This window comes from Streptomyces sp. SL06 (assembly GCF_058244745.1).
The window spans coordinates 336973-392046 of record NZ_JBSYOT010000002.1; the positions used below are offsets into that span (position 1 = coordinate 336973).

At 73.5% G+C, this 55074-nt stretch carries 55 protein-coding genes (2 of these 55 cut by a window edge); 27 read left to right on the plus strand and 28 right to left on the minus strand.

What is annotated here, in order from left to right; genetic code table 11:
• From AC4IHM_RS01950 to AC4IHM_RS01985, 8 genes are all read right to left on the minus strand, one after another.
• A protein-coding gene (locus AC4IHM_RS01950; protein WP_490865336.1) for a PIG-L deacetylase family protein crosses the window boundary here: on the minus strand, positions 1–527 show its 5' portion. 217 nt of this gene lie to the left of the window's left edge; 527 of the gene's 744 nt are visible here — the first part of the coding sequence; it begins with the start codon at positions 525–527; its stop codon lies beyond the left edge, outside the window.
• 55 nt (positions 528–582) lie between these two features.
• On the minus strand, positions 583–1884 hold the full coding sequence (locus tag AC4IHM_RS01955) for an alpha/beta fold hydrolase (protein WP_490865337.1): 1302 nt from the start codon (positions 1882–1884) through the stop codon (positions 583–585).
• A gap of 99 nt (positions 1885–1983) precedes the next feature.
• Entirely contained in the window at positions 1984–3009 is a 1026-nt protein-coding gene (locus tag AC4IHM_RS01960; RefSeq protein ID WP_490865338.1) for a LacI family DNA-binding transcriptional regulator, read from the minus strand.
• 87 nt (positions 3010–3096) lie between these two features.
• Positions 3097–3417 carry an L-rhamnose mutarotase gene (locus AC4IHM_RS01965; RefSeq protein ID WP_490865339.1) on the minus strand — a complete coding sequence of 107 codons (321 nt, stop codon included), beginning with the start codon at positions 3415–3417 and terminating at the stop codon, positions 3097–3099.
• A gap of 47 nt (positions 3418–3464) precedes the next feature.
• A complete protein-coding gene (rhaS, locus tag AC4IHM_RS01970) occupies positions 3465–4547 on the minus strand; it encodes a rhamnose ABC transporter substrate-binding protein (RefSeq protein ID WP_490865340.1) in 1083 nt (360 codons plus the stop codon).
• 41 nt (positions 4548–4588) lie between these two features.
• Entirely contained in the window at positions 4589–5620 is a 1032-nt protein-coding gene (locus tag AC4IHM_RS01975) for an ABC transporter permease (RefSeq protein ID WP_490865341.1), read from the minus strand.
• A complete protein-coding gene (locus AC4IHM_RS01980; RefSeq protein WP_490865342.1) occupies positions 5613–6653 on the minus strand; it encodes an ABC transporter permease in 1041 nt (346 codons plus the stop codon). The genes AC4IHM_RS01975 and AC4IHM_RS01980 overlap by 8 nt, the downstream gene beginning before the upstream one ends.
• Positions 6650–8167 carry a sugar ABC transporter ATP-binding protein gene (locus tag AC4IHM_RS01985; protein WP_490865343.1) on the minus strand — a complete coding sequence of 506 codons (1518 nt, stop codon included), beginning with the start codon at positions 8165–8167 and terminating at the stop codon, positions 6650–6652. The genes AC4IHM_RS01980 and AC4IHM_RS01985 overlap by 4 nt, the downstream gene beginning before the upstream one ends.
• Before the next feature lie 277 nt (positions 8168–8444).
• On the opposite strand from AC4IHM_RS01985, the gene rhaI reads away from it, so the two are divergent.
• From rhaI to AC4IHM_RS02015, 6 genes are all read left to right on the plus strand, one after another.
• Positions 8445–9605, plus strand: a complete 1161-nt coding sequence (gene rhaI, locus AC4IHM_RS01990) for an L-rhamnose isomerase (RefSeq protein ID WP_490865344.1) — start codon at positions 8445–8447, stop codon at positions 9603–9605.
• Between the two features lie 142 nt (positions 9606–9747).
• Positions 9748–11787, plus strand: coding sequence for a bifunctional aldolase/short-chain dehydrogenase (locus AC4IHM_RS01995; protein WP_490865345.1), 2040 nt, complete (start codon positions 9748–9750; stop codon positions 11785–11787).
• 5 nt (positions 11788–11792) lie between these two features.
• Positions 11793–13256, plus strand: a complete 1464-nt coding sequence (locus tag AC4IHM_RS02000) for a rhamnulokinase (protein WP_490865346.1) — start codon at positions 11793–11795, stop codon at positions 13254–13256.
• A gap of 90 nt (positions 13257–13346) precedes the next feature.
• Positions 13347–14102, plus strand: a complete 756-nt coding sequence (locus tag AC4IHM_RS02005) for a (Fe-S)-binding protein (RefSeq protein WP_490865347.1) — start codon at positions 13347–13349, stop codon at positions 14100–14102.
• A complete protein-coding gene (locus tag AC4IHM_RS02010) occupies positions 14099–15577 on the plus strand; it encodes a LutB/LldF family L-lactate oxidation iron-sulfur protein (RefSeq protein WP_490865348.1) in 1479 nt (492 codons plus the stop codon). The genes AC4IHM_RS02005 and AC4IHM_RS02010 overlap by 4 nt, the downstream gene beginning before the upstream one ends.
• Positions 15574–16221: a LutC/YkgG family protein gene (locus AC4IHM_RS02015; RefSeq protein ID WP_490865349.1), complete on the plus strand. Its 648-nt coding sequence runs from the start codon at positions 15574–15576 to the stop codon at positions 16219–16221. Before AC4IHM_RS02010 ends, AC4IHM_RS02015 begins: the two co-directional genes overlap by 4 nt.
• 28 nt (positions 16222–16249) lie before the next feature.
• On the opposite strand, the gene AC4IHM_RS02020 is transcribed toward AC4IHM_RS02015, so the two are convergent.
• Positions 16250–17230, minus strand: a complete 981-nt coding sequence (locus tag AC4IHM_RS02020) for a pyridoxal-phosphate dependent enzyme (RefSeq protein WP_490865350.1) — start codon at positions 17228–17230, stop codon at positions 16250–16252.
• Entirely contained in the window at positions 17227–17928 is a 702-nt protein-coding gene (locus AC4IHM_RS02025) for a helix-turn-helix transcriptional regulator (RefSeq protein ID WP_490865351.1), read from the minus strand. The genes AC4IHM_RS02020 and AC4IHM_RS02025 overlap by 4 nt, the downstream gene beginning before the upstream one ends.
• Before the next feature lie 386 nt (positions 17929–18314).
• On the opposite strand from AC4IHM_RS02025, the gene AC4IHM_RS02030 reads away from it, so the two are divergent.
• Entirely contained in the window at positions 18315–19979 is a 1665-nt protein-coding gene (locus tag AC4IHM_RS02030; RefSeq protein WP_490865352.1) for an alkaline phosphatase D family protein, read from the plus strand.
• A gap of 196 nt (positions 19980–20175) precedes the next feature.
• Complete coding sequence (locus tag AC4IHM_RS02035) at positions 20176–21549, plus strand: trypsin-like serine protease (protein ID WP_490865353.1); 1374 nt, start codon at positions 20176–20178, stop codon at positions 21547–21549.
• Positions 21550–21573: 24 nt separating this feature from the next.
• On the opposite strand, the gene AC4IHM_RS02040 is transcribed toward AC4IHM_RS02035, so the two are convergent.
• The 7 genes from AC4IHM_RS02040 to AC4IHM_RS02070 form a co-directional block, all read right to left on the minus strand.
• Positions 21574–22656 carry a serine hydrolase domain-containing protein gene (locus AC4IHM_RS02040; protein ID WP_490865354.1) on the minus strand — a complete coding sequence of 361 codons (1083 nt, stop codon included), beginning with the start codon at positions 22654–22656 and terminating at the stop codon, positions 21574–21576.
• Complete coding sequence (locus AC4IHM_RS02045) at positions 22656–23573, minus strand: DUF6895 family protein (RefSeq protein WP_490865355.1); 918 nt, start codon at positions 23571–23573, stop codon at positions 22656–22658. The genes AC4IHM_RS02040 and AC4IHM_RS02045 overlap by 1 nt, the downstream gene beginning before the upstream one ends.
• Positions 23570–24532 carry a DUF6895 family protein gene (locus AC4IHM_RS02050; RefSeq protein WP_490865356.1) on the minus strand — a complete coding sequence of 321 codons (963 nt, stop codon included), beginning with the start codon at positions 24530–24532 and terminating at the stop codon, positions 23570–23572. Before AC4IHM_RS02050 ends, AC4IHM_RS02045 begins: the two co-directional genes overlap by 4 nt.
• Positions 24533–24576: 44 nt before the next feature.
• The gene (locus AC4IHM_RS02055; protein WP_490865357.1) at positions 24577–25284 is read right to left on the minus strand and encodes a hypothetical protein; all 708 of its coding nucleotides are present in this window, start codon (positions 25282–25284) and stop codon (positions 24577–24579) included.
• Between the two features lie 21 nt (positions 25285–25305).
• Positions 25306–25494: a hypothetical protein gene (locus AC4IHM_RS02060; RefSeq protein WP_490865358.1), complete on the minus strand. Its 189-nt coding sequence runs from the start codon at positions 25492–25494 to the stop codon at positions 25306–25308.
• A 131-nt stretch (positions 25495–25625) separates the two neighbouring features.
• On the minus strand, positions 25626–26261 hold the full coding sequence (locus tag AC4IHM_RS02065; protein ID WP_490865359.1) for a class I SAM-dependent methyltransferase: 636 nt from the start codon (positions 26259–26261) through the stop codon (positions 25626–25628).
• A gap of 125 nt (positions 26262–26386) precedes the next feature.
• Positions 26387–27385, minus strand: coding sequence for a mechanosensitive ion channel family protein (locus AC4IHM_RS02070; protein WP_490865360.1), 999 nt, complete (start codon positions 27383–27385; stop codon positions 26387–26389).
• A 222-nt stretch (positions 27386–27607) separates the two neighbouring features.
• On the opposite strand from AC4IHM_RS02070, the gene AC4IHM_RS02075 reads away from it, so the two are divergent.
• Both AC4IHM_RS02075 and AC4IHM_RS02080 read left to right on the plus strand, forming a co-directional pair.
• Complete coding sequence (locus AC4IHM_RS02075) at positions 27608–27820, plus strand: hypothetical protein (protein WP_490865361.1); 213 nt, start codon at positions 27608–27610, stop codon at positions 27818–27820.
• Positions 27821–27927: 107 nt separating this feature from the next.
• Entirely contained in the window at positions 27928–28335 is a 408-nt protein-coding gene (locus AC4IHM_RS02080) for a pyridoxamine 5'-phosphate oxidase family protein (protein WP_490865362.1), read from the plus strand.
• A 56-nt stretch (positions 28336–28391) separates the two neighbouring features.
• On the opposite strand, the gene AC4IHM_RS02085 is transcribed toward AC4IHM_RS02080, so the two are convergent.
• The 3 genes from AC4IHM_RS02085 to AC4IHM_RS02095 form a co-directional block, all read right to left on the minus strand.
• Complete coding sequence (locus tag AC4IHM_RS02085; protein ID WP_490865363.1) at positions 28392–28697, minus strand: hypothetical protein; 306 nt, start codon at positions 28695–28697, stop codon at positions 28392–28394.
• 102 nt (positions 28698–28799) lie between these two features.
• Positions 28800–30041, minus strand: coding sequence for an MFS transporter (locus AC4IHM_RS02090; RefSeq protein WP_490865364.1), 1242 nt, complete (start codon positions 30039–30041; stop codon positions 28800–28802).
• Positions 30042–30226: 185 nt separating this feature from the next.
• On the minus strand, positions 30227–30856 hold the full coding sequence (locus AC4IHM_RS02095; protein ID WP_490865365.1) for a TetR/AcrR family transcriptional regulator: 630 nt from the start codon (positions 30854–30856) through the stop codon (positions 30227–30229).
• A gap of 128 nt (positions 30857–30984) precedes the next feature.
• Between AC4IHM_RS02095 and AC4IHM_RS02100 the strand changes: the two genes are divergently transcribed.
• From AC4IHM_RS02100 to AC4IHM_RS02135, 8 genes are all read left to right on the plus strand, one after another.
• Positions 30985–31890 (plus strand): LLM class flavin-dependent oxidoreductase, encoded by a 906-nt coding sequence (locus tag AC4IHM_RS02100; protein ID WP_490865366.1) that lies wholly within the window; start codon positions 30985–30987, stop codon positions 31888–31890.
• A gap of 50 nt (positions 31891–31940) precedes the next feature.
• Complete coding sequence (locus AC4IHM_RS02105) at positions 31941–32378, plus strand: YybH family protein (RefSeq protein WP_490865367.1); 438 nt, start codon at positions 31941–31943, stop codon at positions 32376–32378.
• Between the two features lies 1 nt (position 32379).
• The gene (locus tag AC4IHM_RS02110) at positions 32380–34431 is read left to right on the plus strand and encodes a hydantoinase/carbamoylase family amidase (protein WP_490865368.1); all 2052 of its coding nucleotides are present in this window, start codon (positions 32380–32382) and stop codon (positions 34429–34431) included.
• On the plus strand, positions 34428–35630 hold the full coding sequence (locus tag AC4IHM_RS02115; protein WP_490865369.1) for a M20 metallopeptidase family protein: 1203 nt from the start codon (positions 34428–34430) through the stop codon (positions 35628–35630). The genes AC4IHM_RS02110 and AC4IHM_RS02115 overlap by 4 nt, the downstream gene beginning before the upstream one ends.
• Entirely contained in the window at positions 35627–36493 is an 867-nt protein-coding gene (locus tag AC4IHM_RS02120) for a DUF1028 domain-containing protein (protein ID WP_490865370.1), read from the plus strand. Before AC4IHM_RS02115 ends, AC4IHM_RS02120 begins: the two co-directional genes overlap by 4 nt.
• On the plus strand, positions 36490–37383 hold the full coding sequence (locus tag AC4IHM_RS02125) for a dimethylarginine dimethylaminohydrolase family protein (protein ID WP_490865371.1): 894 nt from the start codon (positions 36490–36492) through the stop codon (positions 37381–37383). The genes AC4IHM_RS02120 and AC4IHM_RS02125 overlap by 4 nt, the downstream gene beginning before the upstream one ends.
• Before the next feature lie 130 nt (positions 37384–37513).
• A complete protein-coding gene (locus tag AC4IHM_RS02130) occupies positions 37514–39067 on the plus strand; it encodes an SDR family oxidoreductase (protein WP_490865372.1) in 1554 nt (517 codons plus the stop codon).
• 159 nt (positions 39068–39226) lie between these two features.
• A complete protein-coding gene (locus tag AC4IHM_RS02135) occupies positions 39227–40603 on the plus strand; it encodes a cryptochrome/photolyase family protein (RefSeq protein ID WP_490865373.1) in 1377 nt (458 codons plus the stop codon).
• 15 nt (positions 40604–40618) lie between these two features.
• Here the strand turns inward: AC4IHM_RS02135 and AC4IHM_RS02140 are convergent, their stop codons facing one another.
• The gene (locus AC4IHM_RS02140; RefSeq protein ID WP_490865374.1) at positions 40619–41074 is read right to left on the minus strand and encodes a hypothetical protein; all 456 of its coding nucleotides are present in this window, start codon (positions 41072–41074) and stop codon (positions 40619–40621) included.
• Positions 41075–41267: 193 nt separating this feature from the next.
• Between AC4IHM_RS02140 and AC4IHM_RS02145 the strand changes: the two genes are divergently transcribed.
• The 3 genes from AC4IHM_RS02145 to AC4IHM_RS02155 all read left to right on the plus strand — a co-directional run bounded on the left by AC4IHM_RS02145 (position 41268) and on the right by AC4IHM_RS02155 (position 43051).
• On the plus strand, positions 41268–42068 hold the full coding sequence (locus tag AC4IHM_RS02145; RefSeq protein ID WP_490865375.1) for a thioesterase family protein: 801 nt from the start codon (positions 41268–41270) through the stop codon (positions 42066–42068).
• 131 nt (positions 42069–42199) lie between these two features.
• On the plus strand, positions 42200–42583 hold the full coding sequence (locus tag AC4IHM_RS02150) for a hypothetical protein (RefSeq protein WP_490865376.1): 384 nt from the start codon (positions 42200–42202) through the stop codon (positions 42581–42583).
• 120 nt (positions 42584–42703) lie between these two features.
• On the plus strand, positions 42704–43051 hold the full coding sequence (locus AC4IHM_RS02155; RefSeq protein WP_490865377.1) for a tetratricopeptide repeat protein: 348 nt from the start codon (positions 42704–42706) through the stop codon (positions 43049–43051).
• Positions 43052–43090: 39 nt separating this feature from the next.
• Here the strand turns inward: AC4IHM_RS02155 and AC4IHM_RS02160 are convergent, their stop codons facing one another.
• A complete protein-coding gene (locus AC4IHM_RS02160; RefSeq protein ID WP_490865378.1) occupies positions 43091–44512 on the minus strand; it encodes a PepSY-associated TM helix domain-containing protein in 1422 nt (473 codons plus the stop codon).
• Between the two features lie 139 nt (positions 44513–44651).
• Here AC4IHM_RS02160 and AC4IHM_RS02165 point away from each other — a divergent pair, with 139 nt between their 5' ends.
• Entirely contained in the window at positions 44652–45296 is a 645-nt protein-coding gene (locus AC4IHM_RS02165; protein WP_490865379.1) for a peptide deformylase, read from the plus strand.
• A gap of 31 nt (positions 45297–45327) precedes the next feature.
• On the opposite strand, the gene AC4IHM_RS02170 is transcribed toward AC4IHM_RS02165, so the two are convergent.
• Complete coding sequence (locus tag AC4IHM_RS02170; protein ID WP_490865380.1) at positions 45328–46764, minus strand: dihydrolipoyl dehydrogenase family protein; 1437 nt, start codon at positions 46762–46764, stop codon at positions 45328–45330.
• Positions 46765–46885: 121 nt separating this feature from the next.
• On the opposite strand from AC4IHM_RS02170, the gene trxA reads away from it, so the two are divergent.
• The gene (trxA, locus tag AC4IHM_RS02175) at positions 46886–47284 is read left to right on the plus strand and encodes a thioredoxin (protein ID WP_490865381.1); all 399 of its coding nucleotides are present in this window, start codon (positions 46886–46888) and stop codon (positions 47282–47284) included.
• Positions 47285–47329: 45 nt separating this feature from the next.
• Here trxA and AC4IHM_RS02180 read toward each other — a convergent pair whose 3' ends face one another.
• Positions 47330–48364 (minus strand): LacI family DNA-binding transcriptional regulator, encoded by a 1035-nt coding sequence (locus AC4IHM_RS02180; RefSeq protein ID WP_490865382.1) that lies wholly within the window; start codon positions 48362–48364, stop codon positions 47330–47332.
• Positions 48365–48462: 98 nt separating this feature from the next.
• The gene (locus AC4IHM_RS02185) at positions 48463–49131 is read right to left on the minus strand and encodes a TetR/AcrR family transcriptional regulator (protein ID WP_490865383.1); all 669 of its coding nucleotides are present in this window, start codon (positions 49129–49131) and stop codon (positions 48463–48465) included.
• A 132-nt stretch (positions 49132–49263) separates the two neighbouring features.
• Between AC4IHM_RS02185 and AC4IHM_RS02190 the strand changes: the two genes are divergently transcribed.
• The gene (locus AC4IHM_RS02190; protein ID WP_490865384.1) at positions 49264–49827 is read left to right on the plus strand and encodes an NADPH-dependent FMN reductase; all 564 of its coding nucleotides are present in this window, start codon (positions 49264–49266) and stop codon (positions 49825–49827) included.
• A gap of 58 nt (positions 49828–49885) precedes the next feature.
• Here AC4IHM_RS02190 and AC4IHM_RS02195 read toward each other — a convergent pair whose 3' ends face one another.
• The gene (locus AC4IHM_RS02195) at positions 49886–50791 is read right to left on the minus strand and encodes a LysR family transcriptional regulator (protein ID WP_490865385.1); all 906 of its coding nucleotides are present in this window, start codon (positions 50789–50791) and stop codon (positions 49886–49888) included.
• Positions 50792–50949: 158 nt separating this feature from the next.
• On the opposite strand from AC4IHM_RS02195, the gene AC4IHM_RS02200 reads away from it, so the two are divergent.
• Entirely contained in the window at positions 50950–51153 is a 204-nt protein-coding gene (locus tag AC4IHM_RS02200; RefSeq protein ID WP_490865386.1) for a hypothetical protein, read from the plus strand.
• A 25-nt stretch (positions 51154–51178) separates the two neighbouring features.
• On the opposite strand, the gene AC4IHM_RS02205 is transcribed toward AC4IHM_RS02200, so the two are convergent.
• Entirely contained in the window at positions 51179–52159 is a 981-nt protein-coding gene (locus tag AC4IHM_RS02205; protein WP_490865387.1) for a TerC family protein, read from the minus strand.
• 175 nt (positions 52160–52334) lie between these two features.
• Between AC4IHM_RS02205 and AC4IHM_RS02210 the strand changes: the two genes are divergently transcribed.
• Positions 52335–53549, plus strand: coding sequence for a polysaccharide pyruvyl transferase family protein (locus AC4IHM_RS02210; protein WP_490865388.1), 1215 nt, complete (start codon positions 52335–52337; stop codon positions 53547–53549).
• 15 nt (positions 53550–53564) lie between these two features.
• Complete coding sequence (locus tag AC4IHM_RS02215; protein ID WP_490865389.1) at positions 53565–55001, plus strand: FAD-dependent oxidoreductase; 1437 nt, start codon at positions 53565–53567, stop codon at positions 54999–55001.
• A gap of 22 nt (positions 55002–55023) precedes the next feature.
• Here the strand turns inward: AC4IHM_RS02215 and AC4IHM_RS02220 are convergent, their stop codons facing one another.
• Positions 55024–55074: the final stretch of a DUF6343 family protein gene (locus AC4IHM_RS02220; RefSeq protein ID WP_490865390.1), read on the minus strand. The gene runs 291 nt beyond the window's last position; the window shows 51 of its 342 coding nt (coding positions 292–342); its start codon lies beyond the right edge, outside the window; its stop codon occupies positions 55024–55026.

A 55074-nucleotide genomic window follows, 5' to 3' on the forward strand; every position in this document is an offset into this window, starting at 1 on the left:
GCGACCCAGCGCACGCCGTCCCAGGGGGCGAGCCCCTGCCCGGTCAGCTCCGGGAAGATCCACCGGTTGCCCGCGTCGCCCGCGGCGTCGAGCGTGGCCCGGCCGACGGCGACGTGGTCCGGGGTGTTCCAGACGGTGCCGCCCCAGGTGTCCCGGTGGTTGAGGGTGATGACCAGCTCGGGCCGGTACCGGCGGATGGCGGCGGCGATGTCGCGGCGCAGTGCGGTGCCGTACTCGACGACACCGTCCCGGTGGTCGAGGAACTCCACCTCGCTCACCCCGACGGCGGCGGCGCTCGCCCGCTGCTCCCGCTCGCGCAGCGGGGCGCACTCGGCGGGCGGCAGGGTGTCGATGCCGGCCTCGCCCCGGGTCACGAGCAGATAGCCGACCTCGCGGCCCTCCTCGGTCCAGGCCGCGATCGCCGCGGAGCAGCCGTACTCCAGGTCGTCCGGGTGGGCCACCACGGCGAGAGCGCGGCGCCAGTCCGCGGGCATGGGCTCCAGCTGCGTGATCGTCGGCTCCGTCATGCCCGCACGGTAACCCGCGCCACCGGCGTCCCACCGGGATTTTGCGCCGCGCCGCTCACGCGTCGTCACGGGCGAGGGCGAGCAGCCGGTCCAGGACGCGGGGACCGCCGGCCCGCACGCCGTCGTGCTCGAACTCGTCGGTGACCCAGGTGCGCAGGCCGCGGATCGCGCGCGCGGTGGTGAGTGCGTGGGCGGTGTCGACGTACATGTCGTCGTGGTAGACGGCCGCGGCGACGGGCACCTCGTTGGCGGCGAGGCGGGCGGGGTCGTACAGGGGGGTCCAGTCGGTGCGGGCGGCGAGCAGTTCGGCGGTCTCGCGCAGCGGGCGCAGCGCCGGGTCGCAGTCGAACATCCAGGGGTGGATCGACTCGCCGGTGAACAGCAGCGGTTCGTCGCCGGCGAGGGCCTTGGCGGCGTCGAAGCGCGGGAACTCGGAGCGGACCCGCTCGGCCGACCAGTTCGTCGGGCGCGCGTCCTGGCCGTAGATCGCCTCGTGGACGAGGGCGTACAGCGGCTGGCCCGCGTACGAGAGCAGGCCCTGCACCTGCTCCTGGAAGGCGTCGGACAGCTCGTGTCCCCGCGGGGTGCGGACGAAGGCGTCCTCCAGGAGGAAGTGCAGGCGGTGGCTTCCGTCGCCGCCGCCGAGCAGGATGCCGAGGGACTGGAAGGCCTCGACGGTGAGCCGGTAGCCGTTCGGCAGGACCACGTCGTGGGTGAGCAGGTGGTCGGCGATGCGGCGGGCGCGTTCGATGTCCTGCGGGTAGCGGGCGTAGTGCGCGACGACCTTGCGCTCGATACGGGGGTAGGCGGCCCGGTACACGTCGTCGGCGTGGGCGTCCAGGGCGGGCAGGCCGCCGGTGATCAGGGCGGTGTCCAGGCCCTCGGGGGCGAGCGAGAGGTAGGCGACGGTGCAGAAGCCGCCGAAGCTCTGGCCGAGGACGGTCCAGGGGGCGCCGCCGGTGACCGCTGGCCGGATGGCCTCGCAGTCGCGGACGATGGAGTCGGCGCGGAAGTGGGTGAGGTGGTCGGCCTGCTCCGCGGGGCCGCCGCGCAGCGGGAGCGTCTGGCGGTTGGCGGGCGTGGAGGCGCCGGTGCCGCGCTGGTCCAGGAGCAGGACCCGGTACTCCTTCAGGGCGCGGCCGAACCAGGCGGGACGGCCGATGAAACGGTTCGCCCCGTGGCCGGGGCCGCCCTGGAGGTAGACCAGCCACGGCAGGTCCTGGTGTGCCTTCTCGCTCGCGACGGCCTCGCGGGCGTACAGCTCGATCGTCTCCCCTGACGGGTCGTGGTGATCGAGGGGCACGGTGAAACGGCGGTCGGTGAGGACGACACCTGGCTGGCGGTAGCTGACGCTCAACGGGGCTCCCGGGACGGAGGTCTTTCTGCTGTGCCCCAGTTCAGCACATGGTCCTGCGGCCACCGCTGCCGGGATCATGAAATCGTGGCGGCCGGCCGGTCAGCGGGCGGCGAGGCTGGAGCGCCGCACCACCAGTTCGGGCTGGAGCACGACCCGCCGGTGCGGGTGGACCCGGCCGGCGCCCACCAGCTCCGTCTCCTCCAGGAGCAGTTCGGCGGCCATGGCGCCCATGGTGACGGCGGGCTGGCGCACGGAGGTGAGCGGGACGGCCGCGGCGGCGGCGAACTCGATGTCGTCGTAGCCGACGATCGCGAGGTCGTCGGGGACGCTCACGCCGGCCGCGTACATGGCCTGGAGGAGGCCGAGGGCGAGCAGGTCGTTGGCGCAGAAGACGGCGGTCGGCCGGTCGGCGAGGCCGAGCAGGCGGGCACCGGCGTCCCGGCCCGCGGCGACGTTGAGCCGCTCGGTGGGCAGTTCGCGCAGCGCGTCGGGGCCGAGTCCGGCCTCGGCGAGCGCCTGGAGGGCGCCGGTGCGGCGGTCCCTGACCTGGTTGAGGCCGGGCGGACCGCTGACGTAGGCGAGGGAGCGGTGGCCGGCGTCCACGAGGTGGCGCACGGCCAGCGCGCCGCCGGCGATGTCGTCGACGGAGACCGAGCACTCGGTGGCGCCCTGGGCGACCCGGTCGACCAGTACGAAGGGGATGTGGTGGCGCCGGAAGCTCTCGATGTTGCGGCCGGTGGCGTCGGCCGGGGTGAGCAGGACGCCCCGGACCCGCTGCTCGGCGAAGAGCGCGAGGTACTCGGCCTCCTCGCCCGGGTTCTGGGCGCTGTTGCAGATCATCACGCCGAGTCCGGCCTGCCGCGCGGCCCGCTCGGCGCCGCGCGCGACATCGACGAAGAAGGGGTTGCCCATGTCCAGGACGAGCAGCCCCATGATCCGGCTGCGGCCCGCGCGCAGCTGACGCGCCGACTCGCTGCGGACGTAGCCGAGCCGGTCGATCGCGGACAGCACGCGCGCGCGGGTCTCGGTCGCGACGGTGTCGGGCCGGTTGATGACGTTGGAGACCGTGCCCACGGATACTCCGGCGGCGCGGGCGACATCCTTGATACCCACGGAATGTGCCATCGGGCAGGGACCTCCGAACTCTGGCTGGGCACGGGGGCGGCCCCAGGACCTTCACACAATACCGGCGCCGCCCCCGATCGACCCTGCTCAGGCGAGGTGGAACACCTCGGTGAGGGGCTTCATCGCCTCGTCGGGGCGGGCCTCGTCGAGGGCCTCGAAGAGCGGACCCATCTCCGCCTGCCAGCGGGCATTGACCTCGGTTGCCGCCATGCCCGCCTGGGCCGCGGCGAAGTCCTCGGTCTCCAGGTAGCCGACGAGCAGGCCGTCGTCACGCAGGAAGAGCGAGTAGTTGTGCCAGCCGGTGGCGGAGAGTGCCTCGCACATCTCCGGCCACACGTCGGCGTGGCGTTCGCGGTACTCCGCGATGCGGTCCTGGCGAACCTTGAGCAGGAAACAGACGCGCTGCATGAAGTACCGCTCCCGTACGCAGACGCCGAGACGCCGAGACGTCGCGACTAGAAGTTGAACTGGTCGATGTTCTCGGCGGTGAAGACGGTCGGCTTGCCGAGGTTGATCACGCCGTCCTTGCCTATGGTGTACTCGCCCAGGGCGCCGGCCTTGAAGGTCTCGCTCTCCTTGCCGGTGATCTGCCCGGAGGACAGGGCGACGGCGGTGTGCGCGGCCAGCTCGCCGAGCTTGGCCGGGTCCCACAGCTCGAAGGCCTCGACGGTGCCGTTCTTGACGTACTTGCGCATGTCGTTGGGCGTGCCGAGACCGGTCAGCTTGACCTTGCCCTTGTACTTGGAGCCGGACAGGTACTGGGCGGCGGCCTTGATGCCGACGGTGGTCGGGGAGATGATGCCCTTCAGGTTCGGGTGCTCCTGGAGCAGGCCCTGGGTCTGCTGGAAGGACTTCTGGGCGTCGTCGTCACCGTAGGCGACCTTGACCAGCTTGATGTCCTTGTACTTCGGGTCCTTCAGCTCGTCCTTCATGATCTCGATCCAGGCGTTCTGGTTCGTCGCGGTCTGCGCCGCGGACAGGATCGCGATCTCGCCCTTGTTGCCGATCTGCTCGGCGATCTGCTGCACCTGGGTGCGGCCGATGTCGTCGGCGGACGCCTGGGAGATGAAGGCGTTGCGGCACTCGGGGTTGGTGTCCGAGTCGTAGGTGACCACCTTGATGTCGTTCTTCATGGCCTGCTTGAGCGCGGTGCACAGCGCGCCCGGGTCCTGCGCGGAGACGGCGATGGCGTCGACCTGCTGCTGGGTGAGCGTGTTGACGTAGGAGACCTGGCCGGCGGTGTCGGTGCCGCTGGAGGTGCCGACCTCCTTGTAGCTGGAGCCCAGCTCCTTCAGGGCCTTCTCGCCACCCTTGTCGGCGACGGTGAAGTAGGGGTTGTTGACCTGCTTGGGCAGGAAGCCGACGGTCAGCCCCTTCTTCGTCTCGGCGTTCGGGTCGGCCTTGCCCGCCGCGGCGGCCGAGCCGCCCTCCTTCTTGACGTCCTCCTTGGTGGTGCCGCCGCAGGCGGTGGCCGCCAGGGCGAGAGAGGTGACGGCGGCGAGTGCCGCACAGGTGCGGCGGATGGACGACTTGCGCATGGTGAGTTCCTTATCGAGGGTGGGCGGTGCAGGTTCGGGGGTTACGGGGTCGGCGCGGGCACCTTGGACGGGGGCGCCGATGCGGCCCTGCGCCCGGCCCGCGCGACGGAGATCTGCCGGGCGACCCGGGGGCCGAGCACGGAGACGACGAGCAGGACGCCGGTGACGACGATCTGCGACTGCGCGGAGACGTTGACGAGGCTCATCACGTTCTGCAGGGCGCCGAGCAGGAACACACCCGCGATCGCGCCGCCCAGCGTGCCCTTGCCGCCGTCGAAGTCGATGCCGCCCAGCAACACGGCGGCGACGACGGAGAGTTCGAGCCCGGTGGCGTTGTCGTAGCGGGCGCTGGCGTAGTGCAGCGCCCAGAAGATGCCGGTGAGCGACGACATCAGGCCGGTCAGCGTGAACAGGATCAGCTTCTGCCGCTTGACCCGGATGCCGGCGAAGCGCGCCGCCTCCTCGTTGGCGCCGATGGCGAACAGCGACCGGCCGAACGGCATCGCATGCAGGACGACCACCGCGATGGCCAGCAGCACGAGGAAGGGCAGGAAGGCGTACGGGACGAAGCTGTCGCCGACCCGTCCGGCCGCGAAGTCCAGGTACTGGGAAGGGAAGTCGGTCACCGCGTCGGAGCCGAGCACGATCTGCGCGATGCCCCGGTAGGCGGCCAGCGTGCCGATGGTGACGGCCAGCGAGGGCAGCCCGAGCCGGGTGACCAGGAGCCCGTTGAGCAGACCGCAGGCGATGCCGAGCAGCAGGCAGATCGGGATGATCGCCTCGATGGTCACGCCCTGGTTCCACAGGGCGCCCATCACCGCGCCGGACAGGCCCGCGGTGGAGGCGACCGACAGGTCGATCTCGCCGGAGACGACCAGCAGGGTCATCGGCAGCGCGATGAGCGCGATCGGCAGGGTGTTGCCGATCAGGAACGACAGGTTCAGGGCGTTGCCGAACCCGTCGACGAAGCCGAAGGACAGCAGCAGGACGACGACGAGGAGTGCGCCCACGGCCCCGTCCCACCTCAGCGAGGCGGACCAGCGGGCGGCGCGCGTCAGGGAACTGTCAGCCATGGCGGGCGTTCCTCTTCTTCAGGGCGGTGGCCACACGCAACGCGACGATCCGGTCTACGGTGATGGCGAGGATGAGCAGGATGCCGTTGATGGCCAGCACCCACACGGAGCTGACGCCGAGGGCGGGCAGCACGCTGTTGATCGAGGTCAGCAGCAGTGCGCCTAGTGCCGCGCCGTAGACGCTGCCGGAGCCTCCGGTGAAGACCACGCCGCCGACCACCACCGCGCTGACGACGGTCAGTTCGTAGCCGTTGCCGGTGCCGGAGTCGACGTTGCCGAACCGGGCCAGGTACAGGGCGCCCGCGAGTCCGGCCAGGGCGCCGCAGAAGGTGTACGCGGCGAGGATCCGCTTGCGGACGGGGATGCCGGCGAGCCGGGCCGCCTCCGGGTTGGAGCCGAGCGCGTACAGCTCGCGTCCGCTGCCGAAGTGCTTGAGGTAGTACGCCGTGGCGACCAGCACCACGAGGGCGATCATCGCCAGCCAGGGCACGGCCGAGATGCCGCCGGAGCCGAAGTCGACGAAGCCGCCGGGCAGGTCGGCCGCGGTGATCTGGCGGGAGCCGACCCAGATGGAGTCGATGCCGCGGATGATGTAGAGGGTGCCGAGCGTGACGACCAGGGCGGGCACCTGGCCGAGGCTGACCAGCAGGCCGTTGAGCAGGCCGAAGCCGATGCCCATGAGCACCGCGACCAGCACGGCGAGGACGGGGTTGCCGCCGCCCTGGAGGAAGGTGCCGGCGGCGAAGGCGCTGATGCCGAGGGTGGAGCCGACGGACAGGTCGACGTTGCGGGTGATGACGACCAGGGACTGGCCGGTGGCGACCAGGACCAGGATGGTGCCGTTCAGCAGCAGGTCCTTGATGCCCTGCTCGGACAGGAACTCGCTGTTGCCGGCCTGGGTGATGGCGATCATCACCAGGAAGACGAGCAGGATGGCCAGTTCGCGCATCTTGAAGATGCGGTCGACCAGCCGGGTGGCTCCGGCCTTCGGCACGTCGGTGACGGGGGCCTGGTCGGGCGCGGTGATCGTCATGCGGCGGCCCTCCCCGTGGCTGCGGCCATCACGGTCTCCTCGGTGGCGTCGGTGCGGGGTATCTCGGCGGTCAGACGGCCCTCGTGCATCACCAGGACGCGGTCGGCCATGCCGAGGACCTCGGGGAGGTCGGAGGAGATCATCAGGATGGCCACGCCGTCGGCGGCCAGCTCGCTCAGCAGCCGGTGCACCTCGGCCTTGGTGCCGACGTTGATGCCGCGGGTCGGCTCGTCGACGATCAGCACCTTGGGGCCGGTGGCCAGCCACTTGGCGAGGACGACCTTCTGCTGGTTGCCGCCGGACAGGGTGGAGACGGTGTCGGCGATGCGGGCGTACTTCACCTGGAGCTTGACCGCCCAGTCGAGGGAGCGGCTGCGTTCGGCGCCGCGGTCGACCAGTCCGGCCCTGACCGTCGTGCGCAGGCCGGTGAGCCCGATGTTGCGCTCGATGGACATGCCCATCACCAGGCCCTGGGCCCGCCGGTCCTCCGGGACGAGGGCGAGCCCGGCGGCCATCGCGGTGGACGGGGCGCCGCTGACGAGGCGCTTCCCGTCGACCTCGACCTCGCCGGCGTCCCAGCGGTCCACGCCGAACACGGCCCGAGCGACCTCGGTGCGTCCGGCGCCGACCAGTCCGGCGAGGCCGACGATCTCGCCGCGCCGCACGTCGAAGGACACGTCGGTGAAGACGCCCTCCCGGGTCAGCCGCCGGACGCTGAGGGCGACTTCGCCGGGGCGGACCTCCTGCTTGGGGTACAGCTCGTCGAGGTCGCGGCCGACCATGCGGCGCACCAGGTCGTCCTCGGTCATGCCAGCCACCGGCTCGCTGGCGATCCAGGCTCCGTCGCGCAGGGTGGTGACCCGGTGGCAGATCTGGAAGATCTCCTCCAGCCGGTGCGAGATGAAGAGCACGGCGGCACCCTGGTCCCGCAGGGTGCGCACGACGCCGAAGAGGCGGGCCACCTCGCTGCCGGTGAGGGCGGCGGTCGGCTCGTCCATGATCAGGACGCGGGCGTCGAAGGAGAGGGCCTTGGCGATCTCCACGATCTGCTGGTCCGCGATGGACAGTCCGCGTGCGGGGCGCTCGGGGTCGAGTTCCACCCCGAGGCGCCGCATCAGGCCGACGGTGGCGGCGTGGGTCGCCTTGTGGTCGATGCGGCCCAGCGAGCGCCGGGGCCTGCGGCCCATGAAGATGTTCTCGGCGATCGACAGATCGGGGAAGAGGGTGGGCTCCTGGTAGATCACGGCGATACCGGCGTCTCGGGCGTCGCCCGGACCGGCGAAGGCGACCGGCGCGCCGTCGAGCAGCACCTGGCCTGCGTCCGGCCGGTGCACTCCGGCCAGCGTCTTGATGAGGGTCGACTTGCCGGCACCGTTCTCGCCGGCGAGGGCGTGCACCTCGCCGGGGAACAGCTCCAGGGAGACGTCCCGCAGCGCACGGACCGCGCCGAAGGACTTGGAGACGTCCCTGAGCGCCAGAACCGGTGCCGTACCCGTGTCGGACGGGTGGGTCATTGGGGGCTCCTCGACGACACCGGGCGGGACGGCCCTCACGGCGTCGTGAAAGGTTTCAACTCGGATGCCGGGACGTTAGCGCAATCAGGCCATGTCGCGTCAAGTGGGTTTGGGACGAAAAACTTTCGATATCCAAAGGTCACAGCCGAGTCACGAACTTCCGTATCGGCAGGAAGGGTTGACACCCCCTCGGGCGGCTCATAACTTCGCGTTCTGAATCGTTTCATACATGGTCGTACTCAAGCGGGCTACGACCCGACACCACAGGAGCGCCGAAGTGACCGACCTCGCCGCGGTGAAGGCCGCGCTCAAGACCCAGACCGTCGAGACCCCGTCATGGGCGTACGGGAACTCCGGCACCCGCTTCAAGGTCTTCGCCCAACCGGGCGTGCCGCGCGACCCGTTCGAAAAACTGGACGACGCGGCGAAGGTACACGAGTTCACCGGAGCCGCCCCGACCGTCGCCCTGCACATCCCCTGGGACAGGGTCGACAACTATGCCGCACTGTCGAAGCACGCCGAGGAGCGGGGGGTGCGCATCGGCACGATCAACTCCAACACCTTCCAGGACGACGACTACAGGCTCGGCAGCGTCTGCCACCCCGACGCGGCGGTGCGCAGGAAGGCCGTCGACCACCTGCTGGAGTGCGTCGACATCATGGACGCCACCGGTTCCCGTGACTTGAAACTGTGGTTCGCCGACGGCACGAACTACCCTGGGCAGGACGACATCAGGTCCCGGCAGGACCGGCTGGCCGAGGGCCTGGCCGAGGTGTACGAGCGGCTCGGCGAGGGGCAGCGGATGCTGCTCGAGTACAAGCTCTTCGAGCCGGCGTTCTACACGACGGACGTGCCGGACTGGGGCACGGCCTACGCCCACTGCCTGAAGCTGGGCGAGAAGGCGCAGGTCGTGGTCGACACCGGGCACCACGCGCCGGGCACCAACATCGAGTTCATCGTGGCGACGCTGCTGCGGGAGGGGAAGCTCGGCGCCTTCGACTTCAACTCCCGCTTCTACGCGGACGACGACCTCATGGTCGGCGCCGCCGACCCGTTCCAGCTGTTCCGGATCATGTACGAGGTGGTGCGCGGGGGCGGGTTCACCTCCGACGTGGCGTTCATGCTCGACCAGTGCCACAACATCGAGGCGAAGATTCCGGCCATTATCCGGTCGGTGATGAATGTGCAGGAGGCGACCGCGAAGGCGCTCCTCGTGGACGCGGGCGCGCTGGCCGACGCGCAGGCCGCGGGGGACGTACTGGAGGCCAACGCCGTGCTGATGGACGCGTACAACACGGACGTGCGCCCGCTGCTGCGCGAGGTGCGCGAGGAACTGGGCCTGGACCCGGAGCCCATGAAGGCGTACCGCTCGTGCGGATGGGCGCAGAAGATCGTCGCCGAGCGGGTCGGTGGGCAGCAGGCCGGGTGGGGGGCGTAGGCGACTGCCAGGTCTCTGTTCCGCCGCGCCCGCCGGCCGGTCGCGGTCGACCGCGCCCACGCGGTGAAGCCGCACAACGACGGCGCCCCGCGCCCCTGTCGGGGCGCTTGCCCCCTCCCTCGTTCGAAAAGGACTGGAAGAAATGGCTCCCCACCCCGAAGCCTCCGCCCTGCTCGCCCGTTCCCATCGGCTCGGTGCCGACCCCAGGAACACCAACTACGCCGGGGGGAACACCTCCGCCAAGGGCACCGGGACCGATCCCGTCACCGGGGGTGATGTGGAACTGATGTGGGTCAAGGGGTCGGGCGGCGACCTCGGCACGCTCACCGAGGCGGGGCTCGCCGTGCTGCGGCTGGACCGGATGCGGGCGCTGAAGGGCGTCTACCCGGGCGTGGAGCGCGAGGACGAGATGGTGGCCGCCTTCGACTACTGCCTGCATGGCAAGGGCGGCGCGGCACCCTCGATCGACACCGCGATGCACGGGCTGGTGGAGGCCGCGCACGTCGACCACCTCCACCCCGACTCCGGGATCGCGCTGGCCTGCGCGGCGGACGGCGAGAAGCTGACCGCCGAGTGCTTCGGCGACACCGTGGTGTGGGTGCCCTGGCGGCGGCCCGGCTTCCAGCTCGGGCTGGACATCGCGGCGGTGAAGGAGGCCAACCCGCAGGCGATCGGGTGTGTGCTCGGCGGGCACGGCATCACGGCGTGGGGCGGCACCTCCGAGGAGTGCGAGCGCAACTCGCTGCACATCATCCGCACCGCCGAGGCCTTCCTCGCCGAGCGCGGCAGGCCGGAGCCCTTCGGCGCGGTGCTCGACGGATACGAGGCGCTGCCCGGGGCCGAGCGGCGGGAGCGGGCGGCGGCCCTGGCGCCGTACGTCCGGGGCCTGGCCTCCCAGGACCGGCCGCAGGTCGGGCACTTCACCGACGCGGACGTGGTGCTGGACTTCCTCGCGCGCGCCGAGCACCCGCGGCTCGCCGCGCTCGGCACCTCCTGCCCCGACCACTTCCTGCGCACCAAGGTCCGGCCGCTGGTCCTCGACCTGCCGCCGACCGCCCCGCTGGACGAGGCGGTCGCCCGGCTCAAGGAGCTGCACGCCGCCTACCGCGAGGAGTACGCCGCCTACTACCAGCGGCACGCGGAGCCCGGCTCCCCCGCGATGCGCGGCGCGGACCCGGCGATCGTGCTGGTGCCCGGGGTGGGCATGTTCAGCTTCGGCAAGGACAAGCAGACCGCCCGGGTGGCCGGCGAGTTCTACGTCAACGCGATCAACGTGATGCGCGGGGCCGAGGCGGTCTCGACGTACGCGCCGATCGAGGAGTCGGAGAAGTTCCGCATCGAGTACTGGGCGCTGGAGGAGGCCAAGCTCCTGCGGATGCCGAGGCCCAAGCCCCTCGCGACGCGGGTCGCGCTGGTCACCGGCGCGGGCAGCGGGATCGGGAAGGCCATCGCGCGGCGGCTGGCCGCCGAGGGCGCGTGTGTGGTCGTGGCCGACCTGAACGCCGAGAACGCGGCGGAGGTGGCCGAGGAACTGGGCGGGGCGGACAGGGCCGTCGCCGTGCCCGTCGACGTCACCTCGGAGGAGCAGATCGCCGAGGCGTTCCGGGCCGCCGTGCTCGCCTTCGGCGGGGTGGACCTGGTGGTGAACAACGCGGGCATCTCCATCTCCAAGCCGCTGCTGGAGACCTCGGCGAAGGACTGGGACCTCCAGCACGACATCATGGCCCGCGGCTCCTTCCTGGTCTCGCGCGAGGCGGCCCGGGTGATGACCGCGCAGGAGCTGGGCGGTGACATCGTCTACATCGCGTCCAAGAACGCCGTGTTCGCGGGGCCGAACAACATCGCCTACTCCGCCACCAAGGCCGACCAGGCGCACCAGGTCCGGCTGCTCGCCGCCGAGCTGGGCGAGCACGGCATCCGGGTCAACGGGGTCAACCCGGACGGCGTCGTGCGCGGTTCCGGGATCTTCGCCGGCGGCTGGGGCGCCCAGCGGGCGGCCGTGTACGGGGTGCCGGAGGAGAAGCTGGGCGAGTTCTACGCGCAGCGGACGCTGCTCAAGCGCGAGGTGCTGCCCGAGCACGTCGCCAACGCCGTCTTCGCGCTGACCGGCGGCGAGTTGACCCACACCACCGGCCTGCACGTCCCGGTCGACGCGGGTGTCGCCGCCGCCTTCCTGCGATGAGCGCCATGACGAACAGCACGACGGGCGGCGTCGTGCGGTCGTACGCCGCGGTCGACCTCGGCGCGTCCAGCGGGCGCGTCATGGTCGGCCGCGTCGGCCCCGACACCCTGGAGCTGGCGGAGGCGCACCGCTTCCCCAACCGGCCGGTCCGTACGCCCGACGGGCTGCGCTGGGACGTACTGGCGCTGTACGCCGGTGTGCTGGACGGACTGCGGGCGGCCGGTCCCGTGGACTCGGTCGGCATCGACAGCTGGGCCGTCGACCACGGTCTGCTGGACGCCGACGGGGCGCTGCTCGGCAACCCGGTGCACTACCGCGACGCCCGCACCGAGGGCGTCGCCGAGAAGGTGTGGGCCACGCTGCCCGCCGGGGAGCTGTACGCGGCGACCGGGCTGCAGTACGCGCCCTTCAACACCCTGTACCAGCTCGTCGCCGCCCGTGGCACGGCGCAGTTCGCCGCGGCCCGGCGGCTGCTGCTGATGCCGGACCTGCTGGCCTACTGGCTGACCGGCGAGCAGGGCACCGAGCTGACCAACGCCTCCACCACCCAGCTGATCGACCCCCGCACCCGCGACTGGTCCCGGGAGGTCGCGGACCGGCTCGGCATCGACCTCGGCCTGTTCGCCCCGCTGCGCCGTCCCGGCGATCCGGCGGGCGTGCTGCGGCCGGGGGTGCTGGAGGAGACGGGGCTCGCGGGGCCGGTGCCGGTGACGACGGTCGGTTCGCACGACACCGCCTCGGCGGTCGCCGCCGTCCCGGCCGCGGACGAGCGGTTCGCGTACATCTGCACCGGCACGTGGTCGCTGGCCGGTCTTGAGCTGACCGCGCCGGTGCTGACGGAGGAGAGCCGCGCCGCCAACTTCACCAATGAACTCGGGCTGGACGGCACGGTCAGGTACCTGCGCAACATCATGGGGCTGTGGCTGCTCCAGGAGTGCGTACGGGCCTGGGGCGACCCGGACCTGGGCGGGCTGCTGCTCGCGGCGGCCCGGGTGCCGGCGCTGCGGTCGGTGGTGGACGCGGGCGACGCGGAGTTCCTCGCGCCGGGCCGGATGCCGGAGCGGATCGCCGAGGCGTGCCGCGCCTCGGGGCAGCCGGTGCCGGGGACGCCCGCCGAGGTGACCCGCTGCATCCTCGACTCGCTGGCGCTGGCCCACCGCAGGGCCGTCGAGGACGCCCAGCGGCTCGCCGGGCACCCGGTCGACGTGGTGCACGTCGTCGGCGGGGGCACCCGCAACGCGCTGCTGTGCCAACTGACCGCCGACGCCTGCGGGTTGCCGGTGGTGGCGGGCCCCACGGAGGCCGCCGCGCTCGGCAACGTCCTCGTGCAGGCGCGCGCCCACGGGCTGGTCGGCGACCTCGCCGGGATGCGCCGACTGCTGGTGCGCACGCAGTCGTTGACCCGGTACGAGCCGCGCGGCGACACTGCGCGCTGGCGGGCCGCCCAGGCCCGACTCGCCGACCGGTGAACGGGGTCTCCCCGGTCCCGGCCGGCGGACTACTCTGCGTTTCATCCGATGATCAAGACGTTCCGAACCGACCGATCACAAGGAGCCGCGATGCGTGTCGCCCTGTTCCTGACCTGCGTCAACGACACGCTCTATCCGGACACCGGCCGGGCCGTGGTGAAGCTGCTGACCAGACTGGGGGTCGAGGTCGACTTCCCGATGGCGCAGACCTGCTGCGGGCAGGCGCACTACAACACCGGGTACCGGCACGAGGCGGAGCCGCTGGCCCGGCACTTCGCGGAGGTCTTCCGGGACTACGAGGCCGTGGTGACGCCGTCGGGCTCGTGCGGGGCGATGGTGCGGGAGCTGTATCCCCGCATGGGCGAGCGGGCGCGGGCGGAGGGCCGCGGAGACACGCTCGCGGCCACCCTGGCGCCGGTGGTGCCCAGGACGTACGAGCTGACCGAGTTCCTGGTGGACGTGCTGGGGGTGACGGACGTGGGTGCGTACTATCCGCACACCGTGACGTACCACCCGACCTGTCACGGGCTGCGCAGCCTCGGGCTCGGGGACCGGCCCCGGCGGCTGCTGGAGGCGGTCAAGGGGCTGGAACTGGTCGAGTTGCCGGGCGCGCAGGAGTGCTGCGGCTTCGGCGGCACCTTCGCCGTGAAGAACTCCGACGTGTCGGCGGCGATGGGCGCGGACAAGGTGCGCAACGCCGAGTCCACGGGCGCGGACGTGCTCTGCGCGGCGGACAACTCCTGTCTGATGCACATCGGCGGGACCATGGCGCGGCTGCGGACCGGCATGCGGCCGGTGCACATCGCGGAGATCCTGGCGGGGACGGAACAGGAGGCGGCCCTGTGAGCGGGACGTTCGTCGGCATGCCGGCCTTCCCGGAGGCGGCGCGCGAGGCCGTGCGCAACCCGACGCTGCGCGGCAATCTGCGCCACGCCACGCACACCATCCGTGACAAACGGGCCCGCGCGGTCGCGGAGCTGGACGACTGGGCGGCGCTGCGCGAGGCCGGCAAGCGGATCAAGGACCACACGCTGCGCCATCTCGACCGGTATCTGGTGCGGGTGGAGGAGGCGGTCACGGCGGCCGGCGGGACCGTGCACTGGGCGGTGGACGCGGACGAGGCCAACGAGATCGTCGCCCGGCTGGTCGAGGAGACCGGCGAGCGCGAGGTCGTCAAGGTCAAGTCGATGGCCACGCAGGAGATCGCGCTGAACGAGGCGCTCGAGGCCCGGGGCATCCACGCCTACGAGACCGATCTCGCCGAGCTGATCGTGCAGTTGGGCAAGGACCGGCCCTCGCACATCCTGGTGCCGGCGATCCACCGCAACCGCGGCGAGATCCGGGACATCTTCCGCTCCGAGATGGGCGAGTGGGGCCGGCCGGCGCCCGAGGGCCTGACCGACACGCCCGCCGAACTCGCCGAGGCCGCCCGGCTGCATCTGCGGGAGAAGTTCCTGCGGGCCAAGGTCGGCGTCTCGGGCGCCAACTTCGTGGTCGCCGAGACCGGCACGCTGGTGGTCGTCGAGTCCGAGGGCAACGGGCGGATGTGCCTGACCCTGCCCGAGACGCTGATCTCGGTCGTCGGCATCGAGAAGATCGTGCCGACCTGGCGGGACCTGGAGGTCTTCCTGCAGACCCTCCCCCGCTCCTCGACGGCCGAGCGCATGAACCCGTACACGTCCATGTGGACCGGCACCACCGACGAGGACGGCCCCCGGAACTTCCATCTGGTCCTGCTGGACAACGGCCGCACCGACACCCTCGCCGACGAGGTCGGCCGCCAGGCACTGCGCTGCATCCGCTGCTCGGCGTGCCTGAACGTGTGCCCGGTGTACGAGCGGGCCGGCGGGCACGCCTACGGCTCGGTGTACCCGGGTCCGATCGGTGCCATCCTCAGCCCCCAACTGCGCGGCACGGGCAGCGAGATCGACGCCTCCCTGCCGTACGCGTCCTCGCTGTGCGGCGCCTGCTACGAGGTGTGCCCGGTCGCCATCGACATCCCCGAGGTGCTGGTGCATCTGCGGGAGCGGGTGGTGCAGGGCGGGCCCGCGGTCCGGCAGGGCAACCGGGTCGTGCTGAAGCCGGCGAAGGGGCACGCGGCCGAGCGGGCGGCGATGCGGGCGGCGCAGTGGGCGTTCACGCATCCGGGCGCGCTCAGGACCGGCCAGCGGCTCGCCTCGCGCACCCGCCGGCTCCATCCGCGCACGCTGCCGGGACCGGGCCGGGCATGGAGCGGCACCCGGGATCTGCCCAAGGTGCCGGCGGAACCGTTCCGGGACTGGTGGCAGCGCACCCACGCCGGGAAGGACGGATCGAAGTGAGCAGCAGGGAACGCGTCCTGGGCCGCGTACGGCGCGCCCTCGCGGATGTGCCGCGGGACGACACACCGTACGAGGAGGCCGTCGCTCGGGACTATCTGCGCGAGCACGGGCGGCGCAGCGTCGACCAGAGGGTGGAGCTGCTCGCGGAGAACCTGGCGGACTACCGGGCGATCGTGCACCGTTGCGCGGACGGACGGCTGCCGGAACTGCTCGCCCGTCTGCTGTCGGAGCACGGTGCGCGGAGCGTGGTCGTTGCGCCCGGACTGCCGGCCCGGTGGCTGGAGGCCGTGGACGCGGCCCGGGTCCAGGACCGGGCGGCGGGTACGGCAACGGAACTCGACCGGGTCGACAGCGTGGTCACCGGCTGCGCGGTGGCCGTCGCCGAGACGGGCACGATCGTCCTGGACGGCTCCCCCGACCAGGGCCGCCGCCGCATCACCCTGGTGCCCGACCACCACATCTGCGTCGTGCGGGTGCCCGACCAGGTGGTCTCCTCGGTGCCCGAGGCCCTCGGACGCCTGGACCCGGTACGCCCGTTGACCTGGATCTCCGGTCCTTCGGCGACCAGTGACATCGAACTGGACCGGGTCGAGGGGGTGCACGGCCCGCGCACCCTTGAGGTGGTACTGGTGAGCGGCTCGTAGCACCGGCGCTTGCGGGCGGCGTCCGGTGTCAGCGGGCGGCGGTGCCGCACAGGGCGGCGAAGCGGGTGGTGTCCACATTGCCGCCGGAGAGGATGACGCCGACCCGGCGGGGCAGGGCGTCGATCCGCCGGGTGAGGAGGGCGGCCAGCGGGGTGGCGCCGCTCGGTTCCAGGACGGTCTTCAGCCGCTCGAAGGCGAACCGCATCGCGTCCCGGATCTCGTCGTCGCCGACCAGCACGACCGCGTCGAGCAGCCGCCGGTTGAGGGAGAACGTCAGCTCTCCCGGGGTGGGCAGGGCCTGGCCGTCGGCGATGGTGTGCGGCACCGGGACGGTGACCCGCCGCCCGGCCGCCAGGGAGCGCCTGGTGTCGTCACCGGTCTCCGGTTCCACGCCGATCACCCGGGTGCCGGGGTGCAACCCCTTGACCGCGGTGGCGCTCCCGGCGATCAGCCCGCCGCCGCCCACCGGTGCGATCAGCGCGTCCAGTTCCCCCGTCTCCTCGACGAGTTCCAGGGCGGCGGTGCCCTGCCCCGCGATGACGTGCGGGTGCTCGTAGGGCGGGATCAGGGTGAGGCCGCGGTCGGCGGCCAGGGCCTCGGCGAGGGCCGCGCGGTCGCCGGTGCAGCGGTCGTAGGTGACGATCTCGGCGCCGTAGCCGGCGGTGGCGTCCCGTTTTGAGGCGGGCGCGTCCTCGGGCATCACGACCACGGCGGTGGTGCCCAGTTCGCGGGCGGCGAGGGCGACCGCCTGGGCGTGGTTCCCGGAGGAGTAGGCGGCGATGCCCCGGGCCAGTTGCTCCGGTGCCAGGCGGGAGACCGCGTTGTAGGCGCCGCGGAACTTGAAGGCGCCGGCCCGCTGGTGGTTCTCGCACTTGAGGAAGACCTCGGCGCCGGCGAGGGCGTCCAGGGTGCGCGAGCGCAGCACCGGGGTGCGGTGCGCGACGCCCTTCAGGCGGGCGGCGGCGGAACGGACGGCGTCGAGGGTGACCGGTGCTCCGGCGGTCGTCATGCGGGTCCTCCGACGGAGTCGGTGGCCCGGCCGGTCCCGGCGCGGGCCTGGGAGAGGTAGTGGTAGGCGGAGGCCCGGGAGATGCCGAGCCGGGCGGCGACGTGCTCGACCGAGCGGCGTACGGCGAACACGCCGCGCCCGTCCAGGTCGCGGAACAGCTCCAGGCGCCGCGCCCGGTCCAGTGCCGTCCAACTGGTGTCCCGGCGCAGCGGATGGGCGTCCACGATGGCGTCCACGACCGCTTCGATGTCGTCGCCGAAGGCGGTCGCCGGTGGATCGGCGGGGGCGGTGGAGGCGGTGGAGGCGCCGCTGAGGGCACCGAGCAGGGCGTGGGCCCGGTCGACGGCGGTGATGTCCAGGTTGACGCACAGGGCGCCGAAGACGGCCCCGGCGGAGTCGCGCAGCACCATCGTGGAGGACTTCAGCAGGGTGCCGTCGCTCGTGCGCGTGACGTAGTTCAGCTCGTCGCGCGCCTCGTCGCCGCGGGCCAGTACCCGCATGCCGATCTCGCTCATCGCCCCGCCCGCCGTCCGCCCGGTCACCGAACCGGCGACGGCCACCACCGACCGCTCGGGGCGCCGGTAGTCGTGCAGGACCGCCTCGCAGACCGGTCCGAACGTCGCCGCGATCCCGTCGACGACGGGGCGCAGCGCGGCGAGCACCGCGTCGCGTTCGGCGTCCGACGCCGGTTCGCTCATCAGGGGCCTCCTTTCACGAAGTTGCTCGAACTCGCTCGAACCGGCTCGGACTCGCTCTGACTCCCAGCGGGCGAGACTACACGTCCAATGCCTGGACTGACAGTCCAGATGTACGTACTCCCCCGCGAAACCCGTTCGTCCACGCCCAGGACGCCGGGCACCCGCGGAGGGCTGTCCCGCGGCCCGGCTGTCCGCACCCCGGAGAGCCGGCGGCGCACATGCGTACCGCCTCCTGTGTGATCACTCCGCAAGTCCTGCCAGTTTGGCGCCTTTTGTCTGCTTAACATGCGGGGTCCGCGCACCGCGGGGCGACCGCCCGGGACCCACCCCGTTCCCCGTGCCGCTCGCCCATGGACACCGCCCCGCCCCGTACGAGAGGACACCAGATGGCGCCCACGGGCCGTCACAGCGCACTGGCCGAGCACGCCTTCTCCCCGCACGACGCCGTGCTGGGCGCCGCCGCCCGGCACTTCGGCCGCCGGCGCTTCCTCACCGTGACCGCGGCCGCCGCGGCGCTCGCGTTCTCCACCAACCTGCCGGCCCGCGGCGCGGTCGCCGCACCCGAACTCGACACCGCCCGGATCGGCAAGGACCCCTTCACGCTCGGTGTCGCCTCCGGTGATCCGCTGCCGGACTCGGTGCTGCTGTGGACCCGGCTGGCGCCCGAGCCGTTCGCGCAGGACGGCGGGATGGGCACGCAGCGGGTCACGGTCCAGTGGGAGGTGGCCCGCGACGAGCACTTCGCGGCCGTCCTGTCCCGGGGCACCGCCCAGGCCCACGCCGAGTACGCGCACAGCGTGCACGTCGACGTGAAGGGCCTGACGCCGGGCACGGTGTACTACTACCGCTTCCGCGCCGGCGCCTGGCTCAGCCCCACGGGCCGCACCCGCACCGCACCGCCGGCGGGCAGCGCCACGTCGGCGCTGAAGCTCGCGGCCGTCGCCTGCCAGGCCTACCAGGACGGCTACTACACGGTGCACCGCCACCTCGCCCAGGACGACGTGGACGTGGTCTTCCACCTCGGCGACTACCTGTACGAGTACGCGGTGAACCCGGTGGGCGGGGAGCGCCGTTACACCGACATCACGCTGCCCGACGTGTTCAACCGCGAGACGATGACCCTCGCGGACTACCGGATGCGCTACGCGCTGTACAAGAGCGACGAGGACCTCCGGGCCGCGCACGCCGCGCATCCGTTCGTCGTCACCTGGGACGACCACGAGACCGAGAACAACTACGCGGGCGACACCCCCGAGAACGACATCCCGCCGGCGGAGTTCCTGCTGCGGCGGGCCGCCGCCTACCGCGCGTACTGGGAGAACCAGCCGTTGCGCGCCGCCCAGCTGCCGCAGGGCCCGGACGCCCGGCTGTACCGCCGGCTGCACTGGGGCACGCTCGCCCAGTTCGACGTGCTCGACACCCGCCAGTACCGCTCCGACCAGGCCTACGACGACCGGCCGCACGCCCCCGGCGCCGAGTCGGACGATCCGGCGCGCACCATCACCGGCGCCGCGCAGGAGCGGTGGCTGATCGACGGCTGGCGGAACTCGAAGGCCCTGTGGAACGTGATGCCCCAGCAGGTCTGCTTCTCCCAGCGCAAGTTCGACGCGACCCCCGACGCCGCGCTCTCGATGGACGCCTGGGACGGCTACCGCGCCTCGCGCGAGCGGGTCGTCGCCGGGGCGAAGGCCGCCGGGGTCGACAACTGGCTGATCCTCACCGGGGACGTGCACGTGGGCTACGCCTTCGACGTCAAGGAGGACTTCGACGACCCGGCGTCCGCGACCGTCGGCACCGAGGTCACCTGCACCTCGGTGACCAGCGGCCGGGACGGCGTGGAGCGGCCCGCCAACTGGGACCTGTACCTGCGGGCCAACCCGCACATGAGGTTCTACAACGGCAGGCGCGGATACGTCCGGGCCGAACTGGGCCGCCAAGAGGCCCGCCTCGACTTCCGGACCGTCTCCGCCATCAGCACGCCCGGCGCTCCCGTCACCAAGGCCGCGTCCTTCGTCACCGAGGCGGGCGCGCCGGGGCTGAAGCCCGCCTGAACCGGGACGCGGCGCCGCGCGCGTCGGCGTACTGCACTTGCCGCCCGCCGGGTCCCCCATCGCGGGAAAAGAGCCGGCTCCGGTATCGCCGCGGGTCTGTGCGGCAAGGTCTGTGACTTCGCCGCGGTCGCACCGTGATCCACGCCCACCCGCTGATCCCGGCCGTCCCGCACAGCTCTCGAAGGAGGCACATCGCATGGTCGGCAGACACGCCGCGCGCAGCCGCCGCGCAGCCCTGACCGCGCTCGGCGCCCTGGTCCTGACCGCACTCACGTCGGCCGCCTCGGCCGCGCCGCCGCCCGCCCCCGGAGCGCGGCCCGTCGCCCCGACGCCCGACGCCGGCGCGGTGCCTGCGCCGGTACTGCGCGCGCTGGAGCGCGACCTGGGGCTGGCGCCGGGGCAGGCGGCGGCCCGGCTGGTCAACGAGGCCGAGGCGGGCACCCGCGCCGGCCTGCTGCGCAACACGCTGGGCGAGCGCTTCGCCGGCGCCTGGGTCGACGGCACGGCCTCCGCCCGGTTGACCGTCGCCACCACCGACACCGCCGACACCGCCGCCATCGAGGCCCAGGGCGCCGAGGCGGCCGTGGTCGACAGGAGCCTGGGCGAACTGCGCGCGGTCAAGGAGAAGCTGGACGCCGCCGCGGTCCGTACCCGGACCACGCTGACACCGGTCTGGTACGTCGACGTGAAGGCCAACCGGGTCGTGGTCCAGGCCACCGGCGCGCCGGCCGCGGCCTCCTTCACCGAGGCCGCCGGGCTGACGGCCCAGGACGTGGCGGTCCGAATCTCGCCGGACCGGCCGCGGGTGCTGGCGGACCTCGTCGGCGGCGACGCCTACTACATCGACGACCAGGCCCGCTGCTCCATCGGGTTCTCCGTCACCAAGGACGACCAGGAGGGTTTCGCCACGGCCGGGCACTGCGGCGACCCCGGCGCCACCACCACCGGGTACGACGAGAACGCCCAGGGCACCTTCCAGGCCTCGGCCTTCCCCGGCAAGGACATGGCCTGGGTGGGCGTCAACTCCGACTGGACCGCCACCCCCGACGTGCGGGCGCGGGACGGCGAGAAGGTGCGGATCGCCGGGTCGGTGGAGGCGCTCGTGGGTGCCTCGGTGTGCCGCTCGGGTTCCACCACCGGATGGCACTGCGGCACGATCCGGCAGCACGACACGAGTGTCACCTACCCGCAGGGCACCGTCGACGGGCTCACCGAGACGTTGGTGTGCGCCGAACCCGGCGACTCCGGCGGCCCCTTCGTCTCGGGCACCCAGGCGCAGGGCACCACGTCCGGCGGCTCCGGCGACTGCGCGAACGGCGGGACCACCTTCTACCAGCCGATCAATCCGCTGCTCGACGGCTTCGGCCTCACCCTGAAGACCGCCTCCGCCGCGACGCAGAGGCCCGCGCCGCAGGACAGCGCGGCGGCGGACGCGTGGGCCGCCGGCCGGGTCTACGAGGTGGGCGCCACGGTGTCCTACGCGGGCGCGCGCTACCGCTGCCTGCAAGGCCACCAGGCCCAGGGCGCGGGGTCGCCGGAGAGCACGCCGGCCCTGTGGCAGCGGGTCTGACGGGAACCGGCTGCCGGCCCGCCGCTATCCCTGCGCGAGAAGCGCGTAGGCGGTGGCGATGAACGGGTCCCGGGCGCGAAAGCGCCGGGTGCACACCGCGGCGAGGGCCGTGCCCGTGTCGGGTCTGAAGCCCAGGAACGCCTGCTGGCCGAGGGTGGCTCCGCTGTGGAAGTACATCGGGCCGCCCTCGGTGGGGTGCCGGAACCACGCCACCGTGTGCACGTGCCGGTGCCCCGGCCCTCGCCCGAGCACCGGCACCCGTACCGCCCGCAGCGCGCCGGCGGCCGGTGAGCCGCCCGGGTCGAGGTGGGCTTCGAGGAAGGTGAGCAGGTCGTGCGGGGTGGACCGGACGGCGCCCGCCGCCGTGAAACCGCCCGCGTCGAAGGCCGGGACGGGCGTGCGGCCGTCCTTGCGGTGTCCCTGGGCGTCGGTTTCGGGGTCCTCGGCGCGCAGGGCCGTACCGGCCAGGCCGAGCGGGTGCAGGACGTGCTCGGTGAGCAGGTCCTGCCATGCCGTGCCGGTGGCGGCGGCGACGGCGTGCCCGAGCACGGCGACGCCGTAGTTGGAGTAGCGCCAGCGGGTCCCGGGGCGGTGCCGCGGACCGTGGCGCAGGAAGGCGTCGGTCAGCCGCTCGGCCGGGTAGCGGGCATAGGGGTTGGTGCGCCAGTCGGGCAGGGCCCGGCGCACGAAGCCGGGCGGCAGGGCGGGCAGTCCCGAGGTGTGGGTGATGAGGTGGGCGAGGGTCACGGGGGCGCATCCGGCCGCCCGGCCGGGGTCCAGGCAGGCGGCGGCCGGTTCGCCGCCGGTGAGCACACCGAGGCCGGTCAGCCGGGTCAGCAGCAGTCCGGTGAACGTCTTGGAGGCCGACCCGGTCTCGTAGCGCAGATCCTCACGGGGGGTGCCGGGGCACGGGGCGGTGCCGCCGGCGTGCAGGGTGCGCCGGCCGTACCGGGAGACGGCGAAGACGGTGTCGGGCGCGTCGCAGGCGTCGACGGCCTCGGCCAGCCGCTCGCGCAGGGCCGCGTCGTCGGCGAACGGCGGTGCGGACCGCGACGCTCCCCCGTCGGCGGCGGGCCGGCCCGGCCAGGGTGCCGGACGGTCCGTCATCACGCGGAGTGCGCCAGCCTGGACAGGGCTCGGGAGGTGGCGAGCAGGGAGGCGAAGGCGGCGACCAGCGTCGGGTGGTAGACCATGTCGAACACAGTGTCGGGGTCGCCCTCGGGCATCGTGCGTACGGCGGGCATGGCGCCGTCGGGCTGCTGCGCGGCGGCGAAGCCCCGCCAGGCGGGCTCGTCGAGGGTGGGCCGGGGCAGGCAGGCGTCGACGACGAGGAGTTCGCCGAGCAGGTCCCAGCGTTCGAGGTCCAGCCAGTCGTCGATCCACACCGGGAGCCAGGCGGAGAGGTAGTCGGCGACGGAGGGCGGCAGGCCGCCGGGGTTCTCGCCCCAGTCGGTGAGGTGGAAGACGGTGTGCGTGATGTCGTACGCCGTGTGGCCCTCGACCGTCCACGGCTCGGGGGTGCCGGCCAGCCAGGTGGCGTTCATCAGGTCGGCCTCGGGCGGCCGGGCGGGCAGCCCGAAGCGGCGCTGGAAGGCGGACAGGCCCAGGCGTCGGGTCGGCGTCACCGGGAGGCGCGCCCAGCTCTCCAGCCGGTGGTTGAGTACGGTGGCGCGCTCCACCTCGGGCTGGCTGTAGCCCAGCTCCTTGAACGGCAGGTACACCTCGAAGGGGACGGGTGAGAAGGGCTCGACGCGCTGGCCGCGCAGCAGCATGCGGCCGCCGTCCAGGGTCTCGCGCCAGGTGTGGTCGAGCAGTTGGCGCGCGAGCCGGGACTGCCGGGAGCCGGCGACGCCCTCGCGGAAGAGCACCTTGCAGATGAGGGCGAGTTCGCCGATCGGCTTGAAGCGCTCCAGGAAGCCGATCTCGGGGTCCACGTCCGGCTCCAGCCGGAATCCGTCGCGGTGGGCCCACAGCCACTCCAGGGCACCGGCTCCGACGCGGTGGATCAGGCGGGTGTCCGTCATCGCGGCACTCCTTGTCCGGCGTGGTCCGCGTCCCTCGGCCGCGCCGTGGTGAGGGACGCCGCGAACGCGGCCATCAGGGTGGAGTGGTAGCAGTCGGTGAAGTCGTAGGGGTCAGGTCCCGCGCTCTTTTCGGCCGCGTCCTGGACGGGGCCCTCCTCGGGGATCGCGCCCGACGGGTGCCGGGCCGCCGCGACGCGGTGCCAGGCGTCCTCCAGGACGGCCGGCTCCGGCAGGCGCGGCATGCTCGCCGCCACCGCCAGCAGCTCACAGCCCAGGTCCCACATCCGGGCCTCCAGGCAGGTGTCCAGCCAGGGCGGCAGCCAGTGCAGCAGGTAGTCCGCCAGGTCCGGGGGCATCCCCTGGGCGGTGCGTCCCCATTCGGTGAGATGGAAGACGACGTGGGTGAGGGCGTAACCGGACGCGCGTTCGAAGGTCCAGGGCTCCGGCAGACCGCCCAGCCAGGTGCGGCCCAGCGCGTACGGCACCTGCCCGTGCGGGTGGATGCCGCTGCGCCGCTCGGCCTCGATGACGCCGAGCCGCCGGGTGGGGTACTGCTCGGTCAGCCGCCAGCCGCGGGTGCGGGCCACCACGGCGGCGGAGGTCTCGTAGCCGGGGTGCCGGAATCCGGCGGAGGCGAAGGCCGCGTACACCTCCAGCGGGTAGGTGGCGAAGGGTTCGAGCGACTGCATCAGCGAGAACAGCTCGCCCCGGCCGGTCTGCTGCCAGGCGAAGTCCAGCAACTCGCGCACGAGGGCGTGGACGGGGTCCGGCGGTTCGGTGCACGCGGACACGGAGGTGCAGACCTGGGCCAGTTCGCCGAGCGGTTTCCAGGTGCGGTTCACCTGGCCGTCCGCCGCGAGCGCGTCCTCGCCGAGCGCGAAGCGGCCGCGATGGGCGGACACCCAGGCCAGCGCGGTCTCCTGGACCTCCCGTGCCCGGCGCGCGGTCGTCGCGCTCACCGCGGGCGCCGCCCCGCCCGGGTGGGCGGGAGCGCTCCGCGGGCTCACAGGAGGACTCCGGCCGGCATCAGCCGCGCCGCCTCCAGTTGCAGGGCCACGCGCGGGTCGCCGCCGCCCATGAGCCGTACGAAGTCCAGCCCGGCGTCGAGGCCGAGGGTGTCGGGCACCCCGTCCAGGAGCGTCAGCCAGCGCCCGGCTCCGGCCGCCTGCTGCCAGTCCCGGCGGCGTACCGCCCGTACGAAGCCGCGGGCGACGTCCACCGGGCGGCGCCGGGCCGCGCGGGTGACCGCGCACTCCTCGCCGGGCAGCGCGAGCGGGGCGAGCACGGCGAGCCGGTGGGTCAGGGACTGCCAGCCGGCGTCGTCGAGCCAGCCGGCGTCGGGTTCGGTACCGGGCTCGTCCACGGGCGGGCCGGCCGGGGACTGTTCGAGCCGGCGCAGGGCACGGGCCATGGCCCAGTGGCTCCATACGACGGTGGGGGCCGCGTCCGGGCGCGGCGGATGGGCCGCCACGGCGTCCTTGAACACGGCGAGTTGTCCGGGGTCGGGCGGCAGGCGCAGGAGGGTGCTGGGCAGCAGCGCGTCGGCGCCCAGTACCCGCACCGCCGCACGCGCGACACTCTCACCCGCGCCGCCTCCCGTCAGGGTGCTCCCCGCTCGCACGTGGTCCCCGCTCCGAAGAGCGGAGACCACGTCGGAAGCGAGGTCCAGCACCGTTCCCCGCAGAAGGGCCGATGTGCTCGACTGCTCCATCTCACTGCTCCCGTCGGTCCGTCAGCCCTTCTTCGGGCGCGGGGTCGGCGGGGAGAGCAGCAGAGTCGTCGTTCCGGACTGGAGGGCGAGTGCCGCGCACTCGCGACTGTCGCGGAAGACTCCGTCGGGCTCGGCGGGGTCGAGTGCCGCGTCGATGTCGATGTTCTCCGTGCGGGTGACTTCCTCGAGCACCTTGTCCTTGGAAGGCATTTCACCATCTCCCTCTGGTAGCCAAATGGCCTTCACGTCCCAGGGTGTCCGAGAACTCCCGATACATTCCTTTCTTCTCAGATCTTCTCGGAACTCCCAGAAGATGACTTATTCAACAAATCAGGCATGAGTCACGTCCGGCGCAGGCGCCACACGTTGTCCTCTCTGAAGCCCTCGACGCCCTCGGGCGAGAGGCTCGGCCGGCGCATGGCCTCCCTCGTCTCGACGGCCCACTCGTCCTGCGGAAGGGCGAGTTCGGCGAGGGCCCCGTCCAGGGTGGGGAAGACGGCGTCGAAGGGCGGTTCGGTCTGCCAGGAGGGCCAGCCGGCGTGCAGCACGAGCAGCAGGGTGCCGCCGTCCGCCACGGCCCGCACGGCGGCACGCAGGACCGCCCACAGGTCGAGTGCGACCGGGGACTGCAGGTAATGGGCGCTCACCAGGTCGAAGGAGCCCTCGGGAAAGGTCCGGCCCAGCTCGTGGCATTCCCAGGCGACGCGGTCGCCGACCCCGGCGTCGGCGGCGTGCCCGGCGGCGCGTTCGAGTGCGGTGCGGGAGATGTCCACGCCGGTGACCCGCCAGCCGCGCGAGGCCAGCCACACGGCGTCCGCGCCCTCACCGCAGCCGAGGTCCAGCGCGGTCCCGGGGGCGAGGCCGCCCGCCTCGCGGACCAGCGAATCGTTGGGGCGGCCGCTCCAGACGCGGCCGGTGCCGCGGTAGCGGGCTTCCCAGAACTCGGCGGCGGGTGCCGTCGCGGGCCTGTCGGTCATGGTTCCTCCTGGGGCGGGACGCGTCTGCGCGGGCGGGACGCGCGGCGTTCGCGCGCCCTGTTGGGCAGGCTGCACCGGCCGGGGAGGAGACGACAAAGACCTTTGCCGGTTCGGCAAATCCGGCGTCAGCGCGTCAGCGCGTCGGAATCGTCGTCCGAGTCGCCGCCGGACCTCGCCGCCCGCCACGAGGCGGGGATCTCGATGCCCGCCTCGTCCATGGCGTCCTTGACCCGCCGGCGCAGCTCGCGGGTGACGTTCCACTGCTGGAGGGGCACGGTCTTGACCGCGAGGCGCACGAGCACGCCGTCGGCGTCCACGGACTGCACGCCCCACACCGCCGGGTCCTCAAGCATGAGGTCCGCGAAGTCCGGATTCTCACGCAGGGCGCGGCCGGTCTCCTCCAGCACCCGGTAGACCTCGTCGAGGTTCGCGTCGTGGTCCACTGCCACGTCCAGGACGGCACGCGCCCATTCCTGGCTGTCGTTGCGGACGCGCAGGATCTCGCCGTTGCGGATGTGCCACAGGCCGCCGTTGAGGTCGCGTACGTGGGTCAGCCGCAGGCCGACCTGCTCCACCTCGCCCACGGCCTCGCCGAGATCGACGGAGTCGCCGACGCCGTACTGGTCCTCGACCATGATGAGCAGGCCGGACAGGTAGTCGGCGACGAGGCTCTGCGCGCCGAAGCCGATCGCCAGGCCGACCACTCCGGCGCTGGCCAGCAGCGGACCGAGCGCGATGCCGATCTGGTCGAGCACCATGGCCACGCCGACCATGAACAGCACGATGGTCACGACGCTGCTGAGCACCGAACCGATGGTGCGGGCCCGCTGTTCGCGGCGCTGCCGCGCCCGGGACCGGTCGCGGTGCAGGACGACGGCTCCGCGGGCCGCCCGGCGGGGCCGGCCGCGCTCGGACTCGCCCGCCGACGGTTCCAGGACCCGCTGCACGACCCGGGTGATGGCCCGCTTGGCGACCACGCGCACCACCAGCAGGATCACGACGATGAGCACGATGCGCAGCGGTATCCCGATCAGCGTCGCGGTGTGGTCGCCGATCCAGTCCGACCACGAGAGGGCCGACCGGGACACCGCGGCCGGGTCGGTGGACGGGGAGGTGTGTGACATCGGCTCAGGTGCTCCATTCCTTGGGGGCGTCTGCCGTCGGGGCCACCTACCCACGGACGGCTCCCGCAATGACGCCCCGGACACCTCGTCACACTCATCACACCTTGTCGCACTTACCCCTTATGTCAGACAGTTGCGTCATCTTCACTCGGTACCGGCTCATCGGCGGCGCGGGTCGGGGCACCCGGAAGGGAGTCATCCACAGTGGAGGGAATCCGCGGCGTGGTTATCGTTGCCGTCCTGCTGCTGCCCGGACTGGGGCTGCTGCTGTTCACCATGACCTGTCTTGAGGACCGGCTGTTCGGCGATCCCGGTCTGCCCCGGCATGCCCGGCGACGGCATCTGCGCCTCGTCCGGGGCGGCGGCGCCGCGGATCCACCGGCCCGGCACCGGGAAGCGGCGGAACCGCGCCCGTCCGACCGGGACGCCGCCTGAGACCACGCCCGGTGCGGGCCCCGCGGACACGGCGAACGTGGCATCTTCACCGTACGGAGAGGACCGTCCGGCCGGACGGGGCACCCGCAGCACACCGAGGAGAGCCGATGGACGGCGAGGAACAGCGCGCGGCGGACGAGGAGTTCGTCCGGTTCTGGCAGGAGCGCCGGGTGTGCTTCCTGTCCACCCCGCGCGCCGACGGCACCCCGCACCTGGTCCCGGTCGGGGTGACGTACGACCACGCCACCCGCACGGCACGGGTCATCACGAGCCGGGGCACCGCGAAGGTGCGCAACGTCGAGCGGGCCGGCACTCCCGTCGTCGCGGTGGGCCAGGTGGAGGGCAGACGCTGGTCCACCCTGGAGGGCGTCGCCACCGTGCGGGACGACGCCGAGGCCGTCCGCGACGCGGAGGTCCGGTACGCGGCCCGCTACCGGCGGCCCGGGGCGAACCCGGAGCGGGTCGTGGTCGAGATCGCCGTACGGCGTTTCCTCGGCACGGTGCGCCCGGGGTGACGCGGCCGACGGCCGGACGGCCCCGCCGAGGCAAGGCCTCGGCGGGGCGGGCCGGTTCAGGAGCGGCGGACCGCCTGGACGGCTCCGTTGGGCATGAGCATTCCCGCCGTGGCCGACCCGCTCATGGTGTCGCCGGTCACGGACACCTCGAAGTCGAGGTGCACCGTGACGGGCCGGGTGACGTCCACGGCCCAGGTGGCGGTGGTGGCGCCGTCCTGGTCGGTGACCGCCAGCGCCTTCAGGGGCACGGTCTCGCCACTGGCGGTGGAGGTGCCGCCCTCGCCGTCGAACTCGAAGACGATCGTGATGGGGCCGAGGGGACTGGCCAGGGAGGCGTCCCAGGTTCCGGTGAGAGTGGACATGCGTGGTTCCTTGTCTTGTCGGTCTTGTCGGTCTTGTCGGTCAGGAAACGGAGGTGGACGGAAGGGGGGTGGTCACGGGGCGCGGGCCGCTGCGGCGGCGGCTCAGCGTGCGCCTCGGATGCGCACGACGACCGCGCCGCTGCCGAGGACGAGAAGGCCGGAGCCGAGGAACATCGCGGCGTAGCCGGACAGGGAGAGGACGGCTCCGGCGACGACCGGGCCGAGCGCGATGGCGATCATGTTCGCGACGTTGATGACGCCCAGGTCGCGGGCACTGCGCTCGCGGTCGGGCAGCAGGTGGATGGTCATCGCCATGCTCACCGCCTCGTAGGCGCCGAAGCCGATTCCGGTGAGGGCGGCCAGCACCAGTACCCCGGTCCAACTCGCGGTCACCGCGCCCAGGATCGTTCCGACGGCGAAGACCACCGTCGACGTGACGATGTAGACCTTGAAGCGCTGCGTGCGGTCGGCGAGCGTCCCGGCGAGCAGGGAGGCCAGCACGGCGCAGGGGGCGTAGAGGGCGGTGAGGACGAGCACTCCGTCGTCCGTCGTGCGGCCGGGGTGGTGCTGCTCGTACCGGATGACGTCCTGGAGGTAGTAGAAGAGGTAGGCGAGGGCGACGTTCTGGCCCAGTGCGAACAGGAACCGGTGCACCCAGGCCAGTGCGAAGTCCCGGTCGCGCGGAATCAGGTCGCGCCCGCCGCCTCGCGCGGTGGCGGTGGGCGTACCCGGCTGTGCGCGGTCGTGGCGCAGAGCGGTCACGAAGAACACCTGTGCCAGGACGACGAGCGCGGCCAGGGTCAGGTAGGTCGCGTCCGCGGCCCCGGCCACCGCCTGCACGGCGGTGCCGAGCACGGGCGCGAACGCCCAGGCGATACCGAGGCACGCCGAGGCCGCCCCCCGCCGGTGGGCGGGGACGAGATCCGGAATGGACGCCGTGAGGGGGGCCATGAGCATGTTGGCGCCGATCTGCAACAGACTCCAGCACAGCAGGAGCGTGCCGACGGAACCCGCTCGTCCGGTCGCGAACGACGCCGCCACGACCACGGCGGTTCCGCCGGCGAGCCAGGGCCTGCGCCGCCCCCACCGGGTGCGGGTGATGTCGCTGAGCCGGCCGATGAGCGGATTGGTCAGGATTCCCACAAGTCCGCCGACGCCGGTGACGACGGCGAGCGCGACCACGCGGTTCCCGGGCGCGAGGCGGGCGACCTGATCGGGGATGGTGGTGAGCACCGGGCCGAGCAGCAGGGCCCACAGCGTCGTGGTGGCCGCGGCGAGTGCCGGGTAGTACCCGCGGCCTGTCGCGGGACGCGCCGGAACGGCGTCATCGGGTGCTGTGCTCACGGGATGGCCCATCGCTTCCCTCACCGGCGCGTCATGGCTGGCTGGCCGATCAAGGTTTTCCTTGGCCAGATGGCCAATATAAACGGCGCGGAACCGCCGATGTCAACGCCCGATCCGAACCACTCCATGGGCGGGCCCCGCGAGGAATGCGTCCGGACACCCGCCGTGCGGGGTCCGATCAGCGCTCAGGCCCCGGTCGGCGGTGTCGCGCGCTCGTGGTCGTCGGCGGGGAATCCGAAGGCGGCCAGACTCGCCTCCGCGATCGCGCGCACCCGGTCCGGGGTGAGCCGGTCCGGGTAGAGGGCCACCTGCGCGCCCAGCCCGTCGAGCAGGGCGACGAACGAGTCGGCCACGACCGCCGGGTCGGCGGCCGGTGCCGCGCCTTCGAGCTGGGCGTCGCGCACCAGCATCTCCAGCAGGCGGCGCCACTGCGCGTAGGAGCGCCAGCGCTCCTCGGCCAGCTCCGCGTTCCCCAGCGCGTACGCCCAGAAGGACAGCTCGATCTGCTCGCCGCTGCGCGCCTCGTCGTCCACGGGGAGCGCGTCGAGGACCGCCCGGCGAAGCGCCGCCGCACCCGTCAGCCCCGACAGGTGGAGATCGATCCGGTCGGCCAGCACCTCGTACGACCGGTGCAGCGCGGCGCGGAAGATCTCGTCCTTGCCGTTGAAGTAGTGGGCGATGATCCCGTGCGAGACCCCCGCCTCCCTGGCGATCTCCCGCGTGGTGGCCGCCGCCATCCCCGAGCGCGACACGACGCGCAGGCACGCCTCGACGATCTCGCGGCGACGCGCGGCGTGGTCCACGACCTTGGGCATGACGGCGAGCATACCCGGCACCGATCACGCCCCGGAGCCGGACGGCCCTTGACGGATGGGCCCGACCGATGGTTATTTTGGCCAAACGGCCAATAATAAGTCCGCGGCCGGCGACGACAGGTGGTGCCATGCGACTGAGCGTGAGTTTCAGCGGATTCGGGCCGGTCACGGCCTCCTTGGACACGGCGCGGGAGGCGGCTCGGGCCGGGCTGGACGGCGTCTGGTACTGCGAGCACGTGGGCTTCCGCGACGCCCTGGTGCCCGCCGCGGTGATGCTCGACCGCTTCCCCGAGCTGGACGTTGGCGTCGTCGGCCCGGCCCCGGTGAGCAGGCATCCGGCGGTTCTCGCCATGGGCCTGGCGGGGCTGAGCGAGCTGGCCCCCGGACGCGTACGCGCCCAGCTGGGGCTGGGCGATGCCCGCCTGGTCGGCCGGATCGGCGGGACCGGCGGCTCGCTCGGCCAGGTGCGCGAGTACGTCGAGGCCACCCGCAAGTCCCTGGCCGGCGAAGCGCTCACCGGCACCTGGGCCGGTCACACCTTCGACGGCTACCAGACCATGGCCCGAGCGGATCCGCCGCGGCTGGACCTGATGGCCATCCGGCCGAAGATGCTGGAGCTCGCGGCGCGCATCGCCGACGGGGTCTCGCTGTCGACCGGGGCGTCCACCGAGTACCTCGCCGAGGCCGTCCGGCGCATCGAGCGGGTGCTCGCCGAGAACGACCGGCCGCGGGAGAGCTTCCGGGTCACCGCACAGTCCTTCGGCGCCGTCGCCGACACCGTCGCGGCGGCCGAGGACCGGCTGCGACCGACCCTCGGCATCTTCTCCCCCGAGGTGCTGCGCATCCTCGCCCCCGGCTGCTCCCCCGCCGGCGACGTCGGCCGGATGGCGATCGCCACCACACCGGAGCGGCTGGCCGAGCGCATCGACGAGTACCGCGGGGCCGGGGTCGACGAGATCGCCCTCGACCTGTCGGCAGCACCCGACGAACTGCCCGACGCCCTGGCCGCCTTCGCCGCCGCCCGAGACCACTGACCCCGCACCCGCCGACCACGACCACCACCACCCGGCAAGGAGAGGCCCCCATGACCGACGACCTCGCAAAGATCACCGCTCTGCACGAAGGGTGGGTGCGCGCCAACAGCGACGCCGACCACGCGTGGCTGAGCGAGAACGTCCACCCCGACCTGGTGATGTGGAACACCGTCGGTTCGAACTTCTTCGGCCGCGACAGCCTCGTCGAGCTGTGGAAGACCCTGCGGCAGATCGTGCTCGCGTCCGGGAACGGCCCCGGTGCCTCCGAGGCATGGGACGAGAGCTACCTCGTCGAGGGCGACCTCGCGGTGGTGCACTGCATGAGCCGGCTGAAGGTGAACTTCGGCGCCGCCGAGGGAGCCGAGGCCGGGGGCAACCTGGACCAGGTCTTCCGCTGTACCGAGGTGTACCGGCGGGAGAACGGACGCTGGCTCATGGTGCACTACCACGGCTCGCCGCACACGCCCGGACTGCTCGGGGGTTCGTGACATGACCGCCGAGTGGATCGAGTTCCGCGCGGGCCGGGTGCGCGGCGGACAGCGACCGGCCGCCCCCGGCACCGCGCCGGACGGCGACACGGAGACGGTGCTGCTCCTGCACGGCGTCAACGGCGCCGCCGAGGAGTGGCGACCGCTCGCCGAGGCCCTGCCGTCACGGCTGCGGGTCGTCGCCGTCGACCTGCCCGGTCACGGCGGCACACCGCTGGACGCGGGCGCGGCGGACGACGCGGTCGGCGCCGCCCCCGGTTTCGGCCTCGACGGATGCGTCACGGCGGTCGTGGCGGCGTTGCGCGAGGCCGCTCCGGCGCACCTGGTCGGCTCGTCGTTCGGCGGCGGCGTCGCCCTCGCCGTCGCCGCGCGGCACCCGGAGCTGGTCCGCACGGTCACCACCATCGGCACCGGCCCCGGCGGGGAAGGGGCGCTGCTGGACCTGATCGTTCCCGCCCTTCGCGAGCAGGGACCCGCCGCCTTCTTCGCCTCGGCCATCCCGGCGTACTCCTACCCGCCCGGCACCGACCCCGCGATCGTCGAACGGGCCGTCGAGCGGGCCGGTGCCCGCAGCCCGGCGGAGGCGCTCGCGGTACTGGAGGCCGGTTTCCGCACCGACCTCACCGCGCCGGCCGCCGCGGTGACCGTGCCGCGGCTGATCCTCGGCGGGGCCGACGACCTCACCGCGGGGCCCGACCGGGTGCGGGCGCTGGCCGACGCGGCGCTCGCCGCGGCGTACGTCGTGCCCGGCTTCGCGCATCTGCCGCACGTGGACCAGGCAGGGCGGGTCGCCGCACTGCTGACCGCGTTCTGGGCCGCGCCGGTCGACCCGGGGCGCGTCACCGCCGACCTGGACGCCCTGCACGCGCTCAGCCACGACGGCAAAGGCGTCCAGCGCGTCGCCTGGACGCCGGTGTGGCGCACCGCGCGCGAGCTGCTGCGCGAGCGCGCCGCCGAGATCCCCGGCGTGCGGTTCCACCAGGACGCGGCGGGCAACAACCACGCCACCCTGCCCGGCAGCGGCCCCGGCGTCCTGGTGCTGGGCAGCCACCTCGACTCGGTGCCCGACGGCGGCAATCTCGACGGCGGATACGGCGTGGTGGCGGCGCTCGAAGTGCTGCGCGCGCTCGCCTGCCGCCCGTCCCCGCCCGCGCTGAGCGTGCGGGTGACGGACTGGGCCGACGAAGAGGGGGCGCGGTTCGGGCGGAGCCTGTTCGGCTCGGCCGCGGTGACCGGCGCCCTGGACGTGGCGGCTCTGCGTACCCTGCGCGACCACGGGGGGGAGACCGCCGCCGACGTGCTCGCCTCGTACGGCGTTGACCTGGACGGTCTCGACGCGGCGCGCGAGACCCTGACGGATGTCGTGGCCTATCTGGAGCTGCACATCGAACAGGGCCCGGTGCTGGACAACTCCGGCCAGGTGCTGGCCGCCGTGACCGGTTCGCTCGGGGTGGAACGGCACCGGGTCACCCTGCACGGCACCGCGTCGCACGCCGGGTCTCCCATGCCGGCGCGGCACGACCCGGTCGCCGCGGCGGCGGCCTTCCTGGTGCGGGCGCGGCAGATCGCCGAAGCGTGCCAGGGGCGGGTCACCTGCGGCATCCTCGAAGCCCGTCCGGCCACCCCCACCGCCGTGCCCGAGACGGTGACGCTCGGCCTCGACGTACGCCACGACGACCCACGGCAGTTGGTCGCGCTGTGGGAGGAACTGCGCGCGGAGCTGGCCGCGCGGTGCCTGGCCGAGGGCGTTCGGGCGGAGGTCGAACCGCTGTGGCGCACCGCACCGGTGCGCTTCGACACCGGCCTCGTCGACCAGGCCGCCGCCGTGGTGCGCGCCGCCACCGGAAGCGAGCGGCGGCTGGTGAGCGGACCGCTCCACGACGCCTGCGAGATGTCACGGGCGGGCGTCCCCACCGCCATGCTGTTCGTGCCGAGCATCGGTGGCATCAGCCACGCGCCCGGGGAAGCCACCGCGGTGGCCGATCTGCACACCGGAGTCCGCGCGCTCGCCGCCCTGACGGTGTCCGTACTGGCGAAAGCCGCACCCCGATGACCGGGAACCGCGCCCCCGAGCGCCACTCGGCCCGCCAGGACGCCGAAGCCCTCGCCGGCCGCCTGGTGGAATGGCGCCGCGCCCTCCACCGCCGGCCGGAGACGGGGCTGCGGCTTCCGCTGACCCGGGCACGCGTGCTGGAGGCGCTGTCCGGCCTGGACCTGGCGGTGACCCGCGGCGCCGGGCACAGCTCCGTGACAGCGCGCCTGGCGGGCGGGCGCCCCGGGCCGACGGTGCTCCTGCGGGCCGACATGGACGCACTGGCGATCACCGAACCGCCGGACGAGCCCTTCGCCTCCGAGATCCCCGGCGCGATGCACGCCTGCGGGCACGACGCCCACACCGCCATGCTGCTGGGCGCCGCACATCTCCTCGCCGAGCGGCGGGAGGAGATCGCGGGAACCGTCGTCCTCGCCTTCCAGGCGGGCGAGGAGGGCCACGGCGGTGCCCTCCGGATGATCGAGGAGGGCGCGCTCGACGGGGTGGACGAGGCCTACGCCGTCCATGTCGCCCCGCCGCTGCCCGCCGGGACGCTCGCGAGCCGCGCCGGGGCGCTCATGGCGTCCAGCTCGCCGTTCGAGATCACCCTGTCCGGCGCCGGGGGGCACGGCGCCGACTCCGCACCGGGCGGGGTGCTGGACGCCGCCGCCCGGCTCGCCGTCGCCCTGGGCGAGCGGGCCGCCGCCCTGAGCGCCGGCGCCGAACCGGCGTACGCGAGCCTCGGCACGCTGCGCGTCGGCGAGGCCGCGAACGTGCGGCCGGCCGCCGCCTCGCTGTCGGGGACCCTGCGCGCCTTCAGCGCCGAAGGCGGAACGCGGGCCAGGGCCGCGATCGGCGACACCGTGGCACGGTCGGTCGCGGGCACCGGCGTAGGCGTCGAACTGACCTGGCCGGGGCCGGACGCACCGGTCATGACCAACGCCGAAACCGCCAACCGCCGGGTGCGCGCGGCCGGAGCGGCCGTCGTGGGCGAGCGGGCGGTGCTGGAACTGACCGCGCCCATCGCGGCCTCCGAGGACTTCGCCCTGGTCGCCGAGCGGGTGCCCGCCGCCGTCGTGTTCGTCGGGGCGGGCGGCAGCGGTCAGGTCCACTCGCCGACGCTGCGGATCGACGAGGCCTGCCTCCCGGTCGGTGCGGCTCTCTACACCGAGATCGCCCTGCGGGCCGGCCCGGCGGACACCGAGGAGGAGCGCCCATGACGTACTCGATCGTCGCGCGCGACGAGCGGACCGGAGAGTTCGGCGTCGCCGTGGCCTCGCACGCCTTCGCGGCCGGGCGCGCGGTGGCCTTCGCCGTGCCCGGAGTGGGCGCGGTCGCCACCCAGGGCGCACCGGTGCCCGGTCACGCCGAACGGCTGCTGGCGGCCCTGGCCGGGGGACGTACGGCCTCCGAGGCACTCGCCGCACTCGTCGAGGACGACGGCGGGGGCGTGCTGCGCCAGACCGCGCTCGTCGCGGCATCCGGGCCCCCCGCGGCGCACACCGGTGGACTGTGCGTCCGCTTCGCCGGGCACGTCACCGACGACGCCATGAGCTGCCAGGGGAACCTGCTGACCGCCGACCGCACCTGGGAGCGGATGGCCGAGGCATACCACCGGGGCACGGACGGCAGCTGGGAGGACCGGCTGCTCGCCGCGCTGGAGGCGGGCCTGGCCGCCGGTGGCGACCTGCGCGGACAGCAGTCCGCCGCCCTGCTGGTCGCCGGGCCGCTGCCGGATGCGCGGCCACGCCTCGACCTGCGCGTCGACGACCATCCCGCCCCCCTCGGCGAGCTGCGCCGGCTGCTGGACCTCGACCGCGCGGACCGGGATCTGCGCGAGGCGATCGCCGTCGTCACCGGGGCGCCCGGCGACCCGCACGACGTGCTGCGGCTGCTCGATCGGGCCCAGCGGACGTTCGGCCCGGGGAACCGGGAGCCCGACTTCTGGGCGGGCTTCGTCGCCGAGGGCCTCGGCGAGGGCACCGGCCGGTATCCGGCGGACCCGCCGTGGCAGGAATTCCGGCGACGGCTGAGGGGGCCGACCCCGCGCCCCGGGCACGACACACAACAGGAGCAGACATGACGCAGATCGCCAACCCCAGCGACATCGCCCCACTGCGGGAGGTGATCGTCGGGCCCTACAAGCCCTTCACCTGGTGGGACCTCGTCTGGGGATCGGTACGGTACCCGGACCCGGCCAGTCTCCGGTATGTGCGCAACAACACCGTCAAGGTGCCCGACCACGAAGTGGCCCGGCGCCAGCACGCCCGGTTCGTCGAGGTGCTCTCGGACGCGGGCGCCCGCGTGCGCACCCTCGACGACCTCGACGACGTGTCGATCCAGCTCTACCCGCGCGATCTCGCCTTCGCCGTCGACGACACCCTGTTCCTGGCCCGCTCCCGCGACCCGATCCGCCGCAAGGAGCAGCGGGCGCTGGAGAGGTACCTGCCCGAGATCTCCAAAGTGGAGCGTCTGGACGCGGGACGCATCGAGGGCGGCGACGTGATCGTCACCGACGACGAGGTGCTGGTCGGCCTCAGCGAGGCGACGGACCTCACCGGGATCACCGCGCTGCGGGAGGCCTTCGGACGTGCGGGGATCACCCGCCGGATCGTTCCGGTCGAGTTCTCGGGGCGGGGCGTGGTGCACCTCGACACCAAGTTCACCCTGGTGGGCCCGAAGCTCGGTTACGTGCACTCGGCGTCGCTGACCCCGTACTCCCGGAGCCTGCTGGCGGACCGCTTCGAACTCATCGAGGCGAACGACGAGGAGGCCCGCTCGCTGATGGTCAACACCGTCGCCCTGGCACCCGACCGGGTGATCATCGACGAGCGGGCCCACCGGCTCGCCGCCGCGCTGCGTGCGCACGGCGTCGAGCCGGTGGCACTGGACTTCTCGGAGGTCACCAAGTTCCCCGGCGGCTTCCGCTGCGCCACGTTGCCGCTGCGCCGTGGCGACGGGGGGAGGGACTGACCCGTACGCCGGTTCGCCGTCGCCGGGCGATCGGCGTACGGAAGGGTCAACCTGGGCCCGGGGGCATCCGCCGCGGCCCGCTCCGGGGAAGCGATCACCGTGACGACCGCCCCGCGAGAGACGGAGCCCCATGAACGACGGACGCGAGCGTGTGAGCGACGACGGTGGCGCAGCGGGACCGCGCTGCCTGGTCACCGGTGCCACGGGATACATCGGCGGGCGCCTCGTGCCGGAGCTGCTCGCCGCGGGACACCGGGTGCGCTGCCTGGCCCGCACCCCGCAGAAACTCCGCGACCACCCCTGGGCCGGGGAGGTCGAGGTGGTGCGGGGGGATGTCACGGATCCCGACTCGGTGGCGGGGGCGCTGGAGGGCGTCGAGGTCGCCTACTACCTGGTGCACGCGCTGGGCAGCGGTGACGGTTTCGAGGAGACGGACCGGCGGGCGGCGCGCACCTTCGCCGACCGGGCCCGTGCCGCCGGGGTGCGGCGCCTCGTCTACCTGGGCGGTCTGACACCGGCCGGTGTCCCGGAACGGGACCTGTCGCCGCATCTGCGCTCCCGTGCCGAGGTCGGCCGCATCCTGCTGGCCTCGGGTGTGCCCACGACCGTGCTGCGCGCGGCGGTCGTCATCGGTTCGGGGTCGGCGTCCTTCGAGATGCTGCGCCACCTCACCGAACGGCTGCCGGTGATGGTCGCGCCCAGCTGGGTCGGCACCCGCGTCCAGCCGGTCGCCGTCCGGGACGTGCTGCGCGCGCTCGTCGGCAGTGCGGGCATGCCGGAGGAGGTCTCCCGGACCTTCGACATCGGCGGCCCGGAGGTCCTCACCTACCGGGACATGATGGTCCGGTACGCCGAGGTCGCCGAGCTGCCGCGGCGGCTGATCCTGCCGGTGCCGATTTTGACGCCGGGACTGTCCAGCCACTGGGTCGGCCTGGTCACGCCGGTCCCCGCGTCCATCGCGCGACCACTCACCGAGTCGCTGCGGCACGAGGTGGTGTGCCGCGAGAACGACATCCTGCGCTACGTGCCCGCGCCGCCCGGATATCCGCTCGGGTTCGACGACGCGGTGCGGCTGGCGCTGCGGCGCGTGCGCGAGGCACAGGTCAGCACCCGCTGGTCGTCCGCGTCCCCGCCGGGGGCGCCCAGCGATCCGCTGCCCACCGACCCCGACTGGAGCGGCGGCAGCCTCTACACCGACCGCCGCGCGCTGACCGTCGACGCCCCTCGCGACGCGCTGTGGCGGGTCATCGAGGGGATCGGCGGCGACAACGGCTGGTACTCATTCCCGCTGGCCTGGGCGGTCCGGGGCTGGCTCGACCGGCTGGTCGGCGGGGTGGGCCTGCGCCGCGGCCGCCGGGACGCCGCCCGGCTGCGGGCCGGGGACTCGCTCGACTTCTGGCGGGTGGAGGAGATCGTCCCCGGCCGGCTGCTGCGGCTGCGCGCCGAGCTGCGGCTGCCGGGTCTTGCCTGGCTGGAGATGTACGCCGAGACGGACGACGCCGGCCGGACGCGGTACCGGCAGCGGGCGCTGTTCCATCCCCACGGGCTGGCGGGCCACGCCTACTGGTGGAGCGTGTGGCCCTTCCACGCCGTGGTGTTCGGCGGCATGGCCCGCAACATCGCCCGAGCCGCCGCCCGCGACCCGCGCCCGACCGCCCCCGTCCAGGGCCCGGCCACGTCCTGAGCCGACACCGCGCGGCGCCCGTTCCCGTCGCCGTGCGCACGCCGCCCGCGTCCCCGGTCCCGACTCGCCGGGCGTACCCCGCTTCCCCGTACCGCGCCGCGCGTTGCACACCGCGGGCACGCTTCCGCGGCCCGGATCCACGCCTTCCCCAGGAGCGTCATGAACACGTCGGTCGTACTGTTCACCCGCGATCTGCGTCTGCACGACCACCCGCCGCTGCGCGCCGCCCTCGACGGCTCGCGGTCCGTCGTGCCGCTGTTCGTCCGCGACCGCGCCGTGGACGCCGCCGGCTTTGCCGTGCCCAACCGGCTCGCCTTCCTCGCCGACTGTCTGCGGGACCTGGACGCGGGGCTGCGGGAGCGGGGCGGGCGGCTGGTGGTCCGCCGCGGCGACCTGGTGGAGGAGGTGTGCGCCGTCGTCGGCGAGGCGGAGGCCGGCGAGGTGCACATGGCGGCCGATGTCAGCGCGTACGCGCACCGGCGCGAGGAACTCCTGCGGGCCGCCCTGGGGGCGCGGGGCTGCCGGCTGCACGTCCACGACGCCGTGACCACGGTGCTGGCCCCGGGGTCCGTCACCCCGGCGGGCTCCGACCACTTCGCCGTGTTCACGCCGTACTACCGGCGCTGGTGCGAGCGGCCCGTCCGCGGCGTCCTGGCCGCGCCCCGCCGGGTCCGCGTCCCGGACGGAGTGGGCTCAGGCCCGCTGCCCTCCCGCCGGGACCTGGCGGGCCTATCCCCGGCGCTGGCGGCCGGCGGTGAGACGGAGGCCAGGAAGCGCCTGACGGCCTGGGTTCGCGGCGGCCTCACCGGCTACGCGGACCACCACGACGACCTGGCCGGCGACGCCACCTCCCGGCTCTCCCCCCACCTGCACTTCGGTGCCCTCTCCCCCGTGGAACTGGTCCACCGCGCACGCCGCGGGGGCGGGCCGGGCGCCGAGGCCTTCGTACGGCAGTTGGCGTGGCGGGACTTCCACCACCAGGTCCTGGCCGCACGGCCGGAGGCCTCCGCGCTCGACTACCGCACCCGGCACGACCACTGGCGCACCGGAGCCGGGGCCGAGGAGGACGTCTCCGCGTGGAAGGAGGGGCGCACGGGCTGTCCGATCGTCGACGCGGCGATGCGCCAGTTGCGGCACGAGGGCTGGATGCACAACCGGGGCCGCCTGCTGAGCGCGAGCTTCCTCACCAAGACGCTCTACGTGGACTGGCGCGTGGGCGCCCGGCACTTCCTTGACCTGCTCGTGGACGGCGACATCGCCAACAACCAGCTCAACTGGCAGTGGGCGGCGGGCACCGGCACCGACACCCGCCCCCACCGTGTCCTCAACCCCACGGCCCAGGCACGGCGGTTCGACCCCGACGGGGCGTACGTGCGGCGCTGGGTGCCCGAACTGGCCGGCGTCGAGGGGCGGGCCGTGCACGAACCGTGGCGGCTGCCCGGCCCGGAGCGCGCGGCCCACGACGCCTACCCCGATCCGATCGTCGACCTCGCCGAGGGCCTGGACCGCTTCCGCCGGGCTCGCGGACGCGGCTGAAGCACGGGCCGGCGGTCAGGTGGAGGGGGCGTCCGGCGGGCGGGTGCCGGGGCTGTCGGGGCGGGAGGTGTGGTCCGGGTGGTCCGGGGTCCTGCGGACCTCCTTCAGCTCCGCCTCGTACAAGTGGTCGCGGCCCTCGGCGAGGCGGTCCACCGCCGCGCGCTCCAGATCGCGGAACGGCCGGTAGTACGTCCGGTCGTACGCCTCGACGATCTGGAAGGTCCAGTGTCCGGGGATGACGTTGCGCCCCACGATCTCGGTGCGCACCCGCTCCGCCCAGTCCGGGTGGCCGGCCGCGCGCAGCAGTTCGACCGCACGGTCCAGTTCGAAGTCCGCCGTGCCGGTGAGCTGGTGGAAGGCGAACAGGTGCCCGCGGGCACGCTCGGTCGTCTCCAGCGCCTTGGACAGGGACCCGAGGGCCTCCACCGTCTCGTCGCTGACGCCCTCGGGGCGCCGGTGCGCGTCTGCCATGGCGTGTGGGCCTCCTTGCGCCGTGCCGGGCCGGTGCTCCCGCGTCGGCCGGCCACCCACCAGCCTGGGCCCGGTCAGGGGGCCGCACCACTCGGGCGCGGCCCCCGTCGGACGCCGAACTATCCTGGTCCGCGGCCCGGGACCCACCGTCCGGGGCGCGCTCGTCACCCGCCGTCGTTCCAGGAGCAGCCCGTTGAACAGCAGTACAGCCACCCCGGACAGCTACTACGAGCACATCGACGAGCACCGCTACAAGCCCACCGCGCACGCCGGTGGTGCGTGGAGCGCGGACGAGCAGCACTTCAGTCCGCTCGGGGGCCTGATCGTCCACGCCGTCGACCGCCACCTGGCGGGACGGGCCGGTGCGGACATGTCGCTGAGCCGGATCGGCTTCGACATCCTCGGCCGCCCGGCGCTGGACGAGTGCGAGATACGGGTGGAGACCGTCCGGCCGGGGCGCACCATCGAACTCGTCGAGGCAACCGTGCTCATCGCTGGGCGGTCCGTGGCGCGGGCCAGGGCCTGGCTGCTCGCCGACGTGGACACGAGCGCCGTCGCCGGTGGCGCGGCGGAGCGGCTCACCGCGCCGGAGACGCTCGCGCCCTGGGACATGTCCTCCCAGTGGCCCGGCGGATACATCGCCTCCCTGGACGTACGCCCGCTCGGGCCGCCCCGCCCCGGGCGCGCCACCGCCTGGGTCTCCACCGGCCTCGACCTGGTCGCCGGGGAGGCCGCGAGCCCGCTGGCGTCCTATGTCGCGCTGGTCGACACGGCCAACGGCATCGCGGTGCGGCAGTCGCCGGCGCAGTGGATGTTCCCCAACGTCGACCTGACCCTGCATCTGCACCGCGCGCCGCGCGGACGCTGGACCGGCCTGGACACCACCGTCGTCTTCGGGCCCACCGGCCAGGGCATCACCAGCACGGTGCTGCACGACGTGGACGGCCCGGTGGGACACGCGCAACAGATGCTCACCGTCCGCCCGCAGCCGTGAGCCGACGCCTGCCCCGGCGGGCGTCGGCACGAAGGACACGCCATCGGGCACAGAGTCTGAATGTTCGCGTTTTACCCGTTTTCGCCCGGTAACCCGTGCGGAGGACATCCACATGCGACGAGGTGAGAATCATGCTGTTGCTGGGTCTTCTGCTCATGGCGGGCGCCGCCGCCTTCGCGGGCCTGCTCATCGCCTACAACCTGTCCGGTGGCCCGGACTACACGGTGACCCTGCTGGGGAGCGACCCGTTCACCGTCAGCACGCTCGGGGCGTTTCTCGGCGGTATCGCCCTGACCCTGATCTTCGGTCTCGGGGTCTGGATGCTGATGGCCGGGACGGTGCTGGCGCGGCACCGCGGCAAGAAGCACCGCAGGGAGCGGGAGACCGCCCGGCGGGCCTCCGCGGAGCGGGACGAGCTGGCCGGCCGTCTGGAGGGCGGCAGCACCAGCGACGACGCGGGAGACCGCCGCCCGGCCGCCCACCGGCCGCACCGGCTCCGCCTGCACGGTCACTGACCCGGCGGGTCGGCACCCGTTCCCCCTCGGCGGGGAGCGCGCGACACCCCGATGGCGGAACGTCCGATGGTGGAATGTTCAACCATTCGGGGTGGTTGCCGTACCCGAAGGAGGTCACAGGTGGACACGACGTACTACGACCACGGAACGCCCGCGGAGCGCTGGGAGCGCGCGCGGACGTTCTTCGACGCCAAGGACTACGCCGGCGCGGCACGCGTCCTGGTCGGCCTGGTCGGGGAGGTTCCCGAGCAGACCGGACCCCGTCTGCTGCTGGCGCGCGCCTACTACCACTCGGCCCAGCTGCGGCGGGCGGAGGCCGAACTGCGGACCGTCGTCGAGCGCGATCCCGTCGAGCGGTACGCCCGGCTGATGCTGGGCCGCACCCTCGAACGGCAGGGGCGGCAGGAGGAGGCCGACACGCAGCTGCGGATCGCCTCCGCCCTGGCGGGCGACTTCGCCGGTGTCTGAACGACGCCGGGCGACGCGACGGCAACGGCGGCCGGCCCGTCACCGCCGTGCCGTCGCACCGCCCGGGTGGGTCCGCCGGCCCCGCCGGTGGGCGATCTCGCCGAGGACCACGTCGACCGCGACGAACGCGGCCAGCGGGATGCCCAGCAGCGGCACGAACCAGCCCAGCACCGCGACGCCGGCCAGCAGCGGGACCAGGAGCAGCGGCGGCACGTGCTGCCAGGCACCGCGCGGGATCGGGCGGCCGAAGGCGGAACCCCGGCCGCGCCGCCACCACATGCGGTAGCCCCAGACGATCAGCAGGACCAGGGAGGCGGCCAGCAGCATCAGGGCGATCTGGTTGGCCAGGCCGAACAGGATGCCGGTGTGCAGGTCGATGCCCCAGCGGCTGAGCTTGGCGAGCACCGGGTAGTCGGCGAAGCGCAGGACATCGGTCACCTCGCCCGTCGCCGGGTCCACGGCGACCGAGTCCTGCTTCTCGGGCCAACTGCGCTGTACCTGCCTGACGATGTGGGCCGAGGACGCGTCGGCGGGCGGGACGATCTCCACCGGGTCCCCCAGGCCCTCGGCGCGCGCGGCGGCCAGCACCTTGTCGAGGCCGACCCCCTGCCCGGCGTCCCCGCCGGTGCCCGCCGCCGCGCCGTGCTCCGCGTGCTCGCCGCCCCCGGTGACCGACGCGGACACGGACGGGGTGGTCTGGCCGAGCGAGACGCGCAGGTCCTCGATGTTCGCGCCGGCGTAGGTCGACCAGGTCAGGCCGGTCGCCGACAGGAAGACGAACCCGGCCGCGGCCCAGGCGCCCACCGTGCCGTGCAGGCCGAGGGTGCGGCGCCGTCCCGCGGTGCCGCGCACCTTGCGCCGGGCCCGGCTGCGGGAGAACCACAGCACCAGGCCGCCGCCCGCGATCACCCACAGCCAGCTCGCGGCGAACTCGCTGTACAGGCGCCCGGGATCGCCCAGGTGCAGATCGCGGTGGAACTCGTCGATCCAGGTACGCAGCGGCAACGCGCCGGTGGAGCCGTACTGTTCGAGGGCGCCGCGCACCTTCGCGGTGTACGGGTCGACGAAGACCGCGAGCGTGTGGCCGGGGTCGACGCCCTCGACGCCGGACAGCAGCACCCTGGTGGTGGCGTCGGCCTCGGGCGAGGGGCGTACGGCGGAGACCGTGCCCTCGGGGTGGGCCCGCCGGGCGGCGGCGACCTGCTCGGAGATCGGCAGCTTGCGCTCGCCGGCGTCGGGGACGGTCAGCTCGTGGGCGTAGACCATCCTCTCGGCCTGGAACGAGGCGGCGTAGAGGAAGCCCGTGACCGCCGCGACCAGTAGGAAGGGGGCCACGAAGAGTCCGGCGTAGAAGTGCAGGCGCAGCACCAGGGGGCGCAGGGCGGACCAGCCGCGAGACGGGCGCGGCGGGGTGGCCGGCCCCGGGGCCTCGTCCGTGGGGGTCGGGGAGGTGGTGGTCATCGGTGGCGCTCCGGAGACGTGGTGGGGACGGGACGGTCCCCAGTGGTCGGGGCGGAGCCGCGCCGAGTTCCCGTGCCGCCCCGTGGCGTGCGTCACAGGGACGGCCTCCGTGATCGGCGCGCCGTGACATGCTGGCCCGATGGGAACCCCGAGTGATCACGCCCCTCTCGCCGAGCGGGTCGAGGAACTGCTCGCCGCCGGCGGCCCGTTGCCGATCGTGGCGGCCGGTGATCCGGTGCTGCGGCGCGCGGCCGAGCCCTTCGAGGGACAGTTGGCGCCCGCGCTGCTGGCGCGGTTCGTCGAGGCGTTGCGCCGCACCATGCACGCGGCGCCGGGGGTCGGCCTGGCCGCGCCGCAGGTCGGGGTGGGGCTCAGGATCGCGGTCGTCGAGGACCCGGCGCCGGTGCCGGACGCGGTGCGGGTGGCGCGCGGGCGGGTGCCGCAGCCGTTCCGGGTGCTGGTCAATCCGTCGTACGAGCCGGTCGGCGCCGCGCGCGCCGCGTTCTACGAGGGCTGTCTGAGCGTGCCGGGCTGGCAGGCGGTGGTGGCGCGGCACGCCGAGGTGCGGCTGCTGGCGCGGGACGAGCACGGGCGGCTGGTGGACGAGGTGTTCACCGGCTGGCCGGCCCGGATCGTGCAGCACGAGACGGACCACCTCGACGGCACGCTGTACCTGGACCGGGCCGAGTTGCGCTCCCTGGCGTCGAACGGGGCGATGGCGGACCTCTGGTCCCAGGCCACGCCGGAGCGGGCGGCGTCGGCGCTGGGCTTCGAGCTGCCCTGACCCGGCCCCGCGGGGCCGCGGAACCGGGCCGTCAGCTGTCCCGGTACGTCTCCAGCAGCCGCAGCCACACCTCGCTGATCGTCGGGTACGACGGGACCGCGTGCCACAGGCGGGCGATCGGCACCTGGCCCGCAACGGCGACGGTCGCGGAGTGGATCATCTCGCCGACGCCGGGTCCGACGAAGGTGACACCGCGGACGATCTCGTCCTCCACGTCGACGACCATGCGGGCCCGGCCCTTGTAGCCGTCGCCGTACAGACTGGCGCCGGCCACCGTGGCCAGGTCGACGTCGACGGCGCGGACGCGGTGGCCGGCCTGCTCGGCCTCGGCCAGGGTCAGGCCGACGGAGGCCGCCTCGGGGTCGGTGAAGATCACCTGGGGGACGGCCTCGTGGTCGGCGGTCGCGGCGTGCGCGCCCCACGGGTCGGACTCCAGGATCGGCACCCCGGAGGCGCGGGCGGCGATGGCGGCCCCCGCGACGCGCGCCTGGTACTTGCCCTGGTGGGTGAGCAGGACGCGGTGGTTGACGTCGCCGACCGCGTAGAGCCAGTCGTGGCCGTCCACCCGGAGGCTGTCGTCGACGGAGAGCCAGGAGCCCGGCTCCAGGCCGACGGTCTCCAGGCCGATGTCGCCGGTGCGGGGCACGCGGCCGGTGGCGAAGAGGATCTCGTCGGCCTCGATCCGGTCGCCGGTGTCGGTGACGGCGACGACGGCAGGGCCCTCGCGGGTGACGGACTCGACGGAGGTGTTGGTGCGGAGGTCCACGCCGGCCTCGGTGAGCGCCTCGGCGACAAGTTCTCCGGCGAACGGCTCCATGCGGGTGAGCAGACCGCCCTCGCCGCGCACCAGGAGGGTGACCCGGGAGCCGAGGGCCTGCCAGGCGGTGGCCATCTCGACGGCGACGACTCCGCCGCCGACCACGATCAGCCGGCCGGGCACGCTCTTGGCGCTCGTGGCCTCGCGGCTGGTCCAGGGGCGCGCCTCGGCGAGCCCGGGGAGGGCGGGCAGGGCGGCGCCGCTGCCGGTGCAGACGGCGACGGCGTGCCGGGCGGTCAGTACCCTGCGGGTGCCGTCGGGCGCGGCCACCTCCACGGTGCGCCGCCCGGCGAGCCGGCCCTGTCCGCGGTACAGGTCGGCCCCGATGCCCTCCACCCACCGGACCTGGCCGTCGTCCTTCCAGTGGGAGGTGAACTCGTCGCGGCGGGCGAGGACGGGCGCCGCGTCCAGGGGGTCCCGCACCGACCGGTCGAGCCCCGGCAGCCGGCGGGCGTCCGCGCGGGCGAGGACCGGGCGCAGCAGGGCCTTGCTGGGCATGCAGGCCCAGTAGGAGCATTCGCCGCCGACCAGTTCGCTCTCCACGATCGCGGTGGACAGCCCGGCCGCGCGGGTGCGGTCGGCGACGTTCTCGCCCACGGGGCCCGCGCCGATCACGACGACGTTGTACGCGATGGAATCCGATTGCGTCATGGGGTCAGTCTGCTCGGTGGTGTGCGACGTGGCCACATGGGTACGTGCGCGGAATACCCACCAGGTCGGCGGTGTTGTGCCGACCGCTTCTCCCCCGCAACCAGGAAGAGGGAATCACCTCATGACCAGCACCGTGGAACTCACCAAGGAGAACTTCGACCAGACGGTCACGGAGAACGAGTTCGTCCTGATCGACTTCTGGGCGTCGTGGTGCGGTCCCTGCCGTCAGTTCGCGCCGGTCTACGAGAAGGCGGCCGAGACCAACCCCGATCTGGTGTTCGGCAAGGTGGACACCGAGGCGCAGCCGGAGCTGGCGCAGGCCTTCGGCATCCAGTCGATTCCGACGCTGATGATCGTCCGGGACCAGGTGGCCGTGTTCGCGCAGCCGGGGGCGCTGCCGGAGGAGGCGCTGACGGACGTGATCGGACAGGCCCGGAAGCTGGACATGGACGAGGTCCGCAAGTCGGTCGCCGAGCAGCAGGCGCAGGCCGAGGGCCAGGCGGGACAGGACGGCCAGTAGGGCGCCTTCGCCTCCCTCGGCCCGCGCCACGGAGTCGGCCGCCGGTCAGCTCGATTCCCGGTGCACCACGCTCGCGCCCAGCACCTTGTGGCGTTCGGGCGGGGCGCCGGGGTCGTGGACCGCGCGGTCGACGAGCGCGGCCAGGTCGCGGCCGGAGGGCAGCTCCAGGTGGACGGTGCTCAGCCGCGGCCGCAGCAGGCGGCCCAGCATCAGGTCGTCGGCGCCGATCACGGCGGCGTCGCCGGGAATGGCGAGGCCCTCGTCCTGGAGGGCCCGGGTCAGCAGCATCGCGTACTCGTCGTTGTACGTGAACACCGCGTCGAGACCGAGGGAGCCCCAGCGGGCGGCGAGCCGGGCGGCGGCGTGCTCCTCGTAGGCGAGGGGCAGCTCGGTGACGGTGGCGCCGGTGCCGTGCAGCGCGCGGCGGGCGCCGGCCAGGCGTGGCGCCGAGAAGACCGCCAGGCCCGCTTCCTCGGGTACGACGACACCGATCCGGCGGCGTCCGCGGTCGTAGAGGTGGCGGACCGCGCTGCCGCCGACGCCCTCCTGGTCCGTGAGCAGGGCGTGTGCTCCCTCGACGGCTTCGGGGCCGAGGGTGACCACCGCTCGGGCGCCGGAGCGCTTGAGGACCTCCACGCCCCGCGGGCCCAGGTCCGCCCCGGGTGCGAGAACGGCGACCGGGCGCAGCTCGGCCCAGGCGCGGGCGGCCTCGTCGCCGTACAGGCCGACGCTGCCGTACTGCACGACGGTGTAGTCGAGGTGGCCGAGGGCCCACTGGAGTTCGCTGAGGAACCGGCTGTAGAGCGGCCCGGCGGGGAAGGACGGCGCGGGGGTCAGGACCATGCGGCTGTGTCCGGCGCGCAGGGAGCGGGCGGCGGCGTGCGGGACGTATCCCAGTTCCGTGGCCGCCTCGTGGACGCGGCGGCGGGTGGGTTCGCTGATCCGGACGGCACTGGTGTTGTTGAGGACGTAGGAGACGGTCGCGCGCGAGACGCCGGCCAGGCGGGCCACATCGGCGCTCGTGGGGACGGAGCGCGGTGCGAGGGACTCGGGGGCGGGCGGTTTCGGTATCTGCACCATGACGTACGGCATCCTGGCAGAAGCCCGGAACAGGGTCACGGGCGGGGGAACGTCGTCGGATCGGGACCGAACCCGCCCTGCCCGTAAGGGGGTTGGGCTCAGCGGGGCGGTTCGGTGCGGGTCACCCGCGCGACCAGGTCGAACCAGCCCGCACGCAGCCGCTCCGGGGGCACCCCGCACTGCTCGGTGAGGTGGTGGATCAGGGCGGCGTCGAGGTACGCCAGCAGCGTGTGGGAGAGCAGCTCGCTGTCCGCGTCCGGCACGGCCTGCCGCAGCAGCAGGGCCACGTGGCCGCGCAGGAAGCGGCGCGGTGCCAGGGTGTGGCGGCGTTCCGCGCTCGGCTCCGCGGCCAGTTGCAGGTCGAGTTCGTCGATGGAGCGGCGCAGCATCGCGCAGCCGAAGGCCCCCAGCCGCTCGACGGGCGGCGCGCCGGGGCCCAGGGGCGGCGGGCCGCTCAGCAGCGCGGCCTGGAACTTGCGCTCGGAGTGGTCGAGGAGTGCCGCGAGCAGTCCCGTGCGGTCGCCGAAGCGGCGGAAGACCGTCCCCTTGCCCACCTGTGCGGCAGCGGCCACGGCCTCCATGGTGACGCCGGCCGCGCCGTGCTCGGCGACCAGCCGTCCGGCGGCCTCCAGCAGCCGGGCGCGGTTGCGCGCGGCGTCGGCGCGCAGGCAGGGCGCGTCGGCCTCGGTGCTCGTGCCCAGTTGCAGCAACTCGGGCGGACCGGCGGCCTCCTGCGGCGCGGGGAGGGGTGGCACGGCGGCGGACATGAAGCCAGCGTAAAGCATCGGGACGAAAACTGGACCGCGGTCCGTTTGAGATGTTAGAAATTAAACGGACTTCGGTCCGGATTATTGCGGCGATGTTTCAGCGCCGTCCCTGACTCAGCAGTGGGAGTACTCATGTCTGTCCGCATCCTTGCCTTCGTCGGCAGCCTTCGCGCCGGTTCGCACAACCGCCAGCTCGCCGAGGCGGCCGTCCGGCTCGCCCCGGAGGGCGCCGAGGTGCAGCTGTTCGAGGGGCTCGCCGAGATCCCCTTCTACAACGAGGACATCGACGTCGAGGGCACCGTCCCGGCCGCCGCCACGAAGCTGCGCGAGGCCGCCCAGGCCGCCGATGCCTTCCTGCTCTTCTCGCCGGAGTACAACGGCACCATCCCGGCCGTGCTGAAGAACGCCATCGACTGGCTGTCCCGCCCCTACGGCGCGAGCGGCTTCGCCGGCAAGCCCGTGGCCGTGGTCGGCACCGCCTTCGGCCAGTACGGCGGCGTGTGGGCGCAGGACGAGGCCCGCAAGGCCGTGGGCATAGCCGGCGGCAAGGTGATCGAGGACCTCAAGCTGTCCATCCCCGGTTCGGTGACCCGCTTCGCCGAGACCCACCCGGCCGACGACGCCGAGGTCGCCGCCCAGCTGACCGAGGTCATCGCCCGGCTGCACGGCCACGCCGACGGCACCGTCGCCGCCTGACCCGAACCCTCGACGCGCACGGGACCGGAGCCGGCCACGGCTCCGGTCCCCACGTATTTCAGGCCACCGCCCCGGCGGCCAGCACGCGCAGTTCCTCCAGCGCGGCCGCGACCGCCGGACGCCGGTGGCCGCCGCTTCGGGTACAGGTCAGCAGCTTGCGATGCGGCCGGTCGGCACAGCGCACCCGGACGATCGGCAGCGTGGGGGTCAGCCGCGCGAGCCGGGGTATCAGCGCGACGCCGAGCCCGTGCGCGACCAGGTGGGCGGTGACATTCCAGTCCAGCGCGTGATGGACCACGTCGGGGGTGAACCCGGCGGCACCGCACGCCGACATCACGTGCGGCCGGCAGTGACTCTGCGGCACCGGGGCGATCCAGGCCTCGTGCGCCGCCTCCGCCAGGTCGGCCGCCGCCCGCCCGGCGAGCGGGTGGCCCTCGGGGACGACCAGGTCGAACGGGTCGTCCAAAAGGGGCCGCTGGTCGAAGCGCGCGTCGGCCGAGGGCGGGTTGAACGGCGTCGACTCCACCACCGCCAGATCGCTCTCCCCCTCGAAGAGCAGGTCGAAGCCCTCCGCCCCCTCGACCTCCCGGATCCGCACCGACAGCCGCGGATGCCGCTCTCGCAGCCGCGCGGCCATCGGCGCCAGCAGCACGGACACGGCCACCGGGAACCCCGTCACCCGCAGCGGCCCGGCGGGCACCCCCTCCCCCGCCCGCAGATCGAGTTCGGCCTCGTCCCAGCGGGCCTCGATGGCGTCGGCGTGCGCGAGCAGGCTCTGCGCGGCCGGGGTGAGCCGGACCCCGCGGCCCTGCGGCTCCAGCAGGTCGACGCCGAGGTCCCGGGCGAGCTGCCGGATCTGCTGGGAGGCGGCGGAGGGCGTGAAGTGCAGGGCACGGGCCGCCGCGGTGACCGTGCCGTAGTGGGCGACGGCCCGCAGCACATGCAGCCTGCGCAGATCAATCATGAAGCCAACGCTTCACGGTACGGTCCGCAAAGTCAACCTGGACGTGAACGGATCCCCGGCCGCACGCTGTCTGTGGCGCGCGGGTCGATCACCACTGCCGGCACCGCTCGCCACGCACCAGCCCTGCCGGCGCAAGCACTCACGCACGAGGAGCCGCCATGCCCAGCTCGACCGGCACCGTCTGCCCGCACTGCGGATGGCCCGACGGTGCCGAGCCCTTCCGGACGGTGTCCGCGCACCCCACCGCGGCGGGCGGCACGCTGTGGACCCGGTGCGCCTGCGGCTCGCTCCAGGCCCGGGTCGTCGACGGCCGCGGCACCCGCGTCGTCTCGCGCGGCAGGCCCTCCCCGGCGGGCCGCTGATCCGCCGGGGTGCCGTGGAGCGGGGTCACTCCCGGGGGCGCTCGGGCTCCCGGGTCCTCGCCGCCCACAGGCTCGTCGCCGTGGTGACCGCGAGGACGAGCACGATGAAGCCGAGCGAGAAGGCGATGCCGATCTCCGGGACCTGGACGCCGGACTCGTGCAGGGCGTGCAGCACCAGCTTGACCCCGATGAAGCCCAGGACGACCGACAGGCCGTAGGAGAGGTGGACCAGCCTCCTGAGCAGGCCGCCGATGAGGAAGTACAGCTGGCGCAGCCCCATCAGGGCGAAGGCGTTGGCCGTGAACACGATGTACGGGTCCTGCGTCAGGCCGTAGATGGCGGGGATGGAGTCCAGGGCGAAGAGCACGTCGGTGGTGCCGATGGCGAGCATCACGACCAGCATCGGGGTCATGACCCGTCTGCCGTTCTCCTCGATCCACAGCCTGGTGCCGTGGTACCGGTCGGCGACCCCGAAGCGGCGCTCGGCGGCCTTGAGGAGCTTGTTCTCCTCGAAGTCCTCGTCCTCTCCGCCGCGGCCGTCGGCCGCGTTCTTGCGGGCGTCCTGGACGAGCTTCCAGGCGGTCCAGATCAGGAACGCGCCGAAGAGGTAGAAGACCCAGGAGAAGGCGGAGATCATCGCCGCGCCGGCCGCGATGAACCCGGCGCGCAGCACCAGTGCCACGAGGACGCCCACCATCAGCACCCGCTGCTGGTACTGCGAGGGCACCGCGAACTTCGCCATGATCAGGACGAAGACGAAGAGATTGTCCACGCTCAGCGACTTCTCGGTGACGTACCCGGCGAAGAACTCGCCGCCGGGTCCGCCGCCGCCCAGGACGAGCAGGCCCACACCGAACAGACCGGCCAGGACCACCCAGACGGCCGTCCAGATCCCGGCCTCCCGGATCGACACGTCGTGCGGTCTGCGGCCGACGAAGAAGTCGGCGGCGATCAGGACGCACAGGCCCGCGACGGTCAGCAGCCACACGCTGAGGGAGACGTTCACCGGGCTCCTCGTACGGTCGGGGGGAGTACGGTCGGGCGCTCGGGCGGGGCGGGGACCGTGTGCGGGTTCTCGGCCAGGGTGTTTCCGCGCGGCGGCGCAGGCAACCCGGCAGCGTGCCCGGCCCGCGCACCGTGGCGGGGTGGCCGGCCCGACTCCGACGTGACGGGAGCCCCGGATGACCACTGCCCCCACGCATCCGCACCCCGCCCGGCCGGGCCCGCGCATCGGCGTGCTCGGTTCGTACGGCGGCTTCAACATCGGTGACGAGGCGATCCTGACCTGTGTCCTCGGCTGTCTGCGCGCCCGGCGGCCGGACGCGCACCTCGTCGTCCTGAGCCGCAACCCGGAGCACACCCGCGCCCACCACCGCGACGCCGACGAAGTGGTCCCCTGGGAGGGCATCAGCCGCAACCGCGCCCTGGACGTGCTGCCCGGCCTGGACCTGCTGGTGCTCGGCGGCGGCGGCATCCTCTACGACGGCGAGGCCCGGCGCTATCTGCGGCTGGTGCGCGCCGCCCAGGTCCGGGGCGTGCCGACCTTCGCCTATGCCGTGGGAGCCGGGCCGCTGACGGACCCCGAGGACCGGGAGGCCATACGCACGGTGCTGACCGACATGGCGGACGTGGTGGTGCGGGACGAGGAGTCCCGGCTGGTCCTCGAGGAGGTCGGCCTGGAGCGCGAGGTCACCGTCACCGCCGACCCGGCCCTGCTGCTGGAGCCCGAACCGTTCACCGAGGCCATGATGCGCGACGAGGGGATCCCGTCCGGCGTCCGGCTGGTGGGGATGTCGGTGCGGGAACCGGGCCGGGCCGCCGAGAAGCTCGACGAGGGCGACTACCACGCGCTGCTGGCCGATGTCGCGGACTTCCTCGTGCGGCGGCTGAACGCGCACGTGGTCTTCCTGCCGATGGAGCGGCACGACGTACGGCACGCGCACGCCGTCCTCTCGCACATGACGGCGCCGGACCAGGGCCGGATCCTGCACGGCGACTACAGCCCGGGGCAGGTGCTCGGCTTCATGCGCCATCTGGAGGTGGCCGTCGGCATGCGGCTGCACTTCGTGATCTTCGCGGCACTGACCGGCGTACCGGTGCTGCCGCTGCCCTACTCCGGCAAGGTCTTCGACTTCGCGCGCCGGCTGGGCGCCCCGGCCCTGGTGGGCGTGGCGCGGGAGCAGGCCGGGCTGCTGCTGGCGGAGGTGGACCGGCTGTGGGACGAGTACCCCCAGCTCCGCGACGACCTGCGGTCCCGGATCGCGGAGCTGTCCGCGGCGGCCCGGCAGACCTGCGTGCGCTGCGGCTCGCTGCTCGACGACATCGGCGCCGGCCCCGGCACCCGGGCGGCGGAGCGGACCCCGCGGGCCACCGGGCCGCGTGCGTCGCACACCTGACCCCCGAGGAGCGCGATGCCGGTACTGGAAGAGCCCTCCGAGCCCCGCACGGTCACCCTGCCCCCGCGGTCCGCCCGGCACGGGGGCCGCTGCGACGTGCTGGTGGTGGGCGGGGGCCCCGCCGGGTTCGCCGCCGCGGTCGGCGCGGCCGACGCAGGCGCCGACGTGGTCCTGGTCGAGCGGTACGGGTTCCTCGGCGGCAACGCGACCGCGGCGCTGGTGATGCCGCTGATGTCGTTCCACAACGAGCACAAGCAGGCCGCGTTCACCGAGGCCGGGGACACCTCGCGGCTGCTGCCCACCGACCACGGCGAGGGCGAGCCGGTGGTAGCGGGCGTGCTGTGGCAACTGCTCGACCGGCTCATGGGGCGCGGCGGCTGTCTGCGGCCCTCCCCGAAGACCGGGTACACGGTCCCCTTCGACCCCGAGCTGTTCAAGCTCTGCCTGCTCGAGATGATGGACGAGTCGGGGGTGCGGATGCTGTTCCACTCCTTCGCCTCCGGCGCGCTGCCCCTCGACGACGGCTCGGGCTGGCGGGTGGTGTTCGAGACGAAGTCGGGGCCGGTGGTGATCGACGCCGGGGTGGTCGTGGACGGCACCGGGGACGGCGACGTGGCGAGCGCCTGCGGGGCGCCGTACGAGGTCGGCCGGCCCGAGGACGGGCTGGTGCAGCCCATGACGCTGATGTTCCGGGTCGCGGACTTCGCGCGGCCGGACTTCGCCGACTACGTGCGCGCGCACCCCGACCAGTGGCGTGGCGTGCACGGCCTGTGGGACCTGGTCGAGGAGGCCAGGGCCGCCGGTGAACTGCGGCTGCCGCGCGAGGACATCCTCTTCTTCGCGACCCCGCACCCGCGCGAGGTGGCGATCAACAGCACCCGGGTGAACCGGGTGCTCGGCACCAGCGTGTGGGACCTCACCCGCGCCGAGCACACGGCCCGGCACCAGCTCGCCGAGATCGACCGCTTCCTGCGCACCCGCGTCCCCGGTTTCGAGGAGTCGTACGTGGTGCAGAGCGGCACGCACATCGGTGTGCGGGAGAGCCGGCGGGTCCTGGGCGACTACCAGCTGACCGGCCACGACATCCTGGCGGCGCGCGCCTTCCCCGACGTGATCGCGCACGGCGCCTATCCGGTGGACATCCACAATCCGCGCGGCTCCGGCACCGTCCTCAAGAGGGTGCCGCGCGGCGGCTTCTACGACATCCCGCTGCGCTGTCTGGTGCCCCGGGGGACGCAGCGGCTGCTGGTGGCCGGGCGCTGCATCTCGGGGACGCACGTGGCGCACTCCTCGTACCGGGTCATGCCCATCGCCATGGCCACCGGTCACGCGGCCGGGGTGTGCGCGGCGCTGACCGTGCGGCACGGGCGCGGGCCGCGCGGTCTGCCGTACCGGATGGTCCAGCACGAGTTGCTGCGGCAGGGTGCCCGGCTGCGGACCGAGGAGAACTGAGGCGCGCGCCGGGTCGTCGGGGTCAGCGCGGGGCGGTGGTGCCGCGTTCGCGCCGCAGCCGCCGGGTCACCAC

Coding starts and splice junctions, on each gene's coding strand:
- AC4IHM_RS02040 (WP_490865354.1), bottom strand. CDS start 22,656: ATGACGGACCGTCCGGCACCCTGGCCGGGCCGGCCCGCCGCCGACGGG.
- AC4IHM_RS01975 (WP_490865341.1), bottom strand. CDS start 5,620: ATGGCTGACAGTTCCCTGACGCGCGCCGCCCGCTGGTCCGCCTCGCTG.
- AC4IHM_RS02115 (WP_490865369.1), top strand. CDS start 34,428: ATGACCGGGAACCGCGCCCCCGAGCGCCACTCGGCCCGCCAGGACGCC.
- AC4IHM_RS02140 (WP_490865374.1), bottom strand. CDS start 41,074: ATGGCAGACGCGCACCGGCGCCCCGAGGGCGTCAGCGACGAGACGGTG.
- AC4IHM_RS02150 (WP_490865376.1), top strand. CDS start 42,200: ATGCTGTTGCTGGGTCTTCTGCTCATGGCGGGCGCCGCCGCCTTCGCG.
- AC4IHM_RS02055 (WP_490865357.1), bottom strand. CDS start 25,284: ATGGAGCAGTCGAGCACATCGGCCCTTCTGCGGGGAACGGTGCTGGAC.
- AC4IHM_RS02080 (WP_490865362.1), top strand. CDS start 27,928: ATGGACGGCGAGGAACAGCGCGCGGCGGACGAGGAGTTCGTCCGGTTC.
- AC4IHM_RS01965 (WP_490865339.1), bottom strand. CDS start 3,417: ATGCAGCGCGTCTGTTTCCTGCTCAAGGTTCGCCAGGACCGCATCGCG.
- AC4IHM_RS02210 (WP_490865388.1), top strand. CDS start 52,335: ATGACCACTGCCCCCACGCATCCGCACCCCGCCCGGCCGGGCCCGCGC.
- trxA (WP_490865381.1), top strand. CDS start 46,886: ATGACCAGCACCGTGGAACTCACCAAGGAGAACTTCGACCAGACGGTC.
- AC4IHM_RS02085 (WP_490865363.1), bottom strand. CDS start 28,697: ATGTCCACTCTCACCGGAACCTGGGACGCCTCCCTGGCCAGTCCCCTC.
- rhaS (WP_490865340.1), bottom strand. CDS start 4,547: ATGCGCAAGTCGTCCATCCGCCGCACCTGTGCGGCACTCGCCGCCGTC.
- AC4IHM_RS02070 (WP_490865360.1), bottom strand. CDS start 27,385: ATGTCACACACCTCCCCGTCCACCGACCCGGCCGCGGTGTCCCGGTCG.
- AC4IHM_RS02065 (WP_490865359.1), bottom strand. CDS start 26,261: ATGACCGACAGGCCCGCGACGGCACCCGCCGCCGAGTTCTGGGAAGCC.
- AC4IHM_RS02165 (WP_490865379.1), top strand. CDS start 44,652: ATGGGAACCCCGAGTGATCACGCCCCTCTCGCCGAGCGGGTCGAGGAA.
- AC4IHM_RS02030 (WP_490865352.1), top strand. CDS start 18,315: ATGGCGCCCACGGGCCGTCACAGCGCACTGGCCGAGCACGCCTTCTCC.
- AC4IHM_RS02020 (WP_490865350.1), bottom strand. CDS start 17,230: ATGACGACCGCCGGAGCACCGGTCACCCTCGACGCCGTCCGTTCCGCC.
- AC4IHM_RS02180 (WP_490865382.1), bottom strand. CDS start 48,364: ATGGTGCAGATACCGAAACCGCCCGCCCCCGAGTCCCTCGCACCGCGC.
- AC4IHM_RS02130 (WP_490865372.1), top strand. CDS start 37,514: ATGAACGACGGACGCGAGCGTGTGAGCGACGACGGTGGCGCAGCGGGA.
- AC4IHM_RS01995 (WP_490865345.1), top strand. CDS start 9,748: ATGGCTCCCCACCCCGAAGCCTCCGCCCTGCTCGCCCGTTCCCATCGG.
- AC4IHM_RS02135 (WP_490865373.1), top strand. CDS start 39,227: ATGAACACGTCGGTCGTACTGTTCACCCGCGATCTGCGTCTGCACGAC.
- AC4IHM_RS02100 (WP_490865366.1), top strand. CDS start 30,985: ATGCGACTGAGCGTGAGTTTCAGCGGATTCGGGCCGGTCACGGCCTCC.
- AC4IHM_RS02120 (WP_490865370.1), top strand. CDS start 35,627: ATGACGTACTCGATCGTCGCGCGCGACGAGCGGACCGGAGAGTTCGGC.
- AC4IHM_RS02005 (WP_490865347.1), top strand. CDS start 13,347: ATGCGTGTCGCCCTGTTCCTGACCTGCGTCAACGACACGCTCTATCCG.
- AC4IHM_RS01960 (WP_490865338.1), bottom strand. CDS start 3,009: ATGGCACATTCCGTGGGTATCAAGGATGTCGCCCGCGCCGCCGGAGTA.
- AC4IHM_RS02035 (WP_490865353.1), top strand. CDS start 20,176: ATGGTCGGCAGACACGCCGCGCGCAGCCGCCGCGCAGCCCTGACCGCG.
- AC4IHM_RS02190 (WP_490865384.1), top strand. CDS start 49,264: ATGTCTGTCCGCATCCTTGCCTTCGTCGGCAGCCTTCGCGCCGGTTCG.
- AC4IHM_RS02160 (WP_490865378.1), bottom strand. CDS start 44,512: ATGACCACCACCTCCCCGACCCCCACGGACGAGGCCCCGGGGCCGGCC.
- AC4IHM_RS02105 (WP_490865367.1), top strand. CDS start 31,941: ATGACCGACGACCTCGCAAAGATCACCGCTCTGCACGAAGGGTGGGTG.
- AC4IHM_RS02110 (WP_490865368.1), top strand. CDS start 32,380: ATGACCGCCGAGTGGATCGAGTTCCGCGCGGGCCGGGTGCGCGGCGGA.
- AC4IHM_RS02025 (WP_490865351.1), bottom strand. CDS start 17,928: ATGAGCGAACCGGCGTCGGACGCCGAACGCGACGCGGTGCTCGCCGCG.
- AC4IHM_RS01980 (WP_490865342.1), bottom strand. CDS start 6,653: ATGACGATCACCGCGCCCGACCAGGCCCCCGTCACCGACGTGCCGAAG.
- AC4IHM_RS02200 (WP_490865386.1), top strand. CDS start 50,950: ATGCCCAGCTCGACCGGCACCGTCTGCCCGCACTGCGGATGGCCCGAC.
- AC4IHM_RS02060 (WP_490865358.1), bottom strand. CDS start 25,494: ATGCCTTCCAAGGACAAGGTGCTCGAGGAAGTCACCCGCACGGAGAAC.
- AC4IHM_RS02125 (WP_490865371.1), top strand. CDS start 36,490: ATGACGCAGATCGCCAACCCCAGCGACATCGCCCCACTGCGGGAGGTG.
- AC4IHM_RS02045 (WP_490865355.1), bottom strand. CDS start 23,573: ATGACGGACACCCGCCTGATCCACCGCGTCGGAGCCGGTGCCCTGGAG.
- AC4IHM_RS02195 (WP_490865385.1), bottom strand. CDS start 50,791: ATGATTGATCTGCGCAGGCTGCATGTGCTGCGGGCCGTCGCCCACTAC.
- AC4IHM_RS02215 (WP_490865389.1), top strand. CDS start 53,565: ATGCCGGTACTGGAAGAGCCCTCCGAGCCCCGCACGGTCACCCTGCCC.
- AC4IHM_RS02000 (WP_490865346.1), top strand. CDS start 11,793: ATGACGAACAGCACGACGGGCGGCGTCGTGCGGTCGTACGCCGCGGTC.
- AC4IHM_RS02170 (WP_490865380.1), bottom strand. CDS start 46,764: ATGACGCAATCGGATTCCATCGCGTACAACGTCGTCGTGATCGGCGCG.
- AC4IHM_RS02185 (WP_490865383.1), bottom strand. CDS start 49,131: ATGTCCGCCGCCGTGCCACCCCTCCCCGCGCCGCAGGAGGCCGCCGGT.
- AC4IHM_RS02095 (WP_490865365.1), bottom strand. CDS start 30,856: ATGCCCAAGGTCGTGGACCACGCCGCGCGTCGCCGCGAGATCGTCGAG.
- AC4IHM_RS01985 (WP_490865343.1), bottom strand. CDS start 8,167: ATGACCCACCCGTCCGACACGGGTACGGCACCGGTTCTGGCGCTCAGG.